Source organism: Algibacter aquimarinus (assembly GCF_039543265.1).
In the GTDB taxonomy this organism is placed as follows: domain Bacteria; phylum Bacteroidota; class Bacteroidia; order Flavobacteriales; family Flavobacteriaceae; genus Algibacter_B; species Algibacter_B aquimarinus.
This window is the reverse complement of record NZ_BAABJK010000002.1, coordinates 288,357-346,027: the sequence shown is the minus strand read 5'-3', so window position 1 is coordinate 346,027 and position 57,671 is coordinate 288,357. Positions and strand designations below refer to the sequence as shown.

Below are 57,671 nucleotides of genomic sequence, written 5' to 3'. Positions count from 1 at the left end.
CTATATGTATACTGGTAATACAGAACTTATAGAGCGTTATTACGAGCCATTAAAACATAAATCGTTATTTGAATTATCAAATGAAGATGGTTTAATAACCTCTACAAAGGTAGACGCAGCATTTATGAAAAAACTTGGTTTTCCTGAAGGTTATAAAAAACCATTAACCGATATTGTAGATTGGCCAGGTAAAAACTTTGCTGGTAGTAAAACTAAAGGAGAGCGTGATGGATTTATCTTTAAACCATATAGTACCGTAATTAATTCATTCTTTTACGAAAACATGAAAATTATGGCAGAATTTGCCAAAATTTTAGGAAAGACAGAAGAGGCTTTAGATTTTGAATATAGAGCCATAAAAGCAAAAAAGGCAGTTAATGAACAAATGTTCGATAAAGAAAGAGGTATTTATGTAGATGGTATAGGTACAGATCACGCATCTTTACATGCCAACATGATGCCTTTAGCTTTTGGATTAGTACCTCAAGAGCATTATCAATCTGTTGTAGATTATGTAAAATCCAGAGGAATGGCATGTAGCGTTTATGGTGCTCAATTTTTAATGGATGGCTTATATAACGCTGGTGAAGCAGACTATGCTTTAGAATTACTAGCAAGCAAAGCGAAGAGAAGCTGGTATAACATGATTAGAGTAGGCTCTACAATCACTTTAGAAGCTTGGGATTACGACTATAAAATAAACTTAGATTGGAATCACGCTTGGGGTGCAGTACCTGCTAATGTAATACCACGTGGCTTATGGGGTATAAAACCTAAAACACCAGGATTTGCAGTGGCAACTATAAAGCCTCAAATGAGTAAGTTAAAATCTAGTGAAATAGAAGTGCCAACTGTAAGAGGTGCAATTAAAGGAAAATACACATATAATGGAGCTAGACTTCAAACTTATGAAATTGAGATTCCTGGAAATATGGTCGCTGAATTTTCTTTAAACGGTTTAGATGGAAAGGACTTAATTCATAATGGAAAGAAAGTACCATCAGCTTTTGATTCTATAAGGCTAGACCCAGGTAAACATGTTATTCAGCTAAAAATAAATTCTTTTTAGAAGAATATTATGAAAATACTTTAAAGTCAGTAATAGCTAATTTTACTGGCTTTTTGTGAGTTATGGATAAGCGTAAGGACACATTTACAATAAAAAACATAAAAATGAAAAAGTACTGCTTAGGATTATGTTTGTTATTAGTGTTTTGTTCTTTAGTTGAAGCTCAAAAAGAATTAGTTGCTACTTTAGATAGTTCAACCAGAGTATCTGGCAATGGAGAAGGAGGTCTGTTTTTTGCAGGAACAAAAAATGTGAATTTTAGATTTGGTCAAAGGATTTCTCCACATGGCGATTGTGTGGATGTGGTCAATGGCTATGCCTTTGTTACTTGGTATAAAGGCGGTATGGATACCCGCAATTTAATGCTATCCAGAAAAAACCTCAATGTGCCGAATTCGAATTGGGTTACAATAGAATTTCCACACAAACATGTTGGTCAAGGTGGAGAACTTTTAAAAGGGACTGGTATAAGAGGTGATTCTCATAATACAGCAGCCATTGGAGTTAGTACTATAGATAATACCATACATATTTTATATGATATGCATGCCTATAGGTCCTCTTCTTTACCTAACGATTTCTTTAATTATTCGGTTTCAAAAGCGAATATGGCTTTTGTGCCGGATAATGAATTTACTTTAGATATTTTTAATCCTAAGCGAAATTATTTAAAATCTGGTGAGGACTATGAGCGCATGACTTACCCAATGATACACAGGGCTGATGATGGGAGTTTAATTGCTAGATATAGACAAGGTGGTTCCGGTAATGGTGATATACTTTTTGCACATTATGATGGTAGCGTTTGGAGTAATAATTGGTTATTTCATGAAGGTACGCTTGCGTTACCGAATAGAAATAATATGTATGGTGGTGAGCGCTTTTTAAACGGTAAGTTTTATTCTGGTTTTTCAATAAGATACGCTACTAATAATGATACCAATACTAGTAATGGTTATATGTTAAATAGTGGACTTTATTATGCTTATACCAATGGAATTCCAAAAAATGCATCCACACCATGGTTTGATGTAAATGATACATCTATTTCTTTACCAATCCGAAATAATATTAACCCAAACATAGATCCGGTTCAAATTGCACAACCAGGGGATGATTATGGTACGGCTACATTACCTAGGTCGTCATCCGATCCAGCTTGGACTGTTACTGAAAATGGTGCAATTCATTATGTACAGCGTGTTGATAATAGAAATGTACACTATTATAAGTTGACTACTGATACTAATTTTTCTAGTAATGTAGGTGGGCTTATCCCTAATCCCCAAACACGTGGTGAACTTTACAGCTATAAAAACCATGTGATTATGGTGGAGCTTTTAGGAGGGAAAGTAAATATTAAAACCACTTTAGAAGGGCAAAATGATTGGAAAATAGTTTACACCGGAACAGAATCTATAAACTTTGCTCATTTTGATGCTTTCGTTGCTGGTAACAAACTATATGTTTATCTCATGGAAAATACTGGAAACAATACTCCAGGAGTAGGCGATAAGCGTCCATTGTATTTTCAGGAATTTACGTTATCAGAAACTGATTCCCCAGTTTTAATAGCACTAGAGGCAGAGGATTATACAACAGCTAGTAATGACATCAATGTAGGGTCGAGCACTTCAGCTTCAGGAGGAGAATATATAGACGCTTTTTCTTCTAATCAGTTTATAGAACATAAATTTCAGGTAACTACTCCAGGTGTTTATGATTTTATTCTCTTAGCTGCAAATAGAAATAGGGATGATTCTATAATGGATATTGAAATTAATGGAACACTTTATGAAGATGTTTTAATAACAAGAACGTTTGATTGGAACGTGTATTTAGAAACCATAATTCCAGATATTACATTAAATCAAGGAGAAAATACAGTAAGGGTTACTCAACGCAGATCATTATCAAGTGAACCTGATAAAATTATGTTTGCGTTAAAGTCAACTTTAAGTACCAATAATTTTACAAATCAAGAAGTATTAGTTTATCCTAATCCAAGTAAAGGTATTTTCAATATTCAATCTAATTTTAGAAATTTAAGATATAACTTAGTCAATATTCAAGGTCAGGTTATACAAAGTGGTAAGGTTTCTCAAAACAAAGTTGATGTTTCTATACCAGTTCAAGGGGTTTATTTTTTAGAATTATCTAATGAAAAAGGAAATAAACTTGTAAAGAAGGTAGTAATTCAATAACATATTTAAAAATGAATAAATTCTTTTCTTTCCTTTTTTTATTTTTTTTGATTCTTAGTTCTTGTCAACAACATAAAGAGGTCATAATTGGCGGAGAATTAAAAAAGTGGCATCGATTAACTTTGAATTTTGAAGGACCACAAACTAGTGAGATGGATTTAACAAACCCATTTTTAAATTATCGTTTAGATGTTACTTTTAAAAATGAGGAAAAAGAATATATAATTCCAGGTTTTTATGCTGCTGATGGTATTGCAGCAGAAACAAGTAGCGATTCTGGAAATATTTGGCAAGTTCGTTTTACACCAGATGCTATTGGAGAATGGACGTATGTGGTTTCGTTTAAAAAAGGTAATAATATCGCTACAGCAGAAAGTATACGCTCAGTTTCTAGTTCTAGTGCCGGTTTTATGGATGGACAGACAGGTACATTTACTATATCAGAATCAGATAAAAAAGGAATAGATAATCGTGCTAAAGGAAGGCTTCAGTACGTTGATGAATCGTATTTGAAGTTTGCTGAAACAGAAAAATACTTCATAAAATTAGGTGTTGATGCTCCTGAGAATTTATTAGCATATACAGATTTTGATGTTTCTACAAATGCACTAGGTTTTCAAAAAGCATGGGAGCCACATGCAAAAGATTTTGATGAAAGTGCATCACCATACTTGTGGCAAGACACCAAAGGTAAAAACCTTTTAGGCGCTGTAAATTATTTAGCAAGCGAGGAGTTAAATGTGTTTTCGTTTTTAACTTTTAACGTTGATGGAGATGATAGAAATATTTTCCCTCATTTACTAAAAGTGCCTATTGAAGAGTATGAAGCCTATGCAAGTACTAAGAAAAATAAAGAAGCATGGGAAACCATGTTTCATAAAACAAGATTTGATGTTTCAAAGTTAGATCAGTGGGAACGTATTTTCGAATATGCCGAAACAAAAGGCATGTTTCTACATTTTAAAACACACGAAACTGAGACAGACCATTTAATGGATAAAGGTATTTTTGGAACGGAAGGTAAATTGTACTACAGAGAATTAATTGCAAGGTTTGGTCATCACTTATCCATGAATTGGAATTTAGGAGAAGAAAACAATCAGCCAATTGAAGAGGTTGTTAAAGCAGCCAATTATATTTCAAAGTTAGATGCTTATAACAGTCATTTAGTTATTCATACATTTCCGAATAAAGACGATAGATATTCAGAGTTAATAGGTGACCAATCCCCCTTAACAGGAGCCTCTTTGCAATTACGAGATCCTGAGTTTGTAGATGTACATCCAAGAGTTTTAAAATGGCGAGAGAAATCAAACGCTACAGGTAAAAAATGGGCACTATCAGTTGATGAACCAGGAAAAGCCAATATTGCCTTATTACCTGATGACGAAGACCCAGAGCATAATTACGCAAGAGGTAGAGCCATGTGGGGCGTGCTTATGGCTGGAGGATATGGTGTAGAATGGTATTTTGGTTATGCCAGTCCAAATTCCGATTTAACCTGTCAAGATTTTAGAAGTCGCGACTTGTTTTGGGATCAAAACCGATATGCGCTTCATTTTTTTAATAATTATATTCCGTTTTGGGAGATGGAGCCTCGTGATGATTTAATAGTTTCAAAAGAGGTTGCGTATTGTATGGCAAAAGAAGATAGTGTATACGCTATTTATACTGAAGCCAATTCTAGCAGAATTAAATTAAATTTAGGCGAATCTCATAAATCATTTGAAATAAAATGGTTTGATCCTAGAAATGGAGGGAATTTGCAAGAAGGTTCAATAACTTCTGTAAAAGCCACAGGAATTGTGGAGTTAGGAGTCCCCCCTTCCCAAAAAGATAAAGATTGGGTTTTGCTAGTTTCATTAAATTAAAAAGCCCATACGATTAAATAGTATAGGCTTTTTAAAAACTAAATATACGAAACTAAAACGCAATAAATTTTTTGACCATGCTGTTATTGTTTGTGTCATTAATACGTGCAAAATAAACACCCTTACTGATTTGACTCAGGGAAATAATTTCACTACCTGAAATCTCCTTAAAAGTTATGTTACGACCAGATAAGTCATAGATATGCACTTTTAGATTTTGAAAGTTTGATTCTTTTATATTTAAAATTAAACCTTCATTTTTTTTGTAGAAAATTGATATAACATCTGACAATTGAGTGGAATTTACACCTAGAGTATAATTACACCCATTAAATACATCGAAAAGACTTTCTCCAGAATTGTTAACAGTTACTAGTCTATTGGTTCCACTAACTGTTCCGCAAGTTAGTTCTGGTCCAGGAGTTTCTTCAGTACCCCAAGCATTTCCATTAAGATATTTATATTCAAAAACTATAGGATAATTTAATGGAGTTGGTAATCTAAAAGTTCCGCTATGGATGTCGCCGTTTACGTTAGGTAAAACCAAATTACCAGGATTCCATCCATTAAAAGGCCCTGTTATGTGAATGCCATTTCCAGAAACTGAACTTTCCATTGACATATCAGCGTTGAATGTTACTTCAAAACTTGTACCTGACGCATTACAACTTCCAAAAGGTACAGTTGCTAAAACTACTGGCATTCCAGAATCATTTACATATAAAAACCTGTTTCCGTTAGACGGAGCACAAGGATATCCAGCTTGCTCTTCGGTACCCCAAGCATTTCCGTTCAAAAATTTATATTCATGCCATCCTGAATTTAATTGAATAGTTACAGAATAGACATTTGTAGAACCTTCCTGAGTAAGCATGGTACTGCTTGTATTCCACCCATTTATAGTTCCTACTACATGTATACCATCTGTGCTAATAGTCTGTCCTGACATGTCTACTTTAAGTGTGACATCTACTTGAGCTGTGGTTTGAAAAGAGACAAGTAGCATAATTGCTAAAAAACTTAAAATGTAATTTGTTTTCATAATGCTTAATGTTTAAGATTAATATATTATCGTTTGCATGGCATGAGCAGGTATGTTTAATGCTACTTCACTAGCATCAACAATTAGTTTATAGGAAATGGGGTTGTCTGTTTTGTTCATTACTACGGTAATTATTTCATTGTTTTCGTTAACAAAAGATGTACTTTCTAAAGTGCTTCTACTAGTAGTGGTACTTACTCTTGTAGCGTTAGGTTTTATGAATTTTGAAAAATGACCAATGTAATAGTATGATGGTGTGTATATCAATTTGTTAGTTCTGGTATCGGCATGAATAGGTGCGAAGCATAAATTTTGAACGTGGTTTGGACCACCAGTTTCATCTAAAAGAATATTCCAATCGGTCCATCCCACGGTTCCGCTATTAAAATCATTAATCATAGAGTTTCCATAGCGCTCTGCATTAGACCATCTGAAGTAATGTTCGTCGCTAAACTTCTCCTGACAACCTTCTGTGAATAACAAATTCTTTGTTGGGAATGATGTTTTGATATTCGATAAATTATCGTATTTGGGTTCTCCACCTGTCCAAGTTTCATACCAATGAAAACCAATACCCCAAGCATATTTTGCTGCTTCAGGGTCTTCAAAAATAGTATTAGCTCTATGAGAAATAAGATCTCTATTATGATCCCATACTACTATGTTTTTATCTTGAAACCCTGCTTTTTCAAATGCTGGCCCTAAATTGTTTTTTAGAAAATCACGTTCTTCCTCAGCAGTATAGATACAAGATTCCCAACGTTGTTTTGCCATTGGCTCATTTTGTATAGTTACACCCCAAACAGGGATATCTTCTGCTTCATAAGCCTGTATAAATTTCACAAAATAGTCTGCCCAAGTTTGATAATATTCAGGCATTAACTTGCCGCCTTGTAACATGTTTTTATTAGTTTTCATAAATGCAGGAGGACTCCACGGGCTAGCATAAAAAACCAAATCATTTTTAATCAAACTTGTTGCTCTTTTAATCATGGGGATTCTGAATTGTTTGTCTTTTTCAATAGAGAAAGTCTTTAATTCAGCATCACCTTCTTCAATGTATGTATGGCTTTGAGAACTAAAATCACAACTGTGAATACTTGTTCTAATTATATTGTAGTTAATACCACTTTCGCTGTAATAAGCGTTTAAAAGCTCTTCTTGTTTGTCCTTACTTAATTTTGCAAAAACTTCAGCTGAGGCATCGGTTATAGCGCCACCAATACCTAAAAATTTTTGAAATGTTTTATTGGGGTTTACAAAAACTGCAATTTCAGTTTCTAGAGGTTGTATGGCATTTTTAAAGCTATTTGTTTCTGTTAAGGATAGCTTTAAATCTGTACCTTCAGCTGTAGTATAAACATTTAAAGTTTTACCATAATAGTCGGTTTTGGTTTCTTCTTTTATATCAGCAATAGCAGGATTATTTGACTGATTTTTGCATGAAAAAGCAATTACGACTATTAAAAGTGTAATGATATTATTCCTAAATTTCATATTCTATTCTGTTGTATTTTACCAAACAAATGTCCCAACTGCACCAGCATCAAGAGATGTGGTAATGGGCTTATCTGCTACTTTTATGTTGAAGTCTTTTTTAGTGCCTGTATTGTTTAAAACAATAACTACAATGCTATCATCTGGAGTTTTATAAGCTACGTTAGGTAATTCTGTTGAAAAGTTCGATTCTATTCTTACAGAACCAGGTCTTACATATTTAGCAGCATGCGCTATAATGTAATAAGCTACATTTTTTGTGACGTTATTGCCTTCAATAGTTACAGCGCCTAAGCACTCTGTACAACCACCATCTGTGTGTGGGTCTTGATTTGCATCTGCGGCCAAATTCCATTCTAAAACAGTTTTAGACCAATTTCTTGGAGCTCCAACTAGTAGTTCTCTGGCATGCCATTTTAAAGCGTCAGAAAAGGCTTCATTGGCGCTTACCCATTGTTCTGAGAAATAGATATTCTTGTCAGGATGTGCATTGTGAACTAAACTTAAATTATCAATTCTTCCAGCATAAAGATGAAATGCAGAGCCATCTATAAATGGATTTGCGTCATTGTCATTTAATACTGTTATTGGGAAATCTGTTCGATCTGGATTATGACCATAGGCAATTATTTTTGTAAAAATACCTGCTGTTTGCAATGCGGGTCCTAAATTGTTTTTTATAAAATTTGCCTGTTCCACAGGTTGCATTACCATACTTGGGTTATTGGTCTCATTTAATGGTTCGTTTTGCGGTATTAAAGCACTTATGGTTATGCCTTCGGCAGCCATAGCCTCAATGTATTTAACAAAATAATTAGCATAAGCTTCATAATATTCTGTTCTTAAACTTCCACCAATAGTACTTTGGTTGGTTTTCATCCAAGCAGGGGCAGACCAAGGTGTAGCTGTTATTTTAATGTTTGGATTTATGGATAAAATCTCTTTAAGTACTGGGATTAAGTTTTCTTTGTCTTTGTTAATTGAGAAGTTAGACATATTCACATCGGTTTCACCTGAAGGTAAATCGTTGTATGAAAATGGAGCTTCATCTAAATCAGATGAGCCAATACTTATTCTTAAATAGCTTACACCAATATTATTGTCATCCCATTTAAAAAGTTCGTTAAGCAAAGCACTTCTGCTTGATGCGGACATATTGTTGATATGTAAAGCACTTCCGCCAGTAAGGGAATATCCAAAACCATCCATTTCTTGGTAGATTGTACCATCTGAAACATTTATTGAAAAATTAGCGTTATCGTTGAATGCTGAAATTCCTGATTCTTGCCTTGAGAACAATGCAGATTCATCTGCTCTGGTTAAGAAAAAGTCGACATCAACTGTTTCAGAGGTAGGTGGAGGTACAGTATTAAAGTTGTCATCTGTGTTCTGACAACTTTGACAACTGAAGAGTATCGAAACTAAAACGGTAAGAACAAAACTCTTGTGGATTATTGTTATATTTTTTCTTTTCATAATTTTTATAAGAGAACCTTTTGAAATGGTTCTGTTTTTATTGTTGGACAAATTCATAAGTTCCAGTAGAAAAATCTGGAGTAACTTCAATATTAACCTGATAATTACCATCTGTGGTTATGTTTCTAATGTTTGAACCACCTCTGTTTGTTAGATTTCCAGATAGTTCAGTGGGTGACTCTGATCCAAAATCGTTATCCCAAGGCGAGATAAATTTCATATCAAAATTGCCACTTAAACCAACTGTAGTCGTAAATTTATATGGGTGTGAATAGGTCATCAAAAACTCATTTCTTTCTTCCCACTTCTGATTAATTTCGTCCCAATGGAACAGAAAAACATTATAATAATTCCATTGTAATTTTGCGTTTGCAAAATCAATTGTAAGCTTATAGGCTTGGTCTCTTTCAACATTAATAACATCGGAGCCCGACAATAAATCAGGACTTTCACTAACATTAATACCATCAGGTTCTGATGTAGCCCCGATATTTTCAAAAGAAGTAAAACTATCTCCTGATCCGTCTGACGCAGTATTTAGTGTTAATTGATCACCAGTTTGTAATGCGATATAATTATCGCTTCTAAAAACATCTCCATCTTTAGTTAATTCACCAACTAGTACACTATTATTAAATAAATAGAGTGTATTGGGAGTTTCTATAGGTTCTGCTGCATTTGGATCGGTCTCAATGGTGTATGTGTAAGCGTTTGCAGATAAATCTAAGGTTACTAGTTTTGTGCCTAATTGTTCTGAAGGTATATCTTCAAAATTTACGCCTTGAGCTCCAGCATCCGACTCCATTATAAGCGTGTTGGCAGTACCAACGATTCGTTTTAGTAAATAGCCCCAATAGTCGCCACCATTAACATCTGCTCTAAATAGAAAGCCTCCTGTGCTAACAAGTTGAATAGAGGCTTGCCAGACGCTATTACCAATATATTGCAAAGGTTCATCACTTCCCCAACCACCTATAATGGGGCTGCCTTTCATATTCCATCGCTCAATTTTAAGTAGGTTATATGTGTTGTTATCTAAATCAATTCTTATTCTGTATTGTCCATCTTCAGTAACAGATATTGGATCTCCAGATTTAACTATTTGCCCATCTGTAGAACCACCGTAAATTAAAGCTGGTAAGGATTGCTCGCTGTAAAACTGAAACGTGCCACCAGCTTTTAAACTAGTATAAACTTCATGTATGTTTGATGGGGTACCCTCGGAATCGTTTAATCTCCTTAAAAGTATAGATTCAGATAAGTTGCTATTATTTTCAGCAGCACTACCAGAAAGAAATAAGCGGTTTGGAATTAGTTCAGTTTCAAAACGTTTAATGGTAATATTGTTTGAATCTTGAGACGTTTTATTGATACTATTTGCAACTACTGCCCATGTTAATTCTACATCGTTGTTTGCAGGATAACCAGCAAATGATAATGCCTCATCTACAGCTTCGAAAGAAATGGAGGTAGATAGCGCTTTTCCACTATTTGAAGGGGTTAACTCCAAGATAGGTGTATCGAAATTGGTAGAGCCTAAGGTGTCAACCACAACTTTATAGGTTACTATAAAATCGGTAGACGATGTTGCTGCCTCCCAGCTAAATGTAATAATATCACTAGGTGTAGTCTCATCTAATATAACCAAATCGTCACTTGGAAGTATTATGGATGGATTGGTTAATTCCCATTGTCCTTCAGGTTGTAAATTGTCTTCGGTTACACATGCTACTATTGCTATACTAGCAAAAAGCAAAAACAAAAGATTTTTAAATAACGTTTTCATAATCAATTTTTTTATTAAGGCTGTAAAGCTGGATTTCTATCTAATTCTTGCTGCGGAATAGGTAAGAATATTTTATCTGCTGTCATGTTATAATTAACAGGTGTATTGGTTCTTAAATCAATCTCAACAAGATTGTTCATGGTAGAAACTATTTCGCCAAAGCGTACTAAATCATCCCAACGTTGTGCTTCTTGAAATAATTCCAAACGGCGTTCTTTTAGAATGGTTTGTTTCAGAACTGCTTTTGAGCTTTTTTGGTTATCCGTTAAGTCTGGTAATTCGGCTCTATTTCTTATTCTGTTAACTTCGGTTACTGCTGCTTCTAGTTGATTGAGTTCATTTAGAGCTTCAGCTTTAAGTAAAACAATATCACCGTATCGTATTAAATACGTATTATCTGAACTTGCAAAACCGCTAGCGTTTTTCCATTTGTAACTAAAAGGTATTGTGCTTCCAGCAGTATTACCCCAATACTCGTCTACCCATTGAACTGACTCAAATAAAATTGACGTATTTTTTCTAACGGTATCACCGGCATCATCAAAAGCCTTTACTAAGTCTTGAGAAGGTGTTACAAATTTTCTCCAAGTATCGCCCGAGATAGATGGTGGTAATAATAATTGTGGTCCAAAGTTTCCTTCTACACCTCCTAAATATTGCACTTCAATTATGGATTCAGCGTTATTAGGATTGTTGCCATCAAATAGTTGGTTATATGTTATTAATCGGTAATTAGCATCGCTATTTTCTACTTCTATAATATGGTCTAGTACCGCCTGATAATCTGGCGATGGCTGTTGTGCATAAGCCTTGGCAGCCAATGCATGTGCAGCACCTGAAGTAGCTCTAGCTTTATTTGTACTAGCATCATTTCCATAAGTGTCTGGTAAAAGTGTTGCAGCCAATTCTAAATCACTAGTAATTTGAGCATAAATATCAGTTACTGGAGATTTAGGAATGTTTACACTTTCAGGCGTGGTAGATTTAATTGTACTTGTAATTAAGGGAACGTCTCCCCATAATTTGGCTAAAGAGAAATAATGATAAGACCTTAAAAAATAAGCTTCACCTTTAATTTGATTTCTTCTTTCTTCCGTTAGGGTTGGATCTGAAACATCATCCACACGTTCCAATACAACGTTAGCTTTAGAAATGGCATTGTATAGATTCGACCAGTGTGTGAAAAGTCTAGAATGTGTTGGTGTAATATTTAGAAAGTCGATAGCAAAAATTTCAGGATTATCACCACCAGCGTAATTATTATCAGCACGCATGTCACTAAATAATATATTATCCCAAACATAGTATTCTGAAGATTGAAACGATTCGTAAGCACCAACTAATGCTGCTTCAATTTGGGTAGTTGTATCGTAAGCGCCTGAACTTGTTTCTTCAGAAATTGGTGTTAAATCTAAAAAGCTTTCGCAGTTTGTAAATAGAACAAGGCTTAAAATTAATAATGTAGATTTTAATATTTTCATTGTTATATTTTTTTACTTAAAATGTTACGCTTAAACCAAAAATGGTTGTTCTAGCTTGTGGATATGTACCAAAATCGATACCTCTTACTGTGTTACTGCCACCAAAGGCATTTACTTCAGGGTCAAAGCCTGAATAATTTGTAAATGTTAATAGGTTTTCGCCAGTAACATACAATCGTAATGCACTTATATTTATTTTTTCTAAAGCTCTTTTAGAGAATGAATAGCCAAGTGTAACAGCTTTAACTCTTAAATACGATGCATCTTCTATAAACCTAGTAGATACTCTAGAGTTATCAGAATTCCCAAATACAGCTCTAGGTATGGTGGTAATATCTCCAGGTTGTCTCCATCTATTAAGTACAGAAGTAGATTGATTTTTTGGATCAATAAGACCTTCGGTTTCTATTCGTGTTGCATTCAACATATCATTACCATAAGATCCTTGTAAGTATATCATTAGATTGAAGTTTTTATACCTAAAGTTATTAGTAGCTGAATATGTGAAATCTGGATTAGCATCGCCAATTATTACTCTGTCATCAGCAGATGGAGAAAACGTAGATGCTCCATTTCTATCAATGTAAAATGCGTTACCTGTCTGTGGGTCTACACCGCCGTAAATATATCCAAAGAGTATACCTAAAGGTTCGCCTTCTCTTATTAATGCAGCTTCTCCACGGCCGCCAGCAATACCACCTTCAAAAACATCAGAATCTACAAGGCTAGTTATTTCATTTCTATTGAATGAAATATTAAAATTAGAATTCCAATTAAAATTTTCATTACTAATATTTTCACTATTGATAGCAAATTCAATTCCTTTATTTTCTAATTCACCAATGTTTTGAATAGCACTTGTAAAGCCTGTTGCATTTGGTAGTGGTGCGTTATACAATAAATCTTTTGTTCTTTTTATGTAAGCATCAGCAGTTAGATTGATTTTACTATTAAATAATGATACATCAATACCAACATTAGTTTGGTTAGATTCCTCCCATTTTAATTCTAAATTTTCAATGGAGGATGGAAATGTTCCGGGTTGAATTGTACCGCCAATAGGGTAATTTGCACCAGAACCTACACGACCAAAAAAGGCATAGTTTTGAATTTGGTCATTACCAACGATACCCCAGCCTGCACGAAGTTTCATATCGCTTAATACTTCTGAATTTTTTAGAAAAGATTCTTTTGAAATTCTCCAACCAAGAGAAAACGAAGGGAAATATCCCCAACGTTTATCAGGGCCAAAAACACTAGAGCCATCTGCTCTAAAGTTTGCAGTAACTAAGTACTTATCATCATAGCTGTAATTTAAACGCCCTAAAAATGATGAGTTAGCTTTTTCAGCTTTATCTGCTGTTGCATTAAATATTTCTGAACCACCGTTTGGAGTAGTTACTGTCGCACTTGCAAAATTTCGTGTTTCAATAGCACTATTCTCAAACTTGTTTTTTTGGTTAACAGAACCAATTAAGGCTTCAATTTTGTGGTTTTTTATCTCGTTGTTATACGATAAGGTATTCTCAAAAATGTAATAAGAACTTTTGTTGGTGGTATTTATAGCACGACCGCCTAAAGCAGAACCAAACCCTGTTCTAAAGGGGTCTAGAAATGAATCAAACACGCCATTACTATTATCAACACCAAAGTTTGTTTTGAATTTAAAGTGTTTTAATAGTTTTACTTCAAAGTATATATTTCCCAGAAATCTTTGACTATTAAACTCCCTTTCTAAACCATCGGTAGATGCTAATGGGTTTTCCCAGTTTTGAAATGGATTACTTGTAAATGAGCCATCTTCATTAAAAATTCCAATAACCGATGGTGTGGTAAGCGCACCAAGTAAAACACCTCCTTGGTTAACAGCATTATTGTCGTTAACATCTACATCACGATATTGCGTGTAAGCAATTCTTGTACCTACTTTTAGCCAATCATTAACTTCTTGATCAAAATTTATCTTAAAATTATATCGCTCAAGCTCAGAACTTTTTACGATCCCTTCTTGATTTATGTAGCCTGCAGATACATAATAATTGGTGCCATTATTTCTGCCAGACATCGCTAGTTGGTAGTTGTGAGATAGTCCATTTTGAAAAATTTCTTGCTGCCAATCTGTATTGCTATTGAATCGATCCCAATCAGTAGTTTGTCCAAGCTCTGTCATTAAATCTCGGTATTGTTCTCCGTTTAAAACTGGTAGTGTGTTCCAAGCTTGTGATATGCCAAGATAGGTGTCAAAAGTAAATTTTGCTTTTTCAGTTGTACCTCGTTTTGTAGTAATTAACACTACGCCGTTAGCGCCTTGTGCTCCATAAATAGCTGCGGATGATGCATCCTTAAGAACTGAAATAGCATCTATATCTGCAGGATTAATAGAACGTGTATCTGTTGTAGGTACACCATCAACTACATATAAAGGTTCACTACCAGAAGTTATTGAATTTGTGCCTCGAATTCTTATACTGAGTCCAGCAGACGGTTTGCCAGAATTAGCCAAAACCTCTACTCCAGTAGCCTGACCTTGTAGAAGTGAGCCAATTTGAGCATTAGATCGCTGCTCGAGTACTTCAGATTTTATTTGTGCAACCGAACCAGTTATATCACGCTTTTGTTGGGCGCCATAACCAACAACTACAATCTCTTCTAAAGCTTCTGCGCTTTCTTCTAAAACTACATTAACAGTGGTTCTACTATTAATGATTTCTTCAATAGTTGTCATACCTACATAACTAAAGACTAAAGTTGTCTTCGAATTTATTTCAGTTGTTAATTGGTAGTAACCATCAAAATCAGTAGAAGTTCCGTAGGAAGTGTTTTTTAAAAGAACCGTTACACCTGGAATAGGTTGTCCATTTGTATCGGTAACTTGTCCCTTAATTGTTCTTTCTTGAGCCAATGAAATTAATGGTACAAGAAAAACGAGAAAAATTATTTTCTTAGCTTTAATCATTATTTATTTAGTTAGTGGTTGTATAAGATAGAAAGCCATACTCTATTATAAGTGAAGACTTCATTAATCTATCTCAACAAAATTACAACGTGATACCTGTGTATTACAACACCTAGTATTAAAAAAGTGGATTTATTAAGATGTATAAAACATTTAAATAATTGATAATTAAATATTTAATTATTAATTATCAATATAAAAAAGTAGTATTTTTATAGTTTTTATTAGATGCTTTTTGCTTTTTATGAATAAAAAAGATACTTTATTTAAGTATTTGGTATTATCTATGTTATTTTTTTAACTTCATCTTCAAAGGTGTTTCTTTGTTTTGCGTTATTCTTTACCCTTACTCTATAATTGTATATAGTATTAACTGAATAACGTAAAATTTTTGAAATCTTTGCACTATTTGTTATTCCTAATCTAATTAGTGCTAATATTCTCAATTCCGTATTTAAACTTTCTTCTTCTTTTAATATAATTTGCTGATCTTCTTTAAGAAGATTATTAACTTCATTAACAAAGTTAGGGTATATGTGTAAGAAAGATTTGTCGAAATTTTCATAGAATAGATTAAGTTCGTTATCAATAAGTTGTTTTGATTTGGTGAGTTCTAACAATGCTTTTGTTTTGTTTGAAACAATATACTTTCTTACCATTTTTCTATAGGTATCAAGTTTATTTATATAATCAGAATAAAGATTTAAAAAGGTGCCAATATATTGTTCCTTTATTCTATCTATGTCAGAGAGTTCGCTATATAATCTGTTTAAATCTGAATTAGTAAAACTTAATTTTTCGTTTAAGCTTAAAAGTTGATCATTAGCTTTTTTTAATTCTTTACGAGCCGCAGATAGCTTTTTAATTTGTTGGTATATATATATAATAGTTAAAACTAAAAACAAAACTAGTATGCTAATAAAAACAAGTAGCTTTTTTAATTCATTTTGTTGCTCTAGATTTTTTTCTTCATAAGCTTTTGATATCACAGAAAATTTGTTTGATATGTTTACAAAACGTAGTCTAGAGTTATACATTTCGGCATCTTCAACAGAAAAATCAATAAAATCATGAGCACTTTCTATATTCCCTTCATCAAATAAAATCATGGCTAATTCTGTAAGGGATGCATTGTCTTTTACTGATGCTTTTATATCAGAAATTGCAGAAAGTATCAAAAACTTTTTTTGTTCATTAGTATTACTGTTTAGCCCATATAGTAAAGACCTTTCAAAGGTAATTAGTGAATAGTTTGGAGTGCCTAATGCAACTTTTGATAATCTTTTAGAATTAATTTCTAATGCTTTTTCAATTTCTCTATTGTCTCTAAATTCCTTTTCAATTAAAGCTAACGATTCGTTAGAGTTAGGTGCCAATTGTTGTTGCAAAGAATCTTGGTATACTTTATAAAGTTTTGAATAGCTTTGTTTACTGTTGCTCACAGTTGTATAAAAACTTAATCCAGAATACGCTTCTTTATAATTGTAATAGTATAAATCTAAGAGTTTTTTTGGTAGTAGATGTCTTTCTATTTCATGTAAAACATCTATAGCTTCTTTGTATCTTCCAGAAGTAACTAATAATTTTGCTAATTTTAATTGAGATTCTTTTTTTAAATTATCGTCATTAAGTGTGTTGGCAATATTTAAGCCTTTTTCAATAAAAATTAGCGCTTTATCAAAACTATATTTTTCATACTCCTTAATGATTTCACTAACCAAAAAATAATTATTTTGGAGTGAAGTAGAATCGCTTTCTTTAAGTAGTTTTTCTAAATTTTCAATTCTTAACTTTTTAGCATTATCAAAAACAGCTCTCTTACTCATAGTGCGCTCAAGTTCAACTAATAAAGAATCTAGGTTATTGTAACTAAATCCTGATAAGCTAAAACTAAATGTTAAAATACATGCAGTAAGTAGTGTTTTCAATAAAAAATATTTTAAGCAGATGTAACAAAGTTAATTGTTTTTTTATAATAAACTTAATCATCTGATAGACGCTGTACCACACAGTACAGGATAGCCCTGAGTGTATCAAATACTATCTTTATTTTTTTAAATATTGCATTAATTTAGTGCTAATTATGGTAAAAACAACTAGGAAGTCAACGTTTTTAGTTTTTGTTATTTTATGTTCAATAAGTAGTTTGTTTTTAACATCGTGTTCAAATGATGCTTCTGATGATGAAGAGCAGATAATTAAAGAGGAAGAAAAAAAAGAAGACAATGAGACAGTATGTGCAACAGGTAAATTATTTATTGAAAAAGATGGGCTAGTACGCGTAGATATTGAGAATCTCAGTAGTACAGCTAATGGATGGACAGAAGCAAGAGCTTTAGCAGGCTTTAAAGGTAATGGATATTTGGTTTGGACAGGAGCTGATAATTTTAATAACCCAGGACAGGGATTAATTAAGTTTTCTATAAAAATAAATACACCAGGTACCTATCAGTTTGTTTGGAATTCTAGAATAACCACTGGTAATAGTAATACAGAACATAATGATTCTTGGTTAAGAATTAAGGGAGACGATTTTTATGGAGAGAAGTTAAATACTGGGCAACGGGTATATCCTAAAGGTTCGGGTAAAACACCAAATCCTGAAGGGTCTAGTAAAGATGGATGGTTTAAAATATATATGAATAGATTAGGAGAGTGGTTCTGGAGATCATCAACAAATGATAATGATCCGTATGACGTTTTTGTAACCTTTGATAGTGCAGGAACTTACGATGTTGAAATTTCTGGGCGTTCAAGATCTCACGCCATAGATCAATTTGTACTATTTAAAACAGACAGAACACTAGAACAGGCCAAAGTTGCTAACTTCAGCGAAATAACATGTAAATAGAAAAGTGTGTTTAAGGAAATGAATAAACAGCTATTTAAAATTATATTATTTGGATTTGTAGTGTCTTCTTATGCTCAAAACCCAATAGTGCCAAATAAAGGATTGAACGATCCGCACATTCATATTTTTAATGATACTGCATACGTTTACGCATCACATGATAAGTCTATAAATAATGATAAATTCATCATGGAAGATTGGTGGATTTGGTCATCACCAGACTTAGTAAATTGGACAAAACGTAGCGTGTTAAACCCAAAAGACACATACATAGGTAAAGATTTTACCAGATGTTGGGCCACAGATGTAGGCTATAAAAACGGAAAATATTATTGGTGTTTTTCCGAAGGGAATGAACAATCAGGCATTGTAGTAGGCGATACACCAGTTGGGCCTTGGGAAGACGTTTTAGCAAAACCCTTACTAGATAGTAGTTTAACACCAACTCATGAATACGACATGGCAATTTTTGAGGATAACGGCACGCACTATATCATTTTTGGAGTTTGGGATTATTATATAGCAAAGCTTAATGATGATATGATAAGTTTAGCTGAAGCACCAAAAAAAATAACAATAAATAACCCGAGAGGACCTTACAATCCTGATGGAAGCAATACAAAAATGCCAACGGATGATAAGCCTTTTGTGCATAAATACAATGGTAAATACTATTTGTCTTGGGGTTGTTTTTATGCCATGTCAGATGATGTTTATGGACCCTACGATTATAAAGACACTGTAATAAAAGAAGAAAGTTTTGCTAAAGGATATGAAGCTCCAACATGGCCTAACGGATTTTTACAAGGCCGCCACGGTAGTTTTTTCGAGTGGCATAACCAATGGTATTATGTGTATTGTGATATCAGTCAAACTGGAAATCGTTATTTTAGAGATAGTTTTATAAGCTACGTGCATTATAAAGCTAATGGTGAAATGGCAATGATAAGAGTTGATGGTGTTGGTGTAGGCAATTATAATGCAAATGAGAGTATTGAAGCTGAAGATTATTTCAAATCTAATAATGTAGCAAAAGTTGAAAATACCAAAGGCGGATTTTCAATAGAACCAACGGAAGGCTTAAGTTATGTTATGTATCCAAATATTAAGAATTTAAGTAACGAAGCTACTTTAGAATTAGAAGTTATCGCAAAAGAAGCACTACAAATTGAAGTGAGAGAAAATGATGCTAAAGGAATGCTCTTGTTTACTTGTAATGTGCCTAAAAATGAAATTTATACCTTTCAAAAAAGAAATTTTAAAACTAAAAATTTAAAAGATAATCAGTCGTTGTGCTTTGTATTTAAAAATACAAATCAACAATTTTTCAAACTAAACCGATTCAAATTTAAAACTAACAATTAAACAAATAATTAAAAACTAATGAAAAAATTATTTTTTATAGCCGTATTATTAATTGTGGCATCATGTAATACAAAAGAATCTGGTTCTGCAGATTATAAAGATGCGTCATTATCAATTGATGAGCGTGTAGAAGCCTTATTGCCAAAGTTGTCACTTGAAGAAAAAGTAGCACAGATGCGTATTTTTCATGCCAATATTGGTACAAAGCCAGATGCAAATGGTAACTTAAAGCTTTCTGAAAAAGTTGTAGAAAAATTAAAGTTAGGTATTGCAGGAATTAAAAATCCAGGAGAACATATTGATGCTGTTGCTGCTGCTAAAATGAATAACGAGCTTCAAAAGTATATTATTGAAAATAACCGTTGGGGGATTCCAGCGTTATTTGTTACCGAATCTTATAATGGCGTTGACGCAGAAGGTTGTACGCGATTTGGACGCCCAATGACATCGGCAGCATCGTTTAACTCAGAATTGGTACAACGCCAATGGGATATTGTTGGTAGAGAAGCAAGATTAAGAGGAATGCATATGTGTCATTCACCAGAAGCTGATGTGGTGCGTGATCCACGTTTTGGACGTATGAGTGAGGCGTTTGGAGAAGACACCTATTTAACAACACAGATGGTTAAAAATGCCATAATTGGCGTACAAGGTAATTACGAAGGCTTAGGAAATGGAACACATATTGGTGCTGTAGCTAAACACTTTGCGGGTTATGGGCAAGTATTGGGAGGTTCAAACTTTGCCGCAATCGAAATTTCTGAAAGAACATTAATTGATGAAATTTATCCACCTTTTGAAGCAGCAGTAAAAGAAGCAAAAACGTTAGGGATTATGGCATCACATGGCGATTTAAACGGTGTGGCAAGTCATGGTAATCCAGAATTATTAACTGGTGTACTTCGTGACCAATGGGGATTTGAAGGTTACGTAGTTTCAGATTCAAATGATATTGCACGATTATTTTATTTTATGAATGTGGCGGAGTCTCCAGAAGCTGCAGCTCAAATGGGCTTAGAAGCAGGAATAGATATTGATTTATATGCTGAAGATTCTTATGCTTACTTACCAGAAATCGTAAAGAAAAACCCAGAACTTGAAAAATTAATAGATAGATCGGTAAGACGTGTTTTAAGAACAAAATTCATTCTAGGGCTTTTTGATAATCCTTATATCAACATTGAAGATGTAGAAAAAGGAAACAGAGCTGCTTCTTCTTTAGAATTGGCAAAAGAATCAGATTTAGAATCTATCATTCTATTAAAAAATGAAGCTAACGCATTACCATTATCAAAAGATAAATCTTCAAAAGTAGCCTTGTTAGGACCTTTATTAAAAGGAAACACAAAAGAAATGTTTGAATCAGTTGCGGGTTCTAATGTGAAATTCATTGCTGAAAAAGGATTTCAATTAACGAATCAAAAAGGCGGTGCTCCAGAACTTTTAGAAAGAGATCCAAAAGCCATTGCTAGTTTGGTAAATAAAGCAAGGTCTGCCGATGTAACTATCTTATTTTTAGGAGGAGACGAGTACACAGCTAAAGAAGCTTATTTTAGTAATAGTACATTGGGAGATAGAGCAACTATCGATCCTGTTGGTCCTCAAGATGAACTCTTAGAAAAAATTAAGGCTTTAGGTAAACCAGTAATTGTTGTTTTAAAGCATAGAAGAACTTTGGCTATTAATGTAATAGCAGAACAAGCAGATGCTATTTTAGATGTTTGGGATTTAAGTGAGTTTGGAGACGAATCTACTGCAAAAATTATATTTGGGGAAGTATCGCCATCAGGTAAATCACCTGTAACAATTCCAAGATCTATTGGGCAATTGCCATACCATTATAGCATGAAAGAAATCAACTACAAAAAAGAATATTTATTCTTGGATAAAGGGCCGTTATATCCTTTTGGTCATGGGTTAAGTTATGGCGATTTCAAATATTCAGATATTACAATTTCAAATGCTGAAATCACACCAGATACAGAATTGGAGGTTAGCGTAAAAGTAACCAACAATGGTAGCATGAAAGCTAAAGAAGTGGTGCAACTCTATCTTAAAGATGAAATAGGCTCTGTAACACGACCAGATAAAGAATTAAAAGGTTTTGATAAAATAGAACTAGACGCTGGAGAAAGTAAAACCGTTTCTTTCACCATAACACCAAAAATGTTGGAGTTTACAGGCATTTCAATGGAAAAAGTTTTAGAAGCTGGAGACTATACAGTAATGGTGGGTACCTCTTCAAAAGAATATTTAGAAACTACATTCAAACTAAAAAAATAAGATATAATGAATAAAACAATTTTATCACTTTTCGCAATTGTACTACTATTTAATTGTTCAACAGCTCAAAAAGCAACAGAGGTTAAAGATATTGATAAAGCCCAAGTAAAGGCGGCGATGGAAAAAGCTTTAGAATGGCAAGAAGCGCACCCTATTTTTGCCATTGCACCTACCGATTGGACAGCTGGGGCTTATTACGTAGGGGTTGCTAGAGCGCACAAAGCAACCAAAAATATGATGTACATGGCTGCTCTTAAGAATCAAGCTTATTGGAATAATTGGCAAACCTATAAACGTTTACATCACGCTGATGATGTTGCCATCTCATATAGCTATATATATATTGATAGGAATGAGAAAAGAAGAAATTTTGTAGACTTAGAGCCTACAAAAAAATTCTTGGATGCACATTTATATGAAGATGACAGCTGGAAATCGGGTAAAAATCCTGGTAAAGAAGGAAAAGATATTTTATGGTGGTGGTGTGATGCCTTATTTATGGCGCCGCCAGTTTTAAATTTATATGCAAAACACACAGAGCAACCTAAGTATTTAGAAGAGATGCATAAATTTTATATGCAAACTTATAATAAATTATATGATGAGGAAGAGCAGTTGTTTGCAAGAGATATGCGTTTTGTATGGCAAGGCAAGGATAAAGATAGCAAAGAGCCAAATGGTAAAAAAGTATTTTGGTCTAGAGGAAATGGTTGGGTTATAGCTGGTCTAGCTTTGATTCTGGATGATATGTCTGAAGACTACGAGCACCGACCGTTTTACGAAAAACTATATAAAGAAATGGCTGCTAAAATGTTAGCCATTCAACCAGAAGACGGGTTGTGGAGAACTAGTTTATTAAGTCCAGAATCATACAATCACGGAGAAGTAAGTGGTAGTGGGTTCCATACCTTTGCTTTAGCTTGGGGTATTAATAACGGTTTAGTGGACAAAAAACATACGTCAGCAGTTAAAAAAGCTTGGAATGCTATTGCAAAATGCCAGCATGAAGATGGTCGTGTAGGTTGGGTGCAAAATATTGGTGCATTTCCTGAGCCAGCATCTGCAGATTCTTGGCAAAATTTTGGAACAGGCGCCTTTTTAATGGCAGGGAGTGAGATTTTGAAGTTAGATTAACCTAAGTGAAAACTTCACTTTGGTAATAAAATATAAAAATCGAGGGCTTATGGTTCTCGATTTTTTTATTTTGACTTAATTTTATATTATTAATAACTTTAATTATCGGATGTCTAAATATCTCATTTTTATTATTACATTTCTTTTAGTAAGATTAGGTACAGCCCAAAGTGACGTTTACAAGTTTAGCCATATAACTGATGCTGATGGGTTATCTCAAAATTCAGTTGTGGCTATACATCAAGATAGGTTAGGACAAATCTGGATTGGAACTAGAGATGGTTTAAATAAATATGATGGTGAAGAATTCAAGTTATATAGACATAAAAAAGATAATCCATCATCAATAAGTAATAATGGGATTCTTTGTATTGAGGAAGATAAAAATGGATTTATTTGGGTAGGAACATCTTTTGGATTAAATAGATATGATCCTAAAAAAAATGCTTTTCAAACATATTTTATAAATAGGAATGGCAACTTTTTAGGAAGTAATATGATTAAGGTGGTGAAGCAAATGTCTAATCAAGAAATATGGATAGGCTCTTCAAATGGAATTTCCATATATGACGAAAAAAAAGATACTTTTCAGCCAATTCTTGAAAAAAACAATATAATATCTATTTTAGAAACTAGTACAGGAATTGTTTTTATCGGTACTACTAAAGGTATTCTTAAGTTGGTGAATAAAGAAGATGGTAACCGTCAATTTAAACCTATTGAAGGAACAGAAGGATTGCTTATTCAAGATATGATTGAAAGTACTGATGGTAGGATCTTGATTGGAACCCAAAAAAATAGTGTTTTAGAGTATAATATTTCGGAAAAGACAATTCAGCCTTATTTTGACGAGACTCTGTTGAAAGCTAAAGACAAAAATGTTAGGAAATTACTTTACGACGACAATGGAGTTTTATGGATAGCTACTTATAACGGACTTCAAATAGCTAATAGTAAAAAAAATATTTTAGCGCTATATAATGATGATAACGATGATAAGTCTATAAACGATAATTTTATTAAAACCCTATTTAAAGACAATGTTGGAACCATTTGGGTTGGTACATATTATGGAGGGATTAACATTTGTAGCAATTTTAATAAGAACTTTATCAACATCACCCAGAAATCTTCTGAAGTAGGGCTTAGTTTCAAAGTGGTAAGTTCAATTGTAAATTGGAGGAATCAACTTTTTTTCGGTACCGAGGGAGGAGGGATTTCCATTTTAAATCAAAATACTAACACAATCCAGCATATTAACACCAAAAATTCAGCTGCGCTTAAAAGTGATAATATTAAATCACTTTGTGTAACAAGTAATAACAAACTTTGGGTTGGTACATTTACAAATGGAATTGCTATATATAATCTTAAAACAAAAGTATTTGAGAAATTACCTTTTTCTAACACACTAATTCGTTTTTTAGATAACGTAGGTGTATTATCTATTGTACAATATGATAGTGATACCATTTTTATTGGTACAAATTACAAAGGTTTAATTAAATATAGCATAAAGAAGAATGTATTTAAAGTTATCAGTACAATTTCAAAACCTTATAGTATAACGAATAATAATGTTAAAACTATAAAAGTAGACAAAGCAAAGAATATTTGGGTTGGAACGATTAGAGGTTTAAATAGAATTTCTCCAAATGGAGACATTACAAACTATATTTATAATACGGATTTAAAAGTAAAATTCGAAATAAATACCATTTTTGAAGACAGTAAAGGCGTTTTATGGATAGGGACTTTTGAAGATGGACTTTTTAAATTTGAAAACAATCAATTTATACCTGTTGGCTTAAAAGTAAGTGATATTGAGATTAATGGTATAAGAAGTATATTAGAAGCTGAAAATGGAAAGTTTTGGATTAGTACATATACTCAAGGTATTTTAAAATACAATCCAAATACAGATAATATTGATGCTTATTACACTAAAAAGGAAGGTCTTGCAAGTAATCAATTTAACCGAGACGCTAGTTTGCGAATTGGTAAATCTAAGTACTATTTTGGTGGACCATCGGGTGTGACATATTTTGATGAAAACAACCTAACTAAAAACGACTATTCTCCTCAAGTAATAATTACAGATTTTAAAATTCGTAATTCTTCAACTACGGTCGACGATTATGAGAAAGAGTTTCTTGGAAGAACAATTACATATGCAGAGAGCCTAGAATTGGATTATAATCAAGGAAATTTCACCTTGTCTTTTGCTACACCAAACTTTATTAATCCAGGTGGTAATAGTTACGTGTATCGTTTAAGAGATTTAGAAATAGATTGGGTAAGAACTTCAAATAATACGGCATCCTACACCATTCAAAAACCTGGTAATTATACTTTTGAAGTGAAAGGGATTAATAGTGATGGTGTGGTAAACGAAAATCCAACCATATTACAAATAAAAGTGAATCCAGCGCCATGGGCAACATGGTGGGCTTACAGTTTATATTTTTTATTTGCTTCCGCTGTGATATACTATCTTTTTAGTGTTTTAAAATCAAAAACGAAGCTTAAGCATCAACTTGAATTAGAGCATGTTAGGGCAGAAGAGATTGAAAAAATAAACAAATCTAAACTGGAATTTTTTACTAATATTTCACATGAATTCAGAACACCATTAACACTTATTTTAGCACCTCTACAACAAGTTTTAGAAAACTACCGAGGCAGTAGTCAGATGTTTAAAAAACTTAAGGTCGTTGAAAGTAGTGCCAACCAATTACTACAACTTATAAATAGATTAATGGATTTTCGAAAATATGAAAATAAGTTAATGAAGTTGGAAGCAGCAGAAGGTAATATTGTTTCATTTTTGGAAGAAATATATCTATCGTTTTCAGAGTATGCAAAAGGTAAAAACTACCAATATACATTTCATTCGTCATCTGATAATATTGAGTTGTATTTCGATAGGCCTAAGCTAGAACGTGTGTTTTACAACTTAATTTCTAATGCATTCAAATATACTGATGATGGAGGTGAGATTAGTATTAAAATTAATGAAGAGCAAGATAAGGTAATTGTTCATGTATGTGATACGGGTGTTGGTATACCTATGGAATATAGAAGTAAAATTTTCGAACGTTTTTTTGAAGTCTCAGAGAATAGACCAAACAATGAAAGTAATAAAGGAACTGGTATTGGTTTGTCAATAGTTAAGAGTATAATTAATTTGCATAAAGGAAACATTGGTGTAGTAAGTAATGTTGGTAATTTAGGTTCAATTTTTTCTGTTGAATTGTTAAAAGGAAAAGTGCATTTGGGAAATCATGAAATTGTTAATGATTTTGCATATAGTGAAGATATATCTCTTTATAGGAACCAATTAAAGTCTGAAGAAGTTGTCTTTGATAACGAAAAATATCTTAATGTTTCGCAATCAGATGATAAGGCTTCAATTCTATTAGTTGAAGATAATAAAGAGTTAAGGGCTTTTATGCGTAATTTACTCTCTAATAATTACAATATTTTTGAGGCTGAAAACGGAAAAGAAGGATACAAAATAGCTATAGTAGAGCAAGTAAATCTTATAGTTAGTGATGTAGTTATGCCCGTTACAAGTGGAACGGAATTGTGTGCTTTAGTTAAGGGCGATATAAGAACAAGCCATATTCCTGTAATTTTATTAACTACACGTTCAGCATTGGTTTACAAATTAGAAGGACTTGAGTTTGGTGCAGACGATTATATTAGTAAGCCATTTAATATACAAGAGTTTAAATTACGAATATCCAATGCTTTAAAATCTATTGAACGATTAAAACAAAAAATGAAAGCAAATCAGGTATTGTTACCTGAAGATGTGGTAATGTCATCTCTTGATGAAAAGCTCTACAAAAAAGCTTTAGAAATAGTGCAGAAAAACATAAATAATTCAGATTTTGATATTCCTTTTTTTTGTGAGGAATTAGGTGTTAGTAAATCTGTGCTTTTCATTAAAGTAAAAGCTTGGACAGATTTTACACCTAAACAATTTATTCAATATATAAGATTGAAACGTGCTGCGATACTTCTGGAGCAAGGCAAAGTTAGTATTGGTCAAATTAGTGATAAAGTAGGTTTTAAAGATCAGAAATATTTTAGTAGAATTTTTAAGAGTAAGTTCGGAAAAACACCGAAAGAATACGCGCAATCTTTTCAAGAATAATAGTTTTCTCTTATTATCAGAAATTTTTTTCAAATACCATTATTGTACTCAATATACTTACAGTAATAGCTTAAAAAAGGAGCTTTGTCTACCTTTTCAGGAAATTTTTACCCTGATTCTTCTTTAATTTTGATACCAAATCATTTATAAACTAAATCTAAATATTTTATGAAAAAAATTACACTTTTTGTTATTACACTTTGTATTGTAACTAACACTTATGCACAATTTATTGGAGCTGGTGAGTACAGGCTAAGAAACAATTTTACAACTAACGGCACTGTTTATTTGTCACATGATGGTTCAAAAGCTATAAGGGCAACTTCGACTGATTCTGATGCTACAAAATTTACATTAGTTTCTACAGGGGTAGCTGATGAATACAATATTGTAATACATACCAATGATGGTATTTTGAGAGCCAATAGTACCTCAGAAATTCCTGTAGTTGCTTATTCTGGATCACCTTCTACTTCTAACCCTAATGTTTGGTCTGTTGTTGATACAGGATCGACTGGATCAAGTGGAGAAACAATATACAATATACTCACTCCGCTGACAAGTTCAGCTAGATATTTAGTTTATAACAATAATACTGATGCCATAGGTTATTCAGGTAGTAATTTTACAAGAACACAATGGATTTTAGAGAGATTGTCTCCACCGTTGAGTACGAATGATTTAGAAAAAAGTTCTGTTTTTATCTCTAACCCAATACATGATAAAATGACAATCAAAGGGTTAAAAGGGAAAGTAAACCAAATTGAAATTTTTAATGTACTAGGAGAATTAATGATAAGTAGAAGTAATATAAACTCATTATCAATAAATATAGAGACAAATTCACTGTCAAGTGGATTATACCTCGTTAAGTTTTATGGAGAAACATTTTCTTTTACAAAAAAAATTATAAAAAGATAAAACGTAAAGTATTTTTTTCAATGATTGAAACGGTTTGATGCTATGAGTATCAAGCTGTTTCATGTTTAAAGGATATTTTGTTTTAAATTTATGCAATAGTGACTCCATTTGTTAAAAAACGTCAAAGAAAAATGAAACGCTATGAACAAAAGAATAATATTTTATCTCGCAATTCTAATTGCGGGTTATATTAATGCACAAAATACAGAAGCCCCTTCTTGGATAGATTTTGCAGAAAAAAAGCTAACAGGAAATTTAGCAGAAGCAACATTAAACGACTTTTCATATACTGGTTATCACTTTTCTGAAAAAGAATTGCCAGATGTATCTGGTTGGAATACGATAAGTGTAACAGATTATGGAGCCATACCAGATGATACAGGTTATGATGATGCACCAATTCAAGCTGCTATTGATGCGGCAGAGGCTAGTAATCAACCAACAGTTGTATTTTTTCCAGCAGGAAAGTATATCGTTTCAAGTGAAACCACAAAAACGCAACCCATAGTAATTAGTGGTAGTAATATTGTGTTAAAAGGTGCGGGTACAGGAGTTGGAGGTACAGAGATATATACAGATAAATTTAATGAAAATAAGTTTGGAAGTGGTTCTACACACTACCGATTTATGTTTAAACCATCGAATACAGATTCAAATGATATCACGCAGGTAACCGCGGAGATAAAAAAGGGAGATTTTGAAGTCCAGGTTGCAAGTACTGCTAACCTATCAGTTGGTCAATATGTAGATTTATTTCAAAAAACCACAGATAATCTAGAGGCAAATATGCCTGGATTAACTCCTAATACAAGATGGACCATTATAAATAGAGATGGTATTCGTCCTTTTGAAAAGCATATAATTACCAAAATATCTGGCAATACAGTCACTTTTAAGAATCCCGTTCAGCTAAATATGCCGATTTCTTCTACAACAGTACTTAAAACTTTTCAAACTATAGAGGAGGTTGGGGTCGAAGATATATTATTTACAAGTGGTTGGAAAGATTATCCAGAAAACTTTGTACACCATGCCAATGACATAGTAGATTATGCGTGGCAAGCTTTGTTCTTTACAAATGTTGTTAACGGATGGATTAAAGATTGCCATTTTAAAGATTGGAATGAAGATATTTTTATCGATAGAAGTATGGCTGTAACAGTTAAAAATATCGACATTTCTGGTAAAAGAGGTCATACTAGCTATTTCTCAAGATATAGTTATGGTGTACTTTTCGAAAATTGTTTTGATAATGCAGATGAAGGTCTGGTTGATGCTAATAAGAAAGGAATGCATCACGGTCCAGGTATGCGTTGGAGCACCACAAGTTCAGTTTTTTCAAATTGTCCTATGCAACCTGATCAATCGATAGATTGTCATGGCTCACATCCTTATGCTAATTTATTGGATAATATTCAGGGTGGGAAGCTTCTAGGTAATGGTGGTGCAGAGACATCTTACCCAAATAGTGGCCCTTATTTAACATTTTGGAATTTTAAGCATGATGCTAATTTTACAAGTAGGCTTTACGATTTTTGGTTTATATCTAATACAACGCAGCGTAGAACCCATACGTTTCCCAATCCATTATTTATTGGTTTCCAACCTGGTCCAGGAGAGAATAACATACGATTTCAAAATGAAGGTTTAGATGAGTTGCACGGACAGCAGGTATACCCAAATTCTTTATTCGACGCACAATTACAGCTACGTTTATATAGTGCCTACATGTCGGCGTCCTCTTCCAAAACAGGTACTGAGGCCAAATTGGCAAATGATAAAGATGATACTACTTTTTGGGAATCTAACGGGGCTGGAGCTGGAGAGTGGCTCATGTTAGATTTCGGTATCAGCAAAACTGTAGAAGGAATTACCCTTAAAGAAGCTTCGACTCGAATTAGAGATTGGACAATTGAGTATTGGGATAACAACCAGTGGACTGAACTTGTTACAGATTCTGAAATAGGTACAGAGAAGACTGTTAATTTTGATCTTATTGTTACCCGAAAAATTCGATTTAATGTGGTTAATATGCTAGCAGGACAGGAAACTGCTTCTGCATCTATTACTGCCTTTGAGATTGTGCCAGGACCTTTAGAATTACCAGCTGACAATTTTACTATTGAAACGATTGGTGAAACCTGCACAGGAAAAAACAATGGTTCGGTTATTATAAATGCCAATGCAACCTTCAACTACATTGCTTCAATTAATGGTGTTAATTATAATTTTACAGATGCTTACACGATTCCTGATTTGGCTCCAGGAGTTTATGATTTATGTATTATAGTAGATGGAGAAGATTTTCAGCAGTGTTATCAAGTTAATATAGAAGGTGGTGTTTCTTTAACTGGTAAAATATCAGTTGTCAAGAAATCTGTTCAAGTTTCAGTTGAATCTGGAGCAGCACCTTATTCGGTTTATAAAAACGGAAAACAAATAATGGAAACATTTCTGTCTAACTTTTCAATTGATGTAAGTCATGGTGATAAATTACAAATAAAAAGTAAGGATGCATGCCAAGGAGAAATGTTAAAAACAATAAACTTACTTGAGAATGTTAAAGCATATCCCAATCCTTCAAACGGATTGTTTGAGATTTATATGCCTAATAACTTAAAAACTGTTGAAATATCTATTTATAATATACATTCTCAATTAATTGATGTTAATATTTACAAATTAAATGCTGGAAAGTTACAATTAAATATTAAAGATAAACCTAATGGAGTTTATTTTGTTAAAGTGAACTTAGAAAGCCCAGTATTTATTAAATTAATAAAAAAATAGCATGAAAAAGTCATATTTATATTTAATAGTTATCACCAGTATTTTTTTATCTTGTAGTAGTGGAGGAGACGATGATTCAGGTTCAGACCCAGACCCAGTAAACACTGCACCCACTGTTCCAATTCAGGTTTATCCATTAAACAACACATTATGTATTGACAATAATGTAGTTTTTGAATGGAATGCCTCCTCAGATGCCGAAGGGAATGTAATAACATACAAAGTTGAAGTATCTGAAGAAAACGATTTTTCAAGTTTAGCACACAATGTTTCAAGTTCATCCACTTCAAGAGTTATATCTCTAGATAAAGGTAAATCGTTTTATTGGAGAGTAAAATCTAAAGATAATAAAGGAAACGAAAGCGAGTATTCCTCTGTTAGTCAATTTTTAACTGAAGGTGATGGTGTGTCAAATCATCTGCCATTTGCTCCAGAATTGGTGACTCCAAATAAAGATGAAGTAATAAGCGGTACAAGTGTCACATTGAGTTGGACAGCAAATGATTTTGATAATGATGCACTAAATTATGATGTGTATTTAGATACAGATAGTGATCCAACAACAAAAGTCTCAGAAAATCAATCAGAAACAACATATAATTCTACCAGTTTAACAGCAGCTTCAACTTACTATTTTAAAATAGTTGTAAAAGATGGGAATGGAGGAGTTACTATTGGACAAACTTGGAGTTTTACCACTCAATAGATAAATTATTAATTCAACACTAACTTATCTAGATAATTAAGTTTAATGTAGTTTTACTTTTTGATAGAGCTTGATTATGTATTCCTTCTCGCCTAAAGATTAGATTGTAGTTTATTAGCACTCAAAAAGAAAATCTGATTTATTTATTTGTAATTAAAAAAAACCGGTATTTACCAAATAGTTTTACTAGTGGAATTTTAGTAAATCAGGATAATACAGGATACAGTTTTCTGTTTAGAAAACTAATTTTATCAAATTACAAATTCTTAAGTCGAGTTGATTAATAAGTTATGACTAAAGTTATCAATAATTTTTATTATTTACTTAGTGTATTTCTTTTGTTGATTTCTTTTACCCACAGTCAATCATTAGACTCTTACCCACTTGGAGTAAATAATAAAATAGTAATTGTCGACAGAACTGATACTTCAAAAAATGCTAATAAGCCTATTGCTTTTGGTAAGCGTGAATTTTTCAATGCTTTAACAGAATCAGGAATAGATTTTTCTGTAAGAGAAGAGTTTGGTAATGTAAGTGATGAATTAGTTATAGTTATAGGCTTGCCAAAAGATAATTTGATAAAGAATTTACTCGGTAAAAACTCTAACATTATAAAAGCTCCACCAGAAACTGTATTTTATAAAAGAGTTAACTTTAACAATAAAACAACTTTAGTTGTTGGTGGAAGTGACTCAATTGGGTTAATGTATGCCTTAAATGAATTATCTGATCAAATTAAAGACAAGGGATTGTCAGCTTTAGAAAATTTGCAAGACACTTTAGAGTCTCCTGAAAATAAAGTGAGAGGCCTAGATCGATTTATAAAAGATGACAATGACGATGCGTGGTTTTTTTCTGAAGAATTTTGGCAGTATTATATTAAGCAATTAGCAAAAAACCGTTTTAATAGGTTAACACTCATTACAGGTTATAATGATGGAAAAAAAGAAGACTTCATGATACCTGTTTATCCTTATTTTTTTCAAGTTCCTGGATTTCAGAACATAAAAATCAAGAAAGATTTAAATAAAACACCTGCAAATTACTTAAAACAACTAAGAAGAATAGGGGAAATCAGTCATCATTATGGACTTGAGTTTGTTTTTGGAATTTGGGGACATGGCAGAAGTGAAAGTCTTATTGACGGATTGCCAGAAACCGTAAATGAGTATACTGAGTATTGTTCGAAGGGTATGCGAGAATTGTTAAAAAGAGTTCCTGAAATTGATGGTATTCAGCTTCGTGTTAATTATGAGTCTGGAGTTGGCGGTTTTGGAAATACAGCAGATGAATTTTGGAAAGAAATAATTTATGCTGTAGCAAAAGCTCACGAAGATAGAAATGGGCAATTATTTTTAGATGTTAGAGCAAAAGGGCTAACACCTAAAATACGTGAATGGGTAGCTAAAACTAAAATTAATTTTTCTATAACTAGTAAATATACATGGGAAGGTACAGGACTTCCTTATCAACCTCTGCAAATGCGAAAAGCAGAATTAGATTTGATAAATAATTTTGATAAACGTCAGCGTTATGGGTATGCTGACTTTTTAGACGATTCTCGCAGTTTTGATTTTATTTATCGTTTATGGGGAATAGGGACTAATAGAATATTTACTTGGGCAGATCCAGATTATACAAAACGATTTTCGAGATCTACTAGTTTTGGTGGGAGTAAAGGGTTTCAAGTTACACCTCCAATGGCTAGAAAGACTAATACTTGGAATCTTTTTTCAGATGAATCAAAGGTTTATTATAAATGTGAAGACCAACGGTATTGGGCTTGGTATTTATTGTTTGGAAGATTAGGATACTCAACAACAACTAATCCAGAGGTCTGGCAAAGAGCTTTTAAACAACATTATGGGGATATTTATCCTTTAGTGTTAAATGCTTATTCAGCAGCTGGAAAAGTATTACCCTTAATTACCTCTTCGCATCTTACAAATCATCCAGCAAACTACAATTGGGCTGAAATAGAAAGCGGAGGAGCAATTTTTTCTGCTCATAATGCCAACTGGCTTCATAAAGAAAAAGAAAGAACTTATCAATCTGCCGAACCAGGTGACCCTGGAATGTTTTATATCATTCAAGATTATGTGAAAGATGTATTAAGTGAAAATATACAGCCTAAGATAACACCAATTCAGTTGGCAAATTATTACAAAAAGTTAGCAGATGAAATATTGGTAAATCTTTCAAAAGTTAATCCAGAAGCTATTCCAAAGGAATTTCAAAAAGAATTTCAAGCTAATGTAACAGATTTAAATATTACATCTGCACTTTCAATGTATCATGCTGAAAAAATTATGGCATCAATGAACTACGTTTTTTATGAAGAAACAAAAGACAAGGGATACTTAAAGCTTAGTCTTCAGTATTTAGAAAAAGCAAAGTCTAGTTGGGAAACTATTGTAGACTTAACAAATAAAATATATTATTCTTCCCCGCTATTTTTACACGATAACGGAACATGGGAAGCTAGGTTAGTTGAAATTGAAAAAGATATAGACAGTATTACTCAATTAAATGGAAAAGCTAAACAAAATAAAATTCGAGAATTTGGAAAAACCAACATCTCATTTAGTAATGATTTTGATGCGGTTGTTCCAAGTACGATTAAATTAAAAGATACTTTAAAAGTAATTTTTAAGAGCGTAAAGTTTACCAAAGAATCTCAGATTCCAAGAGTACATTATAGAATGGCTAATATGACTTTGGGAGCATTTAATATGAAAAAGATGATTTGGAATGGGAGTGATTACGTTGCGAAGATACCTACAGAAAACATTAATCCAGATTTTGATTTACTTGTTTATTTTACCTCTATTACTAATAATGAAGAAGTTATCATACACCCTGGAATATTTAATAAAAAACAAAATGAACCATACTATATTGTCGAAATTGAAGAATAGATTTTAAAATTCTATTCTTAAATAATATCTTAATTGAATATATAAAAATATGAGAATTTTAAAAATTGCTGTAATACTAAGTTTATTGGTAGTTAGTTGTCAAATAAAAAATAAGGGGACGAAAAAAGACGCGGAAACTGTTTTAGAATTGCCCGAACGTCCAAATATACTGTGGCTTGTTACCGAAGATATGGGTGCTTATATTCCACCATTTGGCGACTCAACCGTTGCGACACCAAACTTAAGTAAGTTAGCGAGTGAAGGTGTTATTTATCCAAACCTATATTCTACATCAGGTGTTTGTGCCCCAAGTAGAGCAGCAATAGCTACTGGTATGTATCCTTCAAGTATTGGTGCTAACCACATGCGAGTAAATTCATATAACGAAGAAATAGGGATTCCAAAATATGAAGCAGTACCACCTCCTGAGGCGAAAATGATAAGTGAATTACTTCGTAAACAAGGGTATTACTGCTCTAATAATTATAAAACCGATTATCAATTTAAAGAACCTGTAACGGCATGGGATGAAAGTAGTCCGTATGCACATTGGAGAAATAGAAACAACAATCAGCCTTTCTTCTCTATTTTTAATTTTACTGTAACTCACGAGTCTGGTTTGTTCGAACCTTACGGATTTAGAGAAGTTGAATCCAGGCATTACCATGCTGGAGATAGAAACTATAACTGGAAAAATAAAGGCGGATCACTTGCTAATAATAAATCTGCAGAGTCTGAAACTACTGTCCATCTTTCAAAAGATACCAAATTCAATATTCCACCATACTTAGCAGATACAAAAGCCACGCGTCGTGATATGTGGAAATTGTACAATAATATAGCGGAAATGGACAAGCAGGTTGGTGCTATATTGAAACAGCTAGAAGATGATGGATTATTAGAAAACACAATTATCTTCTTCTATGGTGACCATGGAGGTCCATTACCAAGAGAAAAGCGCTTAATCTACGATTCAGGCCTAAATACACCAATGATTGTAAGATTTCCAAACAAAATTATGGCTGGAACAAGAGATGAGCAATTAATCAGTTTTATAGATTTTGCACCAACACTCCTATCTTTAACAGGAGAAGAACCAAAGTCATATATACAAGGGCAAGCCTTTTTAGGAGAATATAAACCTGAAGAACGCAAATACATCCATGCCGCTGCCGATAGGTTTGATGGGTTTACCGATGCCATAAGAGCCGTAAGGGACGGACGCTACAAGTACATCCGTAATTACAGACCCGAACAAGGCTACTATTTACCAGTAGCATACAGAGAGAGAATTCCAGCGATGCAAGAATTGTTAAGGCTCAAAGAAGCTGGGGAATTAAATGACGACCAAATGCAATGGTTTAGAACACAGAAACCAAAAGAAGAATTATTTGATTGTGAAAACGATCCTTTTGAATTGAATAATTTAGCAGGTAATACTGAGTATCAAGACAAATTGAATGAGTTAAGTGCAGAAATGGATCGATGGTTAAACGACATTGGAGATACTCCTAATCTTGAAGAGATAAAATTGGTTAGTCGTTTATGGTCTGGAAAAGATAGCAAGCCTAAAACTTCTGATCCAATTATAATTTCTAAAAACGGAAAAGTAACTATAAGTTGCGAAACAGAAGGCGCTTCGATAGGTTATAAAATTCTTAAAGAAGGCAAAACGCCAAAGTCTTGGATGGTGTATCAAAACCCAATAGAACTTGCAGAAGGAGAAAAAATACAAGCTCAAGCGCACCGTATTGGCTTTGTGCCAAGTAAGACAATAGGATATAAATAATTAAAAAACCAGCAAATTAAATTTGCTGGTTTTTTAATTTTATATTATATAAAGATAATGTCTCTTATAACTAAAAAGTTAAATTACATCTGAACTCTATCATGCGTAGTATTTGCCCATCTTATTTGTGCTCTACCACCTCTTACACGATATGCGCCATATCTAATTTTTGATTGTGTACCTCTTTCAGGATCAGGAATATTCCAATTAAAGGCTTCACCTCCAATTATCGCATTACAATAATGTATTTTTTTTGATGAATCATTTGGATCTACTTTAAAACCTACTTCTAAATCAAAAGAGGTTATTTCGTTTTTATTAACTCTTTTTAGCAGAACAACTTCCCTACCACTTCCTGAACCGCCACGTTCTAAGATGCGTTCCGCATAAATATCAAACGCTACTTGCTTGTCTGAATCACTGCCAGAACCGTATACAGGATGTGCTCTATATAAACAAATAGCAGGATCTGGAGAACCACCACCACCAGTATGTTGCCCTTTAGCCTGTGCTATGTAAGAACCATCTTGACCAAATGATCCAGCATCACCAACTTCAAGAATTCTAAAGTCTCCTTTAAATTTAACAAATGATCCTACGTTAGGGTTGGCAACTGGTAATGAGCGTTCTATTCGAGGTTGTAAGGTGTTTGCTGCATCTTGATTATTAGAACCAGCTGTTATATTATATATGCCCCATGTAACACCATCAATAGTGCTTTCTTTGTAGTTGGCGTAACAACTTCTATCATCAATTGTTCCTACATTAACAGGGTTTGGTAGATCGTTTGATGTTCTGGTTGCATTTTCACCATCAGGATTGCAAGTTGTATAAGGTCCTGTATCTTCATCAGGAATAACTACAGGATTAGGGTCCGGATTAGGATTAGGATCTGGATTAGGATCAGGTTCGTCTACAAATACGATGTCTTCAGAAGGTCCTTCTTCTGACGAACATGAAAAGAAACCAATAAAAACAACTAAAGCAGTTATTGATATGAGTTTATAAATAAGTTTTGTTTTTTTCATAATTTCTAACAATTTTATGTAAAGATAAGCATCGTGTTGAGCTTAATTATCCTGTGGTATCCTGATTAAAAATAGAAGTAATTGGAAACAATAATTTTCGCTTTTTAGTAATGATTTAATCTTAGTCTATTACATGATGCTACAGGATACCATTAAACGTAAAAAACAGTTATTTTATTATTCTCAATTAATTACTTTTTTTAAAGTTCAAAAGATTCTTGATGTATAAATTGAAAAGCTTTTATGTTTTAAACCAGTATTATGAATAAGACAATATTTATAACAGTTGTATTTTTTTGTATTTTTTCAAGTTTCTCACAAATAGAACCTTATGATCTTAAATTAGAATATCTTACCAATCCTGATGGAGTAGATGTATCAAAGCCAAGGTTTTTTTGGAAAATCAACTCAAAAGAATCAGGTCAGTTTCAATCAGCATATCAACTTATGGTAGCAACCTCTGAAGAAAAATTGGCTCAAAACATTGGGGATGCATATGATTCTGGAAAAGTAAAAAGTTCAGAAACAATACAAATTACTTATAAAGGAAAATCCTTAAAGCCTTCTTCTCAATATTTCTGGAAAGTAAAGACTTGGGATAAAAAAAACACACCAACTTGGAGCAAAATAGCCAAGTTTTCTACAGGATTATTTCAAAAAGAAGATTGGAAAGCTGCACAATGGATTTCTTGGAAACCACAAGAACAATGGTACAAAGAATGGTGGGAAAGAAAAGATATAGAATCTAAAGCGTTACAGTTTCAATTACCAAGTCTTTTTGGGTCTAGTATGAGTATGTTTGAACGTTATTACTTTCATCATCAAAACCCATATGATGCTTCGCCATTATTACGAAAGTCTTTTAAAGTAAGTAAGAAGGTAAAACAGGCTAAAGCTTACATTAGTGGGTTGGGCTATTACGAATTATTTATCAATGGAAAACCTATAGGAACTCAAGTTTTAGACCCAGGGTGGACAGATTATAGAAAAACAATTCTATATGCGACGCATGATATTACCGAACAAATTCAAAACGGAGATAATTTAGCAGGAGTAATGCTAGGTAGAGGATTTTATGGTCAATTGGCTTACGACCATTGGGGATTTTATAAAAAAGATGGTTATGTTGGTCAGCCTAAATTGTTATGTTTAATTAAAGTGTTGTATGAAGATGGCACTGAAGAAAATATAATTAGCGATTTATCTTGGAAAGTTACAGGAGGTCCTATTATTTATGACGGTCCTCACATGGGCGAAATTTATGATGCCCGAAAAGAAATTGAAAATTGGAATATAGCTAGTTTTAATGATACTTCTTGGGATACTGTAAATACTACATCACATCCTGGTGGAGAAGTTGTATCGCAAATGTGCCAACCCATTCGTATAACCAAAACATTTCAACCTGTAAACATCAAACGCAAGGGTAGTTATGGGCAATGGATTGATACTGGAACAAACAGTGCTGGCTGGATAAGATTACGATTAAAAAATCTAGAAAAAGGACAACAGGTTACCATTTATTATGGCGAACATCTAGACCCAACTTCAAGTGGACAACCAGGAAGATTGCAACAGATGGCGTACATTGGTAAGGGAGAAGCTGAGGAATTTGCCGAATGTCGTTTTTCGTATAAAGGGTGTCGTTATGTCCAGGTAAAAGGATACAAAACAAAAATTACTAAAGCAGATGTAGAGGTGAAGTTTGTACATTCAGACGTGCCATTGGTGGGTACTTTTGAATCTTCAGATAAAACCGTAGATGCTGTTCACGATATTTGTCGTAAATCATTAATTTTTAATTTACATAGTATTGTTACAGATTGCCCAAATCGTGAAAAAAATGGTTGGTTAGGTGATGCTGTAACTGGTGTAGAGTTTGGTATGGCTAATTATGATTTAGCTGCGTTAATGACCAAGTTTACTCGCGATATTTTTGATACGCAAACTACAGAAGGTGCTTTAAGCCCTATTGCACCTGCCAATAATTATAGAAAAGGAAAATCAACCTTATGGTCTTCTGCAGGGGTACATATTCCTTGGTACATGTATCAATATTACGGTGATACGAGGTTGTTTGAAGAATACTGGGAAAACATGATGCATTGGGTTGACTACTCTTGGGAAAACAATAATTCTAAAGTAAAAGACGGCATGTTTTCCGAAATATACAACGATTGGGTGCCGCCTTACGATGCTACTTATAGAGGAGGAGGAAAACCAGGGGGAAATGAAGTAATTGCTTCTATGAACTTTTATTTGGTGTTAAAGCGATTGACTTATATGGCAGATAAACTCGGAAAAACCAAAGATAAAAAGCGTTTAGAAAAACAACTCAAACGTATACATGAGGGTATTCAAAAATATGCATTTGATGCAGAAAAAGTAGAATACTCAGGTTTAAAACCATTTTCAGAGTTTTTACCTGTTGTAAATATTTTAGCACTAGATTATGGTATTGTTCCAGACGAATATAGAGAACAACTAGAAAAAAGAGTTGTAGAAAATATAGTAAAAGAAAAAGATTATCACTTGTGGGGAGGCATATTTTCAATTCATTCTGCTTTCGAGTATTTACCTAAAAATGGTTATGCTGATATGATGCATAAAGTAGTGGTTAACGAAGAATGGCCTTCATTTGGATGGATGATTAAAGAAAGTGCTACAACATTGCCAGAGGGTTACAAGTTTAGCTCTTCAGATATGCATCATTTTATGGGTGCTGTAGATAATTTCTTCTATCGTCATTTAGTAGGAATTAATTTAGATGAATCTCATCCTGGTTTTCAAAACATCATCTTAAAACCTAATTTTATCAAATCAATGGATTTTGCGAAAGCAAGCTACAATTCTATTCATGGTGAAATAAAAGCGGAGTGGAAAAAAATAAACAACAATACTTATGAGTACTATGGTGTTATTCCTTCTAATTGCAAGGCTAAAGTGATTTTGCCTTTTAAAACAGAAACTATAAAATCAGGAACTTTTAAGTATGTAGTAAATCTTTAACCAATTGAAATATCATGATTTAGATCTCGGTTTCGAGATTTAAATCAATTAAATACAAATTAAGTATCAACTATAAATAAATTACAATGCGTTATCTAAATATTTTTATTTTTATCATACAAATCACTTTTTTTGCCTGTAATTCTAGTAAAACTAGTGATGAAATTCTTGAAAACCCTTCAATAAATGTTGCAGATTTACAAGAAGGTTTTAAGAATCCAGAAACACATTATCGTCCAGAAACATGGTTTCATCTTAACGGAAATAATATTAGTAAAGAGGGTTTAACCTTAGATTTAGAAGCCATAAAATCTGCAGGTTTGCAAGGTATTCACCTATTTAATAAGGCTGGTCGCCTGTATCCAAATGTAGAGCCAATTAAAATTTTATCGCCAGAGTGGGAGGATATGATACGTCATGCCGCTGACGAATGTAAAAGATTAGGTTTAAAATTCACCATGCAAAATTGCCCGGGATGGTCTATGACTGGAGGTCCTTGGGTTCCAGCTGACGAAGCTCAACGTGAAGTGGTAGAAACTGTTTACAGGGTTTCTGGAGGGAAAACGTTTAATGAAACGTTAGAAATTGATACACTTTACAACACGCAAGATTACGACTATAAAGATATTCAAGTGTTGGCTTTTCCAACGCCAGAAGGAGACGATTTAGAGCCCTTCAATCCTTCAGAAATACAAACAAATAATACTATTGTCCCTTGGAAAGCTATTTTTAACCCTAATTCTAAAATAACCGTCACCAGAACAACTACACGACTGGATAAAGATTTAAAGACTTACAGAGCCAAGGGTATTTCAAAAGTAAACAATCAAGACGCTTGGGTAAAGGCTACTTTTAATGAAGCAATTACATTACGAACAATCACATTACCGCAATCGCGTCATATTATTATGGGCACAGAATACCCTAAACTGGACGTTACTATTAAGGTTGAAGCATTAATTGATAATAAATTAACTGAAATTACTAAGGTAAATTTACCAGACGCTAATTGGAATGATAGACGAAAACACTTAACATTAGCCATTCCGGAAACAACCTCAAATACATTTGTATTTTCATTTGAGGGTGAACATATAATTGCTCCAGAATTTATCCGATTAAGTTCAAAACCGAAATTTCATAATCATGAAGCAAGAGCAGCAAAAGTATTAAGACGTCTTGAAAAAAATGTGCAATATGATTACGCTGAAAACGCCATAATTACATCTGAAAATATTATTAATCTTACAGATAAAATGACGTCTCAAGGAAATTTAACCTGGGAGGTTCCTGAAGGACATTGGACGGTTGTGCGTTTTGGTCATATTAATATGCGATTAACAAATAAGCCAGCAGTACCTGAAGCCACGGGTTGGGAATCTAGCAAGCTTGATAAAATTGCTATTGAAAATCATTTACGAAACGGTATGATTGGCAATTTAATAAAGGATGGTGGCCCAATTGGTGATGGTAAATTACACGGGTTATTGATAGATAGTTGGGAAAGTCATGTCCCTACTTGGACCATAAATTCTGAAGATATGTTTTCTGAATTTGAAACCCGAAGAGGTTATAGTATGAAAACCTATTTACCAGCAACCATGGGGTATATTGTTGATAGCCCTGAAACGACCACTAAATTTTTAAGAGATTTACGTCACACCATGGATGAGGTGTTTATTGATAATTTCTTTAAACATTTTGCCTCAGTTGCTCACGAAATGGGTGCAGATGTGTATACAGAAGGTGCAGGTGGAGAAGTATTACCAATTGATCCAATGCGTTATTATGGTGTTAGTGATATACCAATGACAGAGTTTTGGTATCCTAAAGCACCATCTGCTCAAAATGAATATGCGAAGCCTATTTATAATGCATCTTCTGCAGTACACTTATATAATAAACCTGTTTTAGCTGCCGAGGCGTGTACACAATTAGGTGTAAAATGGAACGAGCATCCGTTTTCTGTAAAATATTTAATTGATTATAATTTTGCAAAAGGGGTTAATCATTTGGTGTTTCATACGTTTTCGCATACGCCGCAAACAGATGTTTATCCAGGGTCTAGTTTTGGGGGGCATATTGGTTTTCCATTAGTAAGGCAACAAACCTGGTGGCCTTATATGAAAGACTGGACAGATTACTTGAGTAGAAACCAATATGTATTACAACAAGGTGAATATGTTGCTGATGTGCTTAGGTATTATGGAGATCATTTTGATCGACCACCTTTCGATTTAGATTATTTTTCAAAAGGTTATCGTTTTGATTATTTGAATGCTGAAATTCTACATGATAAATTGAGTGTTATAAATGGTAAAATTCACGTTGAAAATGCAGGAGATTATCGTGTAATCACATTAAGAGATTCAAAACAAATGTTATTGTCTACTGTGCAAAAGTTGAAAGATTTAGTTGAAGCTGGCGCTGTAATTTTAGGGGATAAACCTCAAGATTCACCTAGTTTAATGGATGATGAAAATGATTTAGAAAGTCTTCATGCTATTGCAGATCAACTTTGGGGAGATTCTGAAAGTGGTGTAAAACAAGTAGGTAAAGGAAAAGTATATTGGGGCAAAACATTAGATGAAGTTCTTGAGGAAGAACGTATCGCACCAGATGTAATTGTGCCTGAAGGCTTAGATATTAATTGGATTCATAGAAAAACTGATGATGCAGATATTTATTTTGTAGCTTCTAAAATGGATAAACCAGTTGATATGTCTCTCAGTTTTAAGGTTTCAGGAAGTCCGCAATTATGGGATGCATTTACAGGAAATCAACAAGATGCTAAAATATGGAAGTCTAAAGCAGATAGAACAAATGTTGTAATTTCATTACCAGAAAATGGCAGTACTGTAGTTGTTTTTTCAAACAAAGCAAAAGAACCATATGCTTATAAAGTAACTGCTAATGGAGAAACTGTTTTAAATACACAAATGGGTTGGTATAAAATACACGAAACTGAAAATACAAATAGTTTAATATGGAAAAATGATGTTGTTATTGCAGAAAATTCAGGTGTTTATAACTTCCATAAGGATGAGAATAAAGAAGTATTTGATGCTAATGTAAAAGAAACGCCATTACAAACTAACTGGAGTTTACATTTTGAAGAGGGCTGGGATACACCAAAATCAATCGAAGTTACAGAATTAACTTCTTTAGCAGAAATAGATAATGAGGCAATTAATCACTATTCAGGAACTACTACATATTCAAAAACGTTCAACCTAAATGAAACAAGTTCTCATGCATTTATAGATTTAGGTAATGTGTCTAACATTGCTGAGCTTTGGTGTAACGGAAAAAAAGTAGGTGTAAAGTGGGCACCACCCTTTAAGTTCGATATTAGTGAGGTTTTAAAAACAGGAAAGAATCAACTCAAAATCAAGGTTACTAATACATGGCGTAACCAACTAATATTTGATAATTCTCGTTCTAAAGAAGATAAAAAAACATGGACAACAAATCCACCCAAAAAAGACGAAACTGAAATAGAATCTTCAGGTTTAATTGGACCAGTTGTTTTAAAACAGTTAATTAATTAGCTGTTTTTTTAATTTTTAAGATGTTTCATACAGGATAAAACAGGACGGTTTGAGTTTTAATTTTTCCTATTTTCAAGCCAGTTTTAATATAGTTTGAAATAAATATATAAAATGCAACGACGCAATTTTTTACAACTATCAGCAATAGCAGGTGTAAGTTTGTCATTACCAATGTCAGGTTTGTTAAATGCCTGTGCAAGCCATCCAGATCATTCCTTAGAATTCAAAAATCTAATTTCGAGTCTTCTAAAAGACTGGTGTGATGGTATGTTAAAAGTTCAAATTAACAATCCATCTAATTTAGATGAACATGGCGCTTTAGGTTGTCCTTCTTGCTCTCATATTCATGGGCGTTGTATGGATGCTGTATATCCTTTCTTGTATATGGCAGATAAAACTGGTGATAAAAAATATATTCAAGGCGCTAAATTAGTTATGACTTGGGCTGAAAATAATGTGTCTCAAGAAGATGGTTCATGGACAGTAATAAAAAATCCAAAATCTTGGAAAGGAATTACCATTTTTGGAGCGATAGCCTTAGCAGAAGCATTGCATTATCATGGTCATGTTTTAGATGATTCAACCCGTAAAGCGTGGACAGCACGTTTAGAAAAAGCAGGGCAATATGTATATGATACCTTTACAATAGACTTTACTAATATTAATTATCCCGGAACAGCTGTCTATGGTTTAAATTTAATAGGCAATGTTTTAAATAGAGAAGATTTTAAAGTCAAGAGTAAAAAATTGGCTTCAGAAGTAAAAGAATACTTTACAGCAAACGAAGGGTTGTTATTTGGAGAATGTAAAAAGAGTTCGAGTAAACTAAGTGAAAAAGGATTACATGGTGTGGATTTAGGATATAATGTAGAAGAAACCTTAAACAGTTTAGTAATGTATGCCCTAAAAGAAAAAGATGAAGAGCTACTACAAATCTTGACAAAATCATTAAACAGCCATTTAGAATTTATGTTGCCAGATGGAGCTTGGGATAACAGCTGGGGTAACAGAATGTATAAGTGGAGTTATTGGGGAAGTAGAACTTGTGATGGCAGTCAACCTGCATTTGGTATGATGGCACATATTAATCCTGCATTTGGAACAGCAGCTGTAAAAAACACAGAATTATTGCAACGTTGTACTTCAGATGGATTAATTCATGGAGGGCCAGGTTTTATAGAAGCTGGTATTCCTCCTTGTGTACACCATACGTTTACACATGCGAAACCTTTAGCAGCGTTGTTGGATCATTGGGATCATTTACCAGAAATTAATTCAAACGCTAGTTTACCAAGAGCTACCGCAGATGGTGTAAAACACTTTAAAGATTTAGATGTGTTTTTGTTTTCTAGAGGTGATTGGAGAGGTACAGTAAGTGCTTACGATGCAGAGTATCATTATAAGTACGATTATCGTCAGGCTTCAGGAGGTGCTTTAGGTGTATTATATCACAATAAAGTTGGGCTTTTATGTGCTGCAAGTATGGCAGAATATGCTTTAGTAGAAAAAAATAATCAACAGCCACAACCTGGAAAAGATATTTGTTTAACGCCGAGAATAGAAACCTTTAAGGATGAAGTTTGGTACACAAATATTTATGATTTACCAGCAACTGTTACTAGTAAAGATGAAAGTGGAACTATTAAGTTATTGGCTAAAGTTAAACTTAAAAATGTTAATAGAGAGGTGGTTGCTGAAACTGCATCAGACTTTGATATTGCCTATAATTGTTCAGACGAAAAGGTTGAAATTTTAGTAAAAACTAATCAAGATATATCTGAGTCTACTGCATTAGTATTGCCAATAGTATCACCTTCAAATGAAGCTATTAATATAATTTCAGATAATAAGATAACAATTCAAAAACCCGAAGGTTTAGTTACTATAGAGGCTAGTAAGCCAATAACAACAAAAGAAATTCCAGGTAAAAGAACATTTAATATGGTACCAGGCGTTGAGGCAATACCATTAGAAGTGTTTTTTGAAAAAACAAGTAAAGAATTACATATATCTATAACAGTTAGTTAATAATTGCTTTGGTGCCTAAATTTCCCTGGTGCCAAACCAGTTTTTTGTTTAAAAAATCTATTAAAGTAAACATCAGATTCAAAACCCAATTCAAAAGCAATTTCTTTTTGAGATTTGTTAGTGTTTAATAATAATTCTTTAGATTTTTCAATCTTTAATAGCAAATGGTATTGCAACGGAGATACGCCTGTTTGTTTTTTAAAATCTATTCTAAATTTAGAATAACTTACTCCTAAGTCTAAGGCTATTTTAGTTAAATGAATTGATGAGGTAATATTTTTGTACATCATGCTTTTGGCTCGAGATACCATAGAATTTAGATTTTCAATATTGTTTCCGCCGCTTTTTATGTTATGAAGTTCTGCCATTAACTGAATGCATATACCCGATGCCAAACGTTGGTAGCCATAAGGCTCTTCATCAAATAATTTATAGAGAGAATTAAAATAATTTAAAATACTAGTCTTGTTACATTTAGAAATAATAGGTTTATCAGACTTAAAATAGCCATTAGAAAGAAATTGAGATGCGATGTCTCCAGAAAAGCCAACCCAACGTTCTGTCCAACCAACACTTTTTTTCGGCTTATAACGATGCCACACACCTGGGAACAATAAAAATACATCACCATCTGTAACTTTTATTTTCCCTGTAGCCTTACTCTCAAAAATACCTTCGCCTTTAGTGATAAGTACAACATGAAATTCATTTAAAACACGCCCTTTATCCCATGAGAAAATATAGTGATCTGGATGATCTTTAGAGGGGTATTCGGAATGTTTTTCAATAACATTTCGTCCTAAATCATTTACATAGAACCCCCATGACTTATCTTTATTAGAGGTTATTAAATATTTTCTAAAGGTATTTTTCATATCATTTTGTACAACTAATATATCAAATTGTTATTTGGTAACCCAAATAATAATATCGAAATTTATAAAATCTAATAGTTTGAGTTTTCGTTATAGAAATAAAATGTATTGCACCACAATTATCCTTTTAAGTTTAATTTTTAGAAATTAAGGAATAATTATATACAGAATATAACCGTAGCCTGCTAAAAATAGAAGATTAACAAACTAATTAATAAGATGTTTAAATTATATAAACTGCTTTTAATCCTATTTCTTGTTATAGGTTTAACAAATTGTGATTCTAAATCAACTTTAAAACTTATTGATCTTAAATGTGAGTATCGCACAAATCCATTAGGAATTGACAATATTTCTCCACGATTAAGTTGGAAACTTATTGACGGCAAAAAAACTAGAGGGCAAAAGCAAACCGCTTACCAGGTTTTAGTTGCGAGTACTTTAGATGACCTGAATCGTAATTTTGGAGATATTTGGGATTCTGGAAAAGTAGAATCTGATACATCAGTAAATAGTGTTTATAATGGCAAAGCTTTAGAATCTGGAGAAGAATACTTCTGGAAAGTTAAGGTTTGGGATGTTTTGGAACAAGTTTCAAATTGGAGTGAAACTGCACATTTTTCAATGGGGCTTTTGAATAAAGAAGATTGGAAGGGGGAGTGGATTTATAAAAAAGACCAAAATAAGAAAGATCATAACTGGTATAGAAAGAATTTTACATTAGATGAAGCGCCTAAGTCTGGATTTATACATCTGGCTTCATTTGGCTATCATGAAGTCTATGTAAACGGAAAGAAAGTAAGTGAAGCAGTAATGAATCCAGTAGCATCTGCCTTAAAAAAACGTTTGCCTTATTTAACCTATGATATTAAGGAGCATCTAAAAAAAGGCGATAATGTTATAGGAATTTGGCATGCTGCAGGTTGGGCAAGATGGGGTAGAATAAAAGATTATTATGACGCTCCATTTGTGTTTAAGGCGCAAGCAGATATAAAGGCAGGCGATATTAGTTTGGTTTTGAAGTCTGACAATACATGGAAATGTAAAAAAAGCTACAGTTCTTATTGGGGCTCTTGGGATATTTTAGATTTTGGGGGTGAAATTATTGATGAACGTTTAAGAGAAGATGATTGGAATACAGCAGAATATAATGACACAGATTGGGATAATGCCATTTTTTTTGACAATAATAAAGCCAAAGAAGTTGGAGTTGCAGATATAAACCTTGGCCCTAAAGGAGCAGTTGTAGTACCAAGTACAGATGCAAATCCACCAACCAGTAAAATAACGGCAACATTGAGTGCTCAAATGGTAGAACCTCAGGTAAAATATAAAGAAGTAAATCCTGTTAGTGTAGAAAAAAAAGAAAGTGGCAATTACGTCATCGATATGGGTGAAAACTACACTGGGTATTTCGAAATGAACTTATTTAACGGAAAAGAAGGTGATACGGTTGCATTTGAAATAGCAGACCATAAAGAAGTCACCACATCTTGGGAACAAAGAAGTAAGTATGTTTTTGACGAAACCGGAACAGGACATTTTACCAATCGTTTTAACTTGGCAGGAGGAAGATGGGTAACTGTTAGCGGTATCAATTACAAACCAGAATTAAAAGATATTAAAGGGTATGTAATTACCAATAATCGTAAACAAATTAGTCAATTTGAAAGCTCTAGCGAACTGCTGAATAAAATATATAAAATTAACTTGAACACTTATATTGCCAATACTATTGATGGTATTTTGGTAGATTGTCCGCATCGTGAGCGTCGTGGTTGGGGAGAAGTAACTGTGGCTGCTATGTATGGAGATGCTTTACCAAATTTTGAAAGTGGTGCTTATATGTTGCAATATGCTCAGTTTATGCAAGATGCTCAGGCTGAAGATGGTAAAATGCGAGCGGTAATTAATGGTGACGATTTTGAGTTTTTAATGTGGATGGCAAACAGCCCAATTACAATTTGGGAAACCTATAGAATGTTGGGCGATAAAAAACTACTGGAATACCATTATCCAACATTACAAAAATGGATGCATTGGTTGTATGAACATTCTGATTATGACACTGGTGGAGGATTAAAAATAGGTACACGTGGCTCATTAGAATTTCCAGGTTTAGGAGATTGGTGTACACCTAGAGGTAACTTTTGGTCATCTAGTAACTCTCCAGAATCGGTACATTTTAATAATTGTGTGTATGCATTTATGTTAGAAAATGCATTACAGATAGCAAAGGCATTAAATAAAACAGAAGATGTTGAGGTTTATAAAAAAAGACTAGAAGTTCAACGAAAAGCCACTCATAAAAATATTTATGATGCTAGTACTGGAAAGTATGGTAAAGGGCATCAGGTAAATCAGGCTTTTGCTTTGATATCTGGAGTGACTCCAGAAGCTGAAAAACAAAAAGTATACAATAATTTAGTCGACCAAGTTTTATATAAATTCCCATACTACGATACAGGTAGTTCTGGTCAAGCGCTATATACGCGCTATTTTACAGAATACGGAGAGCGTATGGACTTGATTTATGAACTTCTAAAAGATAAACGCCACCCCAGTTACGGGTATTTTATTGAACAAGGAAAAACGGTATGGCCAGAACGTTGGTCTGCCATTGGAAATAGCCAGATACATACCTGTTATACCGGAATTGGAGGTTATTTTATTAAAGGTTTTGCAGGAATAAGACCAGATTCAGAGCATTTAGGAATGCAACATTTTATTGTTAAACCATCACCAGTAGGCGATTTAACTTTTGCAAATACCGAGTATAAATCTATGTATGGAACTATTATTTCTAATTGGAAAAAAGAATCAGAAAGCGCCACATTTCATATTGAAGTTCCAGTAAATACATCAGCAAAACTATATATACCTGCAACTAAAAAAGAAGCTGTTTTTGAAGGCGAAAGTATAGCAGGAAAATCTAAAGGCATACAATACATTGGTAATGAAAAAAGTGATGCCGTTGGTAATTATGTGATTTATAAAGTAGGTTCCGGTATTTATACTTTTAAAGTAACTGAATTACCTAAAGTAATTTATCCAGATCCTCTAAATAAACCAGATAATTTTGCGCTAATAGGACGTGTGAATGCATCTTCAATGGCGATTCAATCAGAGAAACTTCCTGTTTTTGAAGCTTTTCGCGCTAATGATAGAAATGTGGAAACCCAATGGAAAGCAAATTCAACATCAAACGAGTGGCTAGAAATAGAATGGTTTAAACCGCAAACATTTAATACAATTATTCTTCAAGAAGAAGGTGAAAATATCTCAAACTATAAAATTCAATATTTTGAAAATAATGAATGGAAAACTGTTCTAGACGGAACATCTTGTGGAGTTAATAAAGTTCATGAATTTAAAGCAATTACAACATCAAAATGCAGATTATTTATAGCCGATGCAATGAAGAAGCCAATGATTTCTGAATTTGAGATTTATAAAAGATAAATTCAAAAAAATAAACCAAAAAATATTCAATGAAATTCCAGATACTTTTAATCACATTACTTTTTTTCATGGTACCAAGTTTAAAAACGCTTGGGCAATCCAAAGAAAATAGTATCAGTTGGAATCAAGCAAAATGGATAGGTTACACAGAAGACAATCGTTTAGAAAATTGGGCAGCTAGAGATTTGATGCGAAACCAGCCACCCATGGATATTAATACATGGGAACCCACCGAAAAAGATCTAAAAGTAGTTCGACGTAAAACACATCCATCAGTACTTTTAAGAAAGTCGTTTTCTATTGAAAAAGAAATCGCTTCGGCTGAAGTTGCTATTTGCGGTTTAGGACTTTACGAATTGTACCTTAATGGAAGTAAGGTTGGAGACAGAGTGCTTGACCCTGCACAAACTTCATACGAAAAACGAGCATTTTTTGTCCGTCATGACGTTACTAAAACTCTCAAAGAAAATAATAGTCTCGGAATTATGTTAGGCAATGGCTTTTATGGACAAAATATGGCCTTTTCACCAAAACTTGTTTACGGGAAACCTCTTGCCCTTATGGTTTTGAATATTTCTTACGCAGATAGTACAAAAGAAAGTATTGTAACCGATGAAAGTTGGAAAGCACACAGCAGTCCTATTCTTTTTGATAATATCTATCTTGGTGAAACCTATGATGCTAGAAAAGAAATAGAAGATTGGAGTAAGTCCGCTTTTAATGATACATCTTGGGACACTGTAGAGTTGATGGATGCTCCAACTGGTAATTTGTTAGAACAGCAATTAGAACCAATGCGTAAAATTCGTAAAGTTGACCCTGTTGCTATTCTTCCAGCAGAAAAAGGCTGGATAATTGATATGGGTAAAAACATGACAGGTTGGTTACAAATAAACGTTGAAGAAAAAGAAGGTACCGAAATAAAAATGCGTTTTTCGGAACATTTAATGCCAGATAAACGAAGTATTGACCCTGCATCTACAGGAATTCATGTTACAGGGAACACGCAAACTGATATTTATATATGCAAGGGGGATGGTGTTGAAACTTGGGAACCTCGTTTTACATATCATGGTTATCAGTATGTACAAATAGAAGGTTTAAAAAATAAGCCTAAACTAGATCAATTTACAGGTTGGTTGGTACGTTCAGATATAGAAAGAATAGGAACTTTTAAATGTTCTGATGAACTTATCAATAGTTTTTATGATGTATCCATGCTAACCATAGAAGATAATCTTCAAGGTTTATTGAGCGATTGCCCTCATCGTGAGCGTTGTGCGTGGATGGGTGATGCTTATGTTGTTGCAGAAGCGGCAAGTTTTAATTTTAACTTAGAGCGTTTATGGCAAAAAACAGCAGATGATATGCAAACCGTTTTGGGTGTTTCTAAGGCTCATTTTAGAGATCCTTTTCCTTATGATAAACGAGCTCCTTCTAATGTTTCCGTTGGAAAACGATTAAACCTGCAGGCAAGACCAGATTGGGGAGCCGCTACAGTAATGATTCCCTACTTTTCATATATCTATTATGGAAACACAAGTATTGTAAAAAAGTCATGGAATATGATGGAAGGTTGGATGGGGTATTTAGATGAAAAAGTACAAGAAGACGGAGTTATAAACGGCGGATATGGAGATTGGTGTCCACCAGGTGGGAATCCAAATATGGATACACCACCAGCACTTACTTCTACTGCATTGTATTATCAATCATTAGTTGCCATGGAAAAAATGGCTGTTTTATTAGGTGAAAAAGACAACGCTTCAATTTATAAACAAAGGGCAAATACTGTTAAAAAGGCATTCAATACTAGATTTTTTAATAACGAAACGAATTCTTACGGTTCTCAAACCGGAAATGCATTTGCATTGTATGCTAATTTGGTTAGTGATGATAAAAAACAATGGGTTGCCAACCATTTATCAGATCTTATTATGAATGATAAAAAAGGTCATTTTAGTACGGGTATTTTTGGTCATCGTCCTTTATACACCATATTAAATGACTACGGGCATAGTAAAGTTACAAAGCATTTATGGGGAATTACAGATTACCCAAGTTTAGGTTTTGTTACCAAAGAACACAATTTAACTACTTGGCCAGAACATATAGCCAATTGGGATAAAAGAAAACGTTACCACAGAAACTCATTCAATCATCCAATGAATAGTGGTTTTTCGGCTTCTTTTCATGAAAGTTTAGGAGGCATAAGACCAAATGAGAATCACCCAGGATTTCAAAAGTTTTATTTAAAGCCAACGTTTTTAGAAGGTTTAAAATGGTGTGACGTAGCCTATAAATCACCTCAAGGAGAAATTAAAAGTAATTGGAAAAGAAATAAATCCAAAATATCGTGGTCTATTGTAATTCCAGAAAATTCATCAGCTCTTGTGCAATTACCTGCATACGAATCAAAACAAATCAAACTAAATAAAAAAAAGGTTAAAAGCAATACGTTTGAATTAACTACTGGTAGTTATATTATTAACATACAATAAGATAAAATTTAATACTAAAATGAATACATTATTAGGTTTAGCAAGAAAAAAAACACTCTTTAAAGGATTTTGTTTATTTATAGTTTTTACTTGGCTTGGAGGATGTAAGTCCTCCACTATTTATATTGAAGATCTACGTTGTGAATATAGAGTTGATCCCTTAGGTATCGATAATACGAGTCCTAGATTGAGTTGGAAGCTCGTTGAAGCTAATCAGACTAGAGGGCAAAAACAAACTGCTTATCAAGTTTTAGTAGCAAGTACTTTAGATGCTCTAAATAATAATAAAGGTGATGTATGGGATTCCGGAAAAATTGAAAGCAATTCATCTGTTAATAGTACATATGATGGAAAATCGTTAGAATCTGCGAAGCAGTATTTCTGGAAGGTCAAAATTTGGGATGTTTTAGGAAATGTTTCTAAATGGAGTAAACCGGCCATGTTTTCAATGGGATTGCTAAAAGAATCTGATTGGAAAGGTGATTGGATTTTAAAAGAAGACCAGAAAAAAACCGACCATAACTGGTATCGAAAGAACTTTGAATTAGAGGAAGATGCTACTTCAGCGTTTTTATTTGTGGGCTCTTTTGGGTATCATGAAGTTTATGTAAATGGAGAGAAAATCACTGACGATGTAATGAATCCGGTATCGTCTTACATGAAAAAAAGGATTCCATATTTAACATATGCTATTTCAGATAAACTTAAAAAAGGAAATAATATAATCGCCATTTGGCATGCTGCTGGTTGGGCGCGTTGGAGACGTATTGCAGAGTACAGAAATATTCCTTTTGTATTTAAAGCGCAAGCTGAAATTGAAGCTGGTGGAAAACAACTAACTCTAAAGTCTGACACAAGTTGGAAAACTAAAAAAAGTTATAGTTCTTATTACGGAGATTGGGATGTTTTACGTTTTGGTGGTGAAACTATTGACGACCGAAAAAGAGAAGATAATTGGTGTGCTGCCGATTACGATGATAGCAAATGGGCTTATGCCAGTGTCTACAATCATGAAGTTTTAAACGAAAAAATTGCGAAAAGAAATAACATTAGTTTTGCTCTAAATAGCAATAAAAACAAAAGGGTAAGAGCTAAATACGGTAAAATTAAAGCTGTTTTAAGTGCACAAATAGTAGAACCTCAGGTTAAGTTTAAAGAAATTAAAGCAATTGGGGTAAAGAAAATAGATAACAGCACCTATTGTATTGATTTGGGTGAAAACTATACAGGTTTCTTTGAAATGGATTTATATAACGGAGCTGAAGGTGATTCCATTCTAATTGAAATTAGTGACCAAGAGGGGCAAACATCATCTTGGAATCAAAAGAGTAAATACATATATGGTAAGTCAGGTAAGGGAACATTTAAAAATAGATTTAATGTTGCTGGCGGAAGATGGGTTACCGTTTATGGATTGAATTACCAACCTAAAGCAACAGATGCAAAAGGTTATGTGGTAACAAACAACCGTAAGCAAATTAGTAAGTTTGAATCGTCAAGCGAGCAACTCAATCAAATTTATCAGATAAACCTAAATACATACTTAGCGAATACTATGGATGGTATTTTAGTGGACTGTCCGCATCGCGAACGCCGTGGATGGGGAGAAGTTACTGTGGCTGCTATGTATGGTGATGCCTTGCCTAACTTCGAAAGTGGTGCTTATATGGATCAATATCTTCAATATACTCGTGACGCACAACTATCTGATGGTCAGATAAGGGGAGTGATTAATGAACAAGACCGTCCGTTTCTGATGTGGAAAGCTAACAATCCATTAACTGTTTGGGAAACATATAGAATGTTAGGCGATAAAAAAGTACTTGAAGATAACTACGCTTCAATGCAAAAATGGATGCAATGGATGCTAGATCATTCTAATTATGAAACGGGAGGTGCTATCAAAGCAGGAAAACAGGGAGCAAGAGAATTTCCTGGTTTAGGAGATTGGTGTACACCTCGAGGAAATTTTTGGACAAGTAGTAACTCACCAGAAGCATTACATTTTAATAATTGTGCCTATGCATATATGTTGCAATGTGCCTATAATATGGCAAAAGCTTTGGGTAAAACTGAAGATGAAAGGGAATTTGCTAATCGATTAAAAGTACAGCAAAAAGCGACTCATAAAATGTCATACAACCCAACAACGGGAAAATATTTGGATGGTATACAAGTGAACCAAGCCTTTGCATTACTAACGGGTGTAACCCCTGAGAAAGAAAGAGAAAAAGTTACTGCACAACTTGTAAATAATGTCTTGTATGATTTTCCTTATTACGATACAGGAAGTTCTGGTCAGGCACTTTATACAAGATATTTTATTGAATCAGGTGAACGTATGGATTTAATTTATGAATTACTAAGAGACAAGCATCACCCTAGTTATGGTTACTTTTTAGAACAAGGTAAAACCGTTTGGCCAGAACGTTGGTCTGCTATTGGTAACAGTCAAATACATACGTGTTATACTGGAATTGGTGGGTATTTTGTTAAAGGTTTTGGTGGAATTCGTCCAAACCCAGAACAATTGGGGATGCAAAATATGATCATAAAACCAGCACCAGTTGGCGATTTAACTTATGCAAATACAGAATACCAATCTATGTATGGAAATGTAGTTGTGAATTGGGAAAAAGAAGATAATGGTGCAACATTTCATATTGAAATTCCTGTAAATACAACTGCAAAAGTGTATTTGCCAGCCACAAGTAAAGAGGTTGTAAATGAAAGTGGTGCTGTGGCTGATGAATCTGAAAGTATCATGTTTTTAGGGACAGAAAAGAATAAAGCTGTAGGGAACTATGTTATTTATGATGTTGTTTCAGGTGTTTATGATTTTAAAGTAGATGAATTGCCTGAAACTCAATTTCCAAAACCTATAGAAAATCAAAAAAATCTTTCTAAAATAGGAAGAATAAATGCTTCTTCTATGTTTATTAAAACGGAAAAGCTACCAGTTTTTGAGGCATTTAGAGTTAATGATGAAGATGAAGAAACACGATGGTTGGCCACTGAAACTAAAAATCAATATTTAGAAGTAGAGTGGTTAAAACCGCAAACGTTTAATCAGATTATTGTGGATGAATTTGAGAATAACATCACTTCTTATAAATTACAATATTGGGAGAATGGTGTATGGAAAAATATTTCTAAAGAGACAAATTGTGGGGTAAATAAAAACCATCAATTTAATGCTGTTAAATCAACAAAATGTAGGTTGTTTATTTTGGATTCGAAACAACCTCCATCGATAAAAGAATTAAAAATTTTCCACAAGCAAGAATAATCAACCTAGTTTCTAAATATAGTCTTAATGAGAATAGCCAAACAATTTTTTATGCTACTTAGTGCAATTTTATTGACACTAAATACTTTTGCTCAAAACAACCAAAAAAGTAAAACACGATTCATAAATACTGATAAAGAACCGAAGATTAAGAGTAGAAAATTCAAATCACTTTTTGATGGAAAAACATTAAACGGTTGGTCAACTAAACAGGGTACTATGAAATTTGAAGTGGTAAATGGAGAAATTGTAGGAACCTGTAGTAAAGGACCAAGTACTTTTTTATGTACGGACAAAGAATACAAAGATTTTATTTTTACTTGTGAAGTTAAATGGGAGGTGGATGGAAATACCGGTGTTCAAATTCGATCAAGAATTAGAAAGGATGATAACATTGATAAGGTAATTGGACCACAGGCTGAAATGGAAGATTTAGGCAAAAAAGGACGAGGTTGGTCAGGTGGTATTTATGGACAAAATTGTGGTGGTTGGTTTTATCCTTTAAAAGCTCCAGAACATGCTCCTTTAAAAAATGCTATCGATCGTAATGATTGGAATAGATTGACTATAAAAGTGGAAGGGAATGTTTTTAAAACCTGGATAAACGGTTTACCCGCGGCTCATTGGATCGATATAAAAAATGAATTTCCAAATGGATTTATCGGATTGCAAGTTCATGGAGGTAAAAAAGGTATTATCCATTGGAAAAACTTAAAAATTAGAGAGCTGTAATTATTGATAGAAGCACTGTCAATGAACTTAAAAACAGAAAGTGTAATTTTAAAAGAAGTAATTAACACCTTATAGATACAATTAAAAGACAACTAGTGATGAAAAAAATAACAGCCCTTTTACTATTTAGTTTGGTGTTTATGGCAACGAAAGCACAAAATACGAACAATAATAAAATGAATATTGTGTTTATTTTAGCAGACGATTTGGGATGGGCAGATGTAACACTTTACGGAAAAACAAAGTTATACGAAACACCAAATTTAGAAAGATTGGCGGCTCGTGGAGTAACGTTTTCTCGTGCTTACGCAGCAAGTCCATTATGTTCACCAACAAGAGCAAGTATTTTAACAGGACAAACACCCGCAAGAACAGGAATTACTTCTCCTGCGGCTCATCAACCTAAAGTACAATTAAAAGCATCAGTACCTCAAAAAGCGGCACCAAATTTTAAATCAGTTGCTTGTAAACCCGTAACAAGATTGGATACGCTATTACCAACACTTGGAAAATTGTTAAAAGCTGATGGCTACAATACAGCACATTTTGGTAAGTGGCACTTGGGTAGAGAACCGTATACACCTATTCAACATGGTTTTGATGAAGATATTCCACATTGGCCTGGGCCAGGACCTGCAGGTAGTTTTGTAGCGCCTTGGAAATATCCAAAGTTTAAAGCAAAATATAAAAATGAACACATAGAAGATAGAATGGCAGACGAAGCTGTAAACTGGTTACGCTCACAAGATTTAAGTAAACCATTCTTTATGAATTACTGGCAATTTTCGGTTCACGCACCTTTTGATGCCAAAGAAAGTTTGATAAAATATTATCAATCTAAAATAGATTTTACAGACTTACAACATTCACCAACCTACGCTGCTATGGTACATTC

30 protein-coding genes (2 of these 30 cut by a window edge) are annotated in these 57,671 nt (G+C 33.4%); 21 read left to right on the top strand and 9 right to left on the bottom strand.

The annotated features are described in order from the left end of the window. The 3 genes from ABD939_RS01285 to ABD939_RS01275 form a co-directional block, all read left to right on the top strand. Positions 1 to 1,069: the final stretch of a sulfatase-like hydrolase/transferase gene (locus tag ABD939_RS01285; RefSeq protein WP_345163583.1), read on the top strand. Its footprint begins 2,459 nt before the window's first position; only the last 1,069 of its 3,528 coding nucleotides appear in the window; the start codon falls outside the window, past its left edge; it ends in the stop codon at positions 1,067 to 1,069. A 104-nt stretch (positions 1,070 to 1,173) separates the two neighbouring features. Beyond that, the gene (locus ABD939_RS01280; RefSeq protein ID WP_345163580.1) at positions 1,174 to 3,273 is read left to right on the top strand and encodes a BNR-4 repeat-containing protein; all 2,100 of its coding nucleotides are present in this window, start codon (positions 1,174 to 1,176) and stop codon (positions 3,271 to 3,273) included. Between the two features lie 11 nt (positions 3,274 to 3,284). Continuing rightward, entirely contained in the window at positions 3,285 to 5,144 is a 1,860-nt protein-coding gene (locus ABD939_RS01275; RefSeq protein ID WP_345163577.1) for a DUF5060 domain-containing protein, read from the top strand. Positions 5,145 to 5,196: 52 nt separating this feature from the next. On the opposite strand, the gene ABD939_RS01270 is transcribed toward ABD939_RS01275, so the two are convergent. The 7 genes from ABD939_RS01270 to ABD939_RS01240 form a co-directional block, all read right to left on the bottom strand. Beyond that, entirely contained in the window at positions 5,197 to 6,186 is a 990-nt protein-coding gene (locus ABD939_RS01270; RefSeq protein WP_345163574.1) for a T9SS type A sorting domain-containing protein, read from the bottom strand. An 18-nt stretch (positions 6,187 to 6,204) separates the two neighbouring features. After that, complete coding sequence (locus ABD939_RS01265) at positions 6,205 to 7,683, bottom strand: glycoside hydrolase family 30 protein (RefSeq protein ID WP_345163571.1); 1,479 nt, start codon at positions 7,681 to 7,683, stop codon at positions 6,205 to 6,207. Between the two features lie 18 nt (positions 7,684 to 7,701). After that, the gene (locus tag ABD939_RS01260) at positions 7,702 to 9,159 is read right to left on the bottom strand and encodes a glycoside hydrolase family 30 protein (RefSeq protein ID WP_345163567.1); all 1,458 of its coding nucleotides are present in this window, start codon (positions 9,157 to 9,159) and stop codon (positions 7,702 to 7,704) included. Positions 9,160 to 9,196: 37 nt separating this feature from the next. Then, entirely contained in the window at positions 9,197 to 10,945 is a 1,749-nt protein-coding gene (locus ABD939_RS01255; protein WP_345163564.1) for a SusE domain-containing protein, read from the bottom strand. 14 nt (positions 10,946 to 10,959) lie between these two features. Next, positions 10,960 to 12,426 (bottom strand): RagB/SusD family nutrient uptake outer membrane protein, encoded by a 1,467-nt coding sequence (locus tag ABD939_RS01250; protein WP_345163561.1) that lies wholly within the window; start codon positions 12,424 to 12,426, stop codon positions 10,960 to 10,962. A 16-nt stretch (positions 12,427 to 12,442) separates the two neighbouring features. Further along, on the bottom strand, positions 12,443 to 15,382 hold the full coding sequence (locus tag ABD939_RS01245) for a SusC/RagA family TonB-linked outer membrane protein (protein WP_345163558.1): 2,940 nt from the start codon (positions 15,380 to 15,382) through the stop codon (positions 12,443 to 12,445). Positions 15,383 to 15,666: 284 nt separating this feature from the next. Continuing rightward, entirely contained in the window at positions 15,667 to 17,310 is a 1,644-nt protein-coding gene (locus tag ABD939_RS01240) for a DUF6377 domain-containing protein (RefSeq protein WP_345163555.1), read from the bottom strand. A 155-nt stretch (positions 17,311 to 17,465) separates the two neighbouring features. Between ABD939_RS01240 and ABD939_RS01235 the strand changes: the two genes are divergently transcribed. The 10 genes from ABD939_RS01235 (at position 17,466) to ABD939_RS01190 (ending at position 36,301) form a co-directional block, all read left to right on the top strand. Continuing rightward, on the top strand, positions 17,466 to 18,233 hold the full coding sequence (locus ABD939_RS01235) for a hypothetical protein (RefSeq protein ID WP_345163552.1): 768 nt from the start codon (positions 17,466 to 17,468) through the stop codon (positions 18,231 to 18,233). Positions 18,234 to 18,251: 18 nt separating this feature from the next. Continuing rightward, complete coding sequence (locus ABD939_RS01230; protein WP_345163550.1) at positions 18,252 to 19,598, top strand: family 43 glycosylhydrolase; 1,347 nt, start codon at positions 18,252 to 18,254, stop codon at positions 19,596 to 19,598. 18 nt (positions 19,599 to 19,616) lie between these two features. Further along, positions 19,617 to 21,881 (top strand): glycoside hydrolase family 3 N-terminal domain-containing protein, encoded by a 2,265-nt coding sequence (locus tag ABD939_RS01225; RefSeq protein WP_345163547.1) that lies wholly within the window; start codon positions 19,617 to 19,619, stop codon positions 21,879 to 21,881. A 6-nt stretch (positions 21,882 to 21,887) separates the two neighbouring features. Continuing rightward, the gene (locus ABD939_RS01220; protein ID WP_345163544.1) at positions 21,888 to 23,015 is read left to right on the top strand and encodes a glycoside hydrolase family 88/105 protein; all 1,128 of its coding nucleotides are present in this window, start codon (positions 21,888 to 21,890) and stop codon (positions 23,013 to 23,015) included. A 109-nt stretch (positions 23,016 to 23,124) separates the two neighbouring features. Then, positions 23,125 to 27,177, top strand: coding sequence for a two-component regulator propeller domain-containing protein (locus ABD939_RS01215; protein WP_345163540.1), 4,053 nt, complete (start codon positions 23,125 to 23,127; stop codon positions 27,175 to 27,177). A 168-nt stretch (positions 27,178 to 27,345) separates the two neighbouring features. Continuing rightward, complete coding sequence (locus ABD939_RS01210) at positions 27,346 to 28,098, top strand: T9SS type A sorting domain-containing protein (RefSeq protein ID WP_345163537.1); 753 nt, start codon at positions 27,346 to 27,348, stop codon at positions 28,096 to 28,098. 141 nt (positions 28,099 to 28,239) lie between these two features. Continuing rightward, complete coding sequence (locus tag ABD939_RS01205; protein ID WP_345163534.1) at positions 28,240 to 30,888, top strand: DUF4955 domain-containing protein; 2,649 nt, start codon at positions 28,240 to 28,242, stop codon at positions 30,886 to 30,888. Position 30,889: 1 nt separating this feature from the next. Beyond that, on the top strand, positions 30,890 to 31,594 hold the full coding sequence (locus ABD939_RS01200) for a fibronectin type III domain-containing protein (protein ID WP_345163532.1): 705 nt from the start codon (positions 30,890 to 30,892) through the stop codon (positions 31,592 to 31,594). Between the two features lie 290 nt (positions 31,595 to 31,884). Next, positions 31,885 to 34,512: a hypothetical protein gene (locus tag ABD939_RS01195; protein ID WP_345163529.1), complete on the top strand. Its 2,628-nt coding sequence runs from the start codon at positions 31,885 to 31,887 to the stop codon at positions 34,510 to 34,512. 49 nt (positions 34,513 to 34,561) lie between these two features. After that, positions 34,562 to 36,301, top strand: coding sequence for a sulfatase family protein (locus tag ABD939_RS01190; protein ID WP_345163525.1), 1,740 nt, complete (start codon positions 34,562 to 34,564; stop codon positions 36,299 to 36,301). Positions 36,302 to 36,384: 83 nt separating this feature from the next. On the opposite strand, the gene ABD939_RS01185 is transcribed toward ABD939_RS01190, so the two are convergent. Next, complete coding sequence (locus ABD939_RS01185) at positions 36,385 to 37,329, bottom strand: hypothetical protein (RefSeq protein WP_345163522.1); 945 nt, start codon at positions 37,327 to 37,329, stop codon at positions 36,385 to 36,387. Between the two features lie 261 nt (positions 37,330 to 37,590). On the opposite strand from ABD939_RS01185, the gene ABD939_RS01180 reads away from it, so the two are divergent. From ABD939_RS01180 to ABD939_RS01170, 3 genes are all read left to right on the top strand, one after another. After that, positions 37,591 to 40,338, top strand: a complete 2,748-nt coding sequence (locus ABD939_RS01180) for a family 78 glycoside hydrolase catalytic domain (protein WP_345163519.1) — start codon at positions 37,591 to 37,593, stop codon at positions 40,336 to 40,338. Between the two features lie 86 nt (positions 40,339 to 40,424). After that, on the top strand, positions 40,425 to 43,889 hold the full coding sequence (locus tag ABD939_RS01175) for a glycosyl hydrolase (RefSeq protein WP_345163516.1): 3,465 nt from the start codon (positions 40,425 to 40,427) through the stop codon (positions 43,887 to 43,889). Positions 43,890 to 44,000: 111 nt separating this feature from the next. Then, positions 44,001 to 45,917: an ulvan lysase-like protein gene (locus ABD939_RS01170; protein WP_345163513.1), complete on the top strand. Its 1,917-nt coding sequence runs from the start codon at positions 44,001 to 44,003 to the stop codon at positions 45,915 to 45,917. Here the strand turns inward: ABD939_RS01170 and ABD939_RS01165 are convergent. Next, entirely contained in the window at positions 45,914 to 46,792 is an 879-nt protein-coding gene (locus ABD939_RS01165) for an AraC family transcriptional regulator (RefSeq protein WP_345163511.1), read from the bottom strand. The two genes, ABD939_RS01170 and ABD939_RS01165, sit on opposite strands and share 4 nt — an antisense overlap. Before the next feature lie 219 nt (positions 46,793 to 47,011). Here ABD939_RS01165 and ABD939_RS01160 point away from each other — a divergent pair, with 219 nt between their 5' ends. The 5 genes from ABD939_RS01160 to ABD939_RS01140 form a co-directional block, all read left to right on the top strand. Beyond that, positions 47,012 to 50,254: a family 78 glycoside hydrolase catalytic domain gene (locus ABD939_RS01160; RefSeq protein ID WP_345163508.1), complete on the top strand. Its 3,243-nt coding sequence runs from the start codon at positions 47,012 to 47,014 to the stop codon at positions 50,252 to 50,254. 29 nt (positions 50,255 to 50,283) lie between these two features. After that, on the top strand, positions 50,284 to 52,755 hold the full coding sequence (locus ABD939_RS01155; protein ID WP_345163505.1) for a family 78 glycoside hydrolase catalytic domain: 2,472 nt from the start codon (positions 50,284 to 50,286) through the stop codon (positions 52,753 to 52,755). A gap of 19 nt (positions 52,756 to 52,774) precedes the next feature. Continuing rightward, positions 52,775 to 56,044 carry a family 78 glycoside hydrolase catalytic domain gene (locus ABD939_RS01150; RefSeq protein WP_345163502.1) on the top strand — a complete coding sequence of 1,090 codons (3,270 nt, stop codon included), beginning with the start codon at positions 52,775 to 52,777 and terminating at the stop codon, positions 56,042 to 56,044. A 27-nt stretch (positions 56,045 to 56,071) separates the two neighbouring features. Further along, positions 56,072 to 56,776 carry a 3-keto-disaccharide hydrolase gene (locus ABD939_RS01145; RefSeq protein WP_345163498.1) on the top strand — a complete coding sequence of 235 codons (705 nt, stop codon included), beginning with the start codon at positions 56,072 to 56,074 and terminating at the stop codon, positions 56,774 to 56,776. A 98-nt stretch (positions 56,777 to 56,874) separates the two neighbouring features. Continuing rightward, positions 56,875 to 57,671, top strand: partial view of a sulfatase gene (locus ABD939_RS01140; protein ID WP_345163495.1) — the 5' portion only. 754 nt of this gene lie beyond the right edge of the window; the window shows 797 of its 1,551 coding nt (coding positions 1-797); it begins with the start codon at positions 56,875 to 56,877; its stop codon lies beyond the right edge, outside the window.

Coding starts and splice junctions, on each gene's coding strand:
- ABD939_RS01245 (WP_345163558.1), bottom strand. CDS start 15,382: ATGATTAAAGCTAAGAAAATAATTTTTCTCGTTTTTCTTGTACCATTA.
- ABD939_RS01260 (WP_345163567.1), bottom strand. CDS start 9,159: ATGAAAAGAAAAAATATAACAATAATCCACAAGAGTTTTGTTCTTACC.
- ABD939_RS01205 (WP_345163534.1), top strand. CDS start 28,240: ATGAACAAAAGAATAATATTTTATCTCGCAATTCTAATTGCGGGTTAT.
- ABD939_RS01270 (WP_345163574.1), bottom strand. CDS start 6,186: ATGAAAACAAATTACATTTTAAGTTTTTTAGCAATTATGCTACTTGTC.
- ABD939_RS01265 (WP_345163571.1), bottom strand. CDS start 7,683: ATGAAATTTAGGAATAATATCATTACACTTTTAATAGTCGTAATTGCT.
- ABD939_RS01255 (WP_345163564.1), bottom strand. CDS start 10,945: ATGAAAACGTTATTTAAAAATCTTTTGTTTTTGCTTTTTGCTAGTATA.
- ABD939_RS01165 (WP_345163511.1), bottom strand. CDS start 46,792: ATGAAAAATACCTTTAGAAAATATTTAATAACCTCTAATAAAGATAAG.
- ABD939_RS01180 (WP_345163519.1), top strand. CDS start 37,591: ATGAATAAGACAATATTTATAACAGTTGTATTTTTTTGTATTTTTTCA.
- ABD939_RS01225 (WP_345163547.1), top strand. CDS start 19,617: ATGAAAAAATTATTTTTTATAGCCGTATTATTAATTGTGGCATCATGT.
- ABD939_RS01150 (WP_345163502.1), top strand. CDS start 52,775: ATGAATACATTATTAGGTTTAGCAAGAAAAAAAACACTCTTTAAAGGA.
- ABD939_RS01160 (WP_345163508.1), top strand. CDS start 47,012: ATGTTTAAATTATATAAACTGCTTTTAATCCTATTTCTTGTTATAGGT.
- ABD939_RS01275 (WP_345163577.1), top strand. CDS start 3,285: ATGAATAAATTCTTTTCTTTCCTTTTTTTATTTTTTTTGATTCTTAGT.
- ABD939_RS01170 (WP_345163513.1), top strand. CDS start 44,001: ATGCAACGACGCAATTTTTTACAACTATCAGCAATAGCAGGTGTAAGT.
- ABD939_RS01200 (WP_345163532.1), top strand. CDS start 30,890: ATGAAAAAGTCATATTTATATTTAATAGTTATCACCAGTATTTTTTTA.
- ABD939_RS01230 (WP_345163550.1), top strand. CDS start 18,252: ATGAATAAACAGCTATTTAAAATTATATTATTTGGATTTGTAGTGTCT.
- ABD939_RS01155 (WP_345163505.1), top strand. CDS start 50,284: ATGAAATTCCAGATACTTTTAATCACATTACTTTTTTTCATGGTACCA.
- ABD939_RS01235 (WP_345163552.1), top strand. CDS start 17,466: ATGGTAAAAACAACTAGGAAGTCAACGTTTTTAGTTTTTGTTATTTTA.
- ABD939_RS01280 (WP_345163580.1), top strand. CDS start 1,174: ATGAAAAAGTACTGCTTAGGATTATGTTTGTTATTAGTGTTTTGTTCT.
- ABD939_RS01185 (WP_345163522.1), bottom strand. CDS start 37,329: ATGAAAAAAACAAAACTTATTTATAAACTCATATCAATAACTGCTTTA.
- ABD939_RS01145 (WP_345163498.1), top strand. CDS start 56,072: ATGAGAATAGCCAAACAATTTTTTATGCTACTTAGTGCAATTTTATTG.
- ABD939_RS01195 (WP_345163529.1), top strand. CDS start 31,885: ATGACTAAAGTTATCAATAATTTTTATTATTTACTTAGTGTATTTCTT.
- ABD939_RS01250 (WP_345163561.1), bottom strand. CDS start 12,426: ATGAAAATATTAAAATCTACATTATTAATTTTAAGCCTTGTTCTATTT.
- ABD939_RS01210 (WP_345163537.1), top strand. CDS start 27,346: ATGAAAAAAATTACACTTTTTGTTATTACACTTTGTATTGTAACTAAC.
- ABD939_RS01175 (WP_345163516.1), top strand. CDS start 40,425: ATGCGTTATCTAAATATTTTTATTTTTATCATACAAATCACTTTTTTT.
- ABD939_RS01215 (WP_345163540.1), top strand. CDS start 23,125: ATGTCTAAATATCTCATTTTTATTATTACATTTCTTTTAGTAAGATTA.
- ABD939_RS01190 (WP_345163525.1), top strand. CDS start 34,562: ATGAGAATTTTAAAAATTGCTGTAATACTAAGTTTATTGGTAGTTAGT.
- ABD939_RS01220 (WP_345163544.1), top strand. CDS start 21,888: ATGAATAAAACAATTTTATCACTTTTCGCAATTGTACTACTATTTAAT.